Source organism: Peptoniphilus duerdenii ATCC BAA-1640 (assembly GCF_000146345.1).
Classification (GTDB): domain Bacteria; phylum Bacillota; class Clostridia; order Tissierellales; family Peptoniphilaceae; genus Peptoniphilus_B; species Peptoniphilus_B duerdenii.
On sequence record NZ_GL397071.1, the window covers coordinates 618,894 to 676,564 of the forward strand.

52 protein-coding genes and 1 pseudogene are annotated in these 57,671 nt (G+C 33.4%); 46 read left to right on the plus strand and 7 right to left on the minus strand.

From position 1 onward, the window contains the following. Both HMPREF9225_RS02755 and HMPREF9225_RS02760 read left to right on the plus strand, forming a co-directional pair. A partial coding sequence (locus HMPREF9225_RS02755; protein ID WP_008901409.1) for a non-ribosomal peptide synthetase occupies positions 1-1,861 on the plus strand: 1,861 nt, incomplete at its 5' end. Positions 1,862-1,955: 94 nt separating this feature from the next. Further along, positions 1,956-3,230 (plus strand): U32 family peptidase, encoded by a 1,275-nt coding sequence (locus HMPREF9225_RS02760; protein WP_008901410.1) that lies wholly within the window; start codon positions 1,956-1,958, stop codon positions 3,228-3,230. A 26-nt stretch (positions 3,231-3,256) separates the two neighbouring features. On the opposite strand, the gene HMPREF9225_RS09750 is transcribed toward HMPREF9225_RS02760, so the two are convergent. Further along, positions 3,257-3,913 carry a 4'-phosphopantetheinyl transferase family protein gene (locus HMPREF9225_RS09750; protein WP_008901411.1) on the minus strand — a complete coding sequence of 219 codons (657 nt, stop codon included), beginning with the start codon at positions 3,911-3,913 and terminating at the stop codon, positions 3,257-3,259. A gap of 28 nt (positions 3,914-3,941) precedes the next feature. Next, complete coding sequence (locus HMPREF9225_RS02770; protein WP_008901412.1) at positions 3,942-4,919, minus strand: helix-turn-helix transcriptional regulator; 978 nt, start codon at positions 4,917-4,919, stop codon at positions 3,942-3,944. 229 nt (positions 4,920-5,148) lie between these two features. Between HMPREF9225_RS02770 and HMPREF9225_RS02775 the strand changes: the two genes are divergently transcribed. From HMPREF9225_RS02775 to trhA, 22 genes and pseudogenes are all read left to right on the plus strand, one after another. Further along, positions 5,149-6,915: an ABC transporter ATP-binding protein gene (locus tag HMPREF9225_RS02775; RefSeq protein ID WP_008901413.1), complete on the plus strand. Its 1,767-nt coding sequence runs from the start codon at positions 5,149-5,151 to the stop codon at positions 6,913-6,915. Continuing rightward, complete coding sequence (locus tag HMPREF9225_RS02780) at positions 6,908-8,656, plus strand: ABC transporter ATP-binding protein (protein WP_008901414.1); 1,749 nt, start codon at positions 6,908-6,910, stop codon at positions 8,654-8,656. Before HMPREF9225_RS02775 ends, HMPREF9225_RS02780 begins: the two co-directional genes overlap by 8 nt. Further along, positions 8,643-8,867, plus strand: coding sequence for a FeoA family protein (locus HMPREF9225_RS02785; RefSeq protein ID WP_002416391.1), 225 nt, complete (start codon positions 8,643-8,645; stop codon positions 8,865-8,867). Before HMPREF9225_RS02780 ends, HMPREF9225_RS02785 begins: the two co-directional genes overlap by 14 nt. Positions 8,868-8,870: 3 nt before the next feature. After that, positions 8,871-10,892 (plus strand): ferrous iron transport protein B, encoded by a 2,022-nt coding sequence (gene feoB, locus HMPREF9225_RS02790; RefSeq protein WP_008901415.1) that lies wholly within the window; start codon positions 8,871-8,873, stop codon positions 10,890-10,892. Between the two features lie 13 nt (positions 10,893-10,905). Next, a complete protein-coding gene (locus tag HMPREF9225_RS02795; protein WP_002841646.1) occupies positions 10,906-11,130 on the plus strand; it encodes a FeoC-like transcriptional regulator in 225 nt (74 codons plus the stop codon). A 381-nt stretch (positions 11,131-11,511) separates the two neighbouring features. Beyond that, positions 11,512-11,919, plus strand: coding sequence for a sigma-70 family RNA polymerase sigma factor (locus HMPREF9225_RS02800; RefSeq protein WP_040551287.1), 408 nt, complete (start codon positions 11,512-11,514; stop codon positions 11,917-11,919). Between the two features lie 467 nt (positions 11,920-12,386). Then, positions 12,387-12,554: a hypothetical protein gene (locus HMPREF9225_RS02805; RefSeq protein ID WP_004838473.1), complete on the plus strand. Its 168-nt coding sequence runs from the start codon at positions 12,387-12,389 to the stop codon at positions 12,552-12,554. 98 nt (positions 12,555-12,652) lie between these two features. Continuing rightward, on the plus strand, positions 12,653-14,371 hold the full coding sequence (locus HMPREF9225_RS02810; protein ID WP_008901417.1) for a recombinase family protein: 1,719 nt from the start codon (positions 12,653-12,655) through the stop codon (positions 14,369-14,371). Continuing rightward, positions 14,364-16,106, plus strand: a complete 1,743-nt coding sequence (locus tag HMPREF9225_RS02815) for a recombinase family protein (RefSeq protein WP_008901418.1) — start codon at positions 14,364-14,366, stop codon at positions 16,104-16,106. The genes HMPREF9225_RS02810 and HMPREF9225_RS02815 overlap by 8 nt, the downstream gene beginning before the upstream one ends. After that, complete coding sequence (locus HMPREF9225_RS02820) at positions 16,099-17,619, plus strand: recombinase family protein (protein ID WP_008901419.1); 1,521 nt, start codon at positions 16,099-16,101, stop codon at positions 17,617-17,619. Before HMPREF9225_RS02815 ends, HMPREF9225_RS02820 begins: the two co-directional genes overlap by 8 nt. A gap of 189 nt (positions 17,620-17,808) precedes the next feature. Next, positions 17,809-18,612 carry a KilA-N domain-containing protein gene (locus HMPREF9225_RS02825; protein WP_040551288.1) on the plus strand — a complete coding sequence of 268 codons (804 nt, stop codon included), beginning with the start codon at positions 17,809-17,811 and terminating at the stop codon, positions 18,610-18,612. 69 nt (positions 18,613-18,681) lie between these two features. Continuing rightward, positions 18,682-20,082 (plus strand): annotated as a pseudogene (locus HMPREF9225_RS02830) (ABC transporter ATP-binding protein); the annotation flags it as partial. Beyond that, positions 20,072-20,776, plus strand: coding sequence for an energy-coupling factor transporter transmembrane component T family protein (locus HMPREF9225_RS02835; RefSeq protein ID WP_008901422.1), 705 nt, complete (start codon positions 20,072-20,074; stop codon positions 20,774-20,776). The pseudogene HMPREF9225_RS02830 and the gene HMPREF9225_RS02835, both read left to right, overlap by 11 nt. A gap of 10 nt (positions 20,777-20,786) precedes the next feature. After that, positions 20,787-21,371 carry an MptD family putative ECF transporter S component gene (locus HMPREF9225_RS02840; protein ID WP_008901423.1) on the plus strand — a complete coding sequence of 195 codons (585 nt, stop codon included), beginning with the start codon at positions 20,787-20,789 and terminating at the stop codon, positions 21,369-21,371. A 579-nt stretch (positions 21,372-21,950) separates the two neighbouring features. After that, a complete protein-coding gene (locus tag HMPREF9225_RS02845; RefSeq protein WP_008901425.1) occupies positions 21,951-22,409 on the plus strand; it encodes a GNAT family N-acetyltransferase in 459 nt (152 codons plus the stop codon). Between the two features lie 102 nt (positions 22,410-22,511). Further along, positions 22,512-23,132 carry a class I SAM-dependent methyltransferase gene (locus HMPREF9225_RS02850; protein ID WP_008901426.1) on the plus strand — a complete coding sequence of 207 codons (621 nt, stop codon included), beginning with the start codon at positions 22,512-22,514 and terminating at the stop codon, positions 23,130-23,132. A gap of 93 nt (positions 23,133-23,225) precedes the next feature. Continuing rightward, the gene (locus HMPREF9225_RS02855) at positions 23,226-23,975 is read left to right on the plus strand and encodes a nucleoside phosphorylase (RefSeq protein WP_008901427.1); all 750 of its coding nucleotides are present in this window, start codon (positions 23,226-23,228) and stop codon (positions 23,973-23,975) included. 84 nt (positions 23,976-24,059) lie between these two features. After that, positions 24,060-24,755 carry a transglutaminase domain-containing protein gene (locus tag HMPREF9225_RS02860; RefSeq protein ID WP_008901428.1) on the plus strand — a complete coding sequence of 232 codons (696 nt, stop codon included), beginning with the start codon at positions 24,060-24,062 and terminating at the stop codon, positions 24,753-24,755. A 128-nt stretch (positions 24,756-24,883) separates the two neighbouring features. After that, a complete protein-coding gene (locus tag HMPREF9225_RS09755; RefSeq protein WP_008901429.1) occupies positions 24,884-27,190 on the plus strand; it encodes a stalk domain-containing protein in 2,307 nt (768 codons plus the stop codon). 878 nt (positions 27,191-28,068) lie between these two features. After that, a complete protein-coding gene (locus HMPREF9225_RS02870) occupies positions 28,069-28,659 on the plus strand; it encodes a 5-formyltetrahydrofolate cyclo-ligase (RefSeq protein ID WP_040551289.1) in 591 nt (196 codons plus the stop codon). Positions 28,660-28,732: 73 nt separating this feature from the next. Then, positions 28,733-29,386: a cupin domain-containing protein gene (locus HMPREF9225_RS02875; RefSeq protein WP_008901431.1), complete on the plus strand. Its 654-nt coding sequence runs from the start codon at positions 28,733-28,735 to the stop codon at positions 29,384-29,386. A gap of 43 nt (positions 29,387-29,429) precedes the next feature. Next, entirely contained in the window at positions 29,430-30,080 is a 651-nt protein-coding gene (trhA, locus tag HMPREF9225_RS02880) for a PAQR family membrane homeostasis protein TrhA (RefSeq protein ID WP_008901432.1), read from the plus strand. Positions 30,081-30,140: 60 nt separating this feature from the next. Here trhA and HMPREF9225_RS02885 read toward each other — a convergent pair whose 3' ends face one another. After that, positions 30,141-30,497 (minus strand): DUF488 domain-containing protein, encoded by a 357-nt coding sequence (locus HMPREF9225_RS02885; protein WP_008901433.1) that lies wholly within the window; start codon positions 30,495-30,497, stop codon positions 30,141-30,143. Positions 30,498-30,980: 483 nt separating this feature from the next. Here HMPREF9225_RS02885 and HMPREF9225_RS02895 point away from each other — a divergent pair, with 483 nt between their 5' ends. From HMPREF9225_RS02895 to HMPREF9225_RS02935, 10 genes are all read left to right on the plus strand, one after another. Continuing rightward, on the plus strand, positions 30,981-31,892 hold the full coding sequence (locus tag HMPREF9225_RS02895; RefSeq protein WP_040551290.1) for a carotenoid biosynthesis protein: 912 nt from the start codon (positions 30,981-30,983) through the stop codon (positions 31,890-31,892). A 9-nt stretch (positions 31,893-31,901) separates the two neighbouring features. Further along, positions 31,902-32,372 (plus strand): GNAT family N-acetyltransferase, encoded by a 471-nt coding sequence (locus HMPREF9225_RS02900; protein WP_008901436.1) that lies wholly within the window; start codon positions 31,902-31,904, stop codon positions 32,370-32,372. 135 nt (positions 32,373-32,507) lie between these two features. Next, complete coding sequence (locus tag HMPREF9225_RS10470) at positions 32,508-32,675, plus strand: HTH domain-containing protein (RefSeq protein WP_281032282.1); 168 nt, start codon at positions 32,508-32,510, stop codon at positions 32,673-32,675. Positions 32,676-32,765: 90 nt separating this feature from the next. Continuing rightward, complete coding sequence (locus tag HMPREF9225_RS02905) at positions 32,766-34,151, plus strand: MATE family efflux transporter (RefSeq protein ID WP_008901437.1); 1,386 nt, start codon at positions 32,766-32,768, stop codon at positions 34,149-34,151. 640 nt (positions 34,152-34,791) lie between these two features. Continuing rightward, positions 34,792-35,091 (plus strand): DUF2089 family protein, encoded by a 300-nt coding sequence (locus HMPREF9225_RS02910; protein WP_040551292.1) that lies wholly within the window; start codon positions 34,792-34,794, stop codon positions 35,089-35,091. Position 35,092: 1 nt separating this feature from the next. Further along, positions 35,093-35,416, plus strand: coding sequence for a hypothetical protein (locus HMPREF9225_RS02915; RefSeq protein WP_008901440.1), 324 nt, complete (start codon positions 35,093-35,095; stop codon positions 35,414-35,416). A 1,092-nt stretch (positions 35,417-36,508) separates the two neighbouring features. Beyond that, entirely contained in the window at positions 36,509-37,267 is a 759-nt protein-coding gene (locus HMPREF9225_RS02920; RefSeq protein WP_008901441.1) for an SDR family oxidoreductase, read from the plus strand. 82 nt (positions 37,268-37,349) lie between these two features. Then, complete coding sequence (locus HMPREF9225_RS02925; RefSeq protein WP_083772989.1) at positions 37,350-38,378, plus strand: S66 family peptidase; 1,029 nt, start codon at positions 37,350-37,352, stop codon at positions 38,376-38,378. Between the two features lie 36 nt (positions 38,379-38,414). Next, positions 38,415-39,524: a tetratricopeptide repeat protein gene (locus HMPREF9225_RS02930; RefSeq protein ID WP_008901443.1), complete on the plus strand. Its 1,110-nt coding sequence runs from the start codon at positions 38,415-38,417 to the stop codon at positions 39,522-39,524. Positions 39,525-39,633: 109 nt separating this feature from the next. Beyond that, entirely contained in the window at positions 39,634-40,113 is a 480-nt protein-coding gene (locus HMPREF9225_RS02935) for a hypothetical protein (protein ID WP_008901444.1), read from the plus strand. Positions 40,114-40,200: 87 nt separating this feature from the next. Here HMPREF9225_RS02935 and HMPREF9225_RS02940 read toward each other — a convergent pair whose 3' ends face one another. The 3 genes from HMPREF9225_RS02940 to HMPREF9225_RS02950 are packed head-to-tail and all read right to left on the minus strand — an operon-like array spanning position 40,201 to position 43,598. Next, positions 40,201-40,827, minus strand: a complete 627-nt coding sequence (locus tag HMPREF9225_RS02940; protein WP_008901445.1) for a response regulator transcription factor — start codon at positions 40,825-40,827, stop codon at positions 40,201-40,203. Further along, the gene (locus HMPREF9225_RS02945; RefSeq protein ID WP_008901446.1) at positions 40,817-42,106 is read right to left on the minus strand and encodes a sensor histidine kinase; all 1,290 of its coding nucleotides are present in this window, start codon (positions 42,104-42,106) and stop codon (positions 40,817-40,819) included. Before HMPREF9225_RS02945 ends, HMPREF9225_RS02940 begins: the two co-directional genes overlap by 11 nt. Continuing rightward, positions 42,093-43,598, minus strand: coding sequence for a hypothetical protein (locus tag HMPREF9225_RS02950; protein ID WP_245526535.1), 1,506 nt, complete (start codon positions 43,596-43,598; stop codon positions 42,093-42,095). The genes HMPREF9225_RS02945 and HMPREF9225_RS02950 overlap by 14 nt, the downstream gene beginning before the upstream one ends. Positions 43,599-43,991: 393 nt before the next feature. On the opposite strand from HMPREF9225_RS02950, the gene HMPREF9225_RS09760 reads away from it, so the two are divergent. The 7 genes from HMPREF9225_RS09760 to HMPREF9225_RS02985 all read left to right on the plus strand — a co-directional run bounded on the left by HMPREF9225_RS09760 (position 43,992) and on the right by HMPREF9225_RS02985 (position 54,146). Next, positions 43,992-44,714 carry a copper amine oxidase N-terminal domain-containing protein gene (locus HMPREF9225_RS09760; RefSeq protein ID WP_008901448.1) on the plus strand — a complete coding sequence of 241 codons (723 nt, stop codon included), beginning with the start codon at positions 43,992-43,994 and terminating at the stop codon, positions 44,712-44,714. Between the two features lie 26 nt (positions 44,715-44,740). Next, positions 44,741-46,030, plus strand: a complete 1,290-nt coding sequence (locus HMPREF9225_RS02960; RefSeq protein ID WP_008901449.1) for an SPFH domain-containing protein — start codon at positions 44,741-44,743, stop codon at positions 46,028-46,030. A gap of 8 nt (positions 46,031-46,038) precedes the next feature. Beyond that, complete coding sequence (locus tag HMPREF9225_RS02965; RefSeq protein ID WP_008901450.1) at positions 46,039-47,568, plus strand: hypothetical protein; 1,530 nt, start codon at positions 46,039-46,041, stop codon at positions 47,566-47,568. A gap of 250 nt (positions 47,569-47,818) precedes the next feature. Further along, complete coding sequence (locus tag HMPREF9225_RS09765) at positions 47,819-50,860, plus strand: InlB B-repeat-containing protein (protein ID WP_050748284.1); 3,042 nt, start codon at positions 47,819-47,821, stop codon at positions 50,858-50,860. A 145-nt stretch (positions 50,861-51,005) separates the two neighbouring features. Continuing rightward, positions 51,006-52,484, plus strand: a complete 1,479-nt coding sequence (locus tag HMPREF9225_RS02975) for a hypothetical protein (protein WP_008901452.1) — start codon at positions 51,006-51,008, stop codon at positions 52,482-52,484. Positions 52,485-52,678: 194 nt separating this feature from the next. Next, complete coding sequence (locus HMPREF9225_RS02980) at positions 52,679-53,257, plus strand: hypothetical protein (protein WP_008901453.1); 579 nt, start codon at positions 52,679-52,681, stop codon at positions 53,255-53,257. 82 nt (positions 53,258-53,339) lie between these two features. Next, entirely contained in the window at positions 53,340-54,146 is an 807-nt protein-coding gene (locus HMPREF9225_RS02985) for a DUF4428 domain-containing protein (RefSeq protein WP_008901454.1), read from the plus strand. Positions 54,147-54,306: 160 nt separating this feature from the next. Here the strand turns inward: HMPREF9225_RS02985 and HMPREF9225_RS02990 are convergent, their stop codons facing one another. Continuing rightward, complete coding sequence (locus HMPREF9225_RS02990) at positions 54,307-54,528, minus strand: HD domain-containing protein (protein WP_008901455.1); 222 nt, start codon at positions 54,526-54,528, stop codon at positions 54,307-54,309. Positions 54,529-54,682: 154 nt separating this feature from the next. On the opposite strand from HMPREF9225_RS02990, the gene HMPREF9225_RS02995 reads away from it, so the two are divergent. From HMPREF9225_RS02995 to HMPREF9225_RS03015, 5 genes are all read left to right on the plus strand, one after another. After that, positions 54,683-54,907 carry a hypothetical protein gene (locus HMPREF9225_RS02995; protein WP_008901457.1) on the plus strand — a complete coding sequence of 75 codons (225 nt, stop codon included), beginning with the start codon at positions 54,683-54,685 and terminating at the stop codon, positions 54,905-54,907. 202 nt (positions 54,908-55,109) lie between these two features. Then, positions 55,110-55,760 carry an SIMPL domain-containing protein gene (locus tag HMPREF9225_RS03000; protein WP_008901458.1) on the plus strand — a complete coding sequence of 217 codons (651 nt, stop codon included), beginning with the start codon at positions 55,110-55,112 and terminating at the stop codon, positions 55,758-55,760. 279 nt (positions 55,761-56,039) lie between these two features. Next, entirely contained in the window at positions 56,040-56,243 is a 204-nt protein-coding gene (locus HMPREF9225_RS03005) for a helix-turn-helix transcriptional regulator (protein ID WP_008901459.1), read from the plus strand. A gap of 9 nt (positions 56,244-56,252) precedes the next feature. Next, the gene (locus tag HMPREF9225_RS03010; protein ID WP_008901460.1) at positions 56,253-56,675 is read left to right on the plus strand and encodes a hypothetical protein; all 423 of its coding nucleotides are present in this window, start codon (positions 56,253-56,255) and stop codon (positions 56,673-56,675) included. Between the two features lie 123 nt (positions 56,676-56,798). Continuing rightward, positions 56,799-57,638: a MerR family transcriptional regulator gene (locus HMPREF9225_RS03015; protein ID WP_008901461.1), complete on the plus strand. Its 840-nt coding sequence runs from the start codon at positions 56,799-56,801 to the stop codon at positions 57,636-57,638. Positions 57,639-57,671 lie beyond the last annotated feature (33 nt).

Below are 57,671 nucleotides of genomic sequence, written 5' to 3' on the forward strand. Positions count from 1 at the left end.
CGATTATGGTGTCATGAATAGAGATGGGAACATCATATTTTTAGGAAGAAGAGATCACCAGGTCAAAATAAGTGGGCATAGGATTGAGTTAGGAGAGATAGAGAATCAGCTTCTTAAATACGAAAATATAAATAACTGCGTGGTAGTTGATTGGGAAAAAGATAGAGGTCAAAAATATTTGTGCGCCTATATAATTTCTGAAGATATTTTTGATGAAGAAGAAATACGTAAATTTTTATCATTAAGTTTACCAGAGTATATGGTACCTCAGTATTATGAGAGAATATCATCTATACCAGTCAATATTAATGGGAAAGTTGATAAGAAGAAACTACAAAAACCAGAGATTATTAATATGAAATCTTCTAAAATAGATACAGAAAAGGAAAAGGAGATTGTTGATATTTGGAAAGAAATATTGCATATGGATAATATTGGTAAATATGATGATTTCTTTAGAATAGGGGGTGATTCAATTTCTGCATTAAAAGTTTATGCCGAACTGATTAAGAAATACCAACTTAATGTGCAAGATTTATATAGATATAGAAATGCATATTCATTAAGTAAAATTTTAAAAAAGAAAAATCCAGAAATTTATTTTAGAAAATTGAAGGAAGAGTTTAAAGAAAAAGAACACCTGTTTATGAATTTGGATGACAATGTGATAAATGAATATAATGAATATTTAGATAAAATTAAAGTATATAAGCAGTTAGATATTAGAGATAAGAATGAATACAAAGATATATTTATTACTGGTGGAACAGGTTTCTTAGGAACACATATTTTATATGAATTTTTAAAAAATACAAATTCTAATATACACTTATTGATTAGAGGAAACAATAAAGAAACAGCTAAAAAAAGAGTAATTGAAAATCTCGTATATTTTGATAAATACAATAAAGAATGGGATGATAAAATTAATATTGTATTAGGAGATATAACAAAAAATCAACTTGGAATAAATGATAACGAATTTATTGAATTGACTCAAAAAATAGATTGTATTTTTAATAGTGCTGCTATAGTTTCTCATTTGGGTTTGTACGATAAAATGTATAAAACAAATGTCGAGGGTTGTAAAAATATATTGGAGTTTGCTAAGAAAACTAAAAATGCCAAAATATTTCACATATCAACAAAGAATGTAGGGTTTGGAACAATTAAAAATACTAATCAAGTTTTATTTTCAGAAAATGATTTTGAAAAAGGGCAAAAAATTGATGATAACTATTCAAAAACAAAATATGAAGCAGAAAAATTGATGAATATTGCAAGAAAAGAAGGTATGGATGTAACTATATTTAGAATGGGAAATATTTCTTGTGAATATGAAACGGGTAAATTTCAAAAAAATATTAATGAAAGTGCCTTTTATATTTTGACTAGGAGTTTTCTTAGAATAGGAATGCTTCCTATTTCTCATCAAAATACTGTTGATTTAACATATGTAGATAAAGCAGCTAGAGCTATATTTTTATTATCTACGGTTAGAAATTTTAAAAACGAAACATTCCATATTGAAAACACAAAACTAATTTCGTTTACTGATTTTGGAAAATATTTAAATGAAATTGGAGAATATGTTGAACTAAAAGAATATGATGATATGATTGATTATATTTTTACAAAGTATGAAGATAATAAAAATTATGAAATAATTAGAGAAATTAATAATTTGATTACTTATATAGAGTATCTTCCTTGGCATCATGGAACTATATTTAAATTTGCGAAAGATAAGACTGAGATAATTTTGAATAAATTAGATTTTTATTGGCAAAAACCAGATGGTACTATGATAAAAAAATTGATTTCGCATGGTAAGGAAAGGGGATTTTTAGACAAAAAATAATTTAGCAACTATAAAAAGGTTAAATATGATGGTAAAAGTTTAATATCATCATATTTAACTTACTCATTCAATATTAAGGAAGAAGGTTTATGTCATGAAAAAAGATAATAATATTAGGGAAAAACAATTAACGTTTGATGTTGGTACTAATTTTGATCCAGAATTAATTAGAGTTATAAATAAAAATAACAAATGTAATGAATTTAAATCGGTCTTTGGAAAGCTAAAAACTGACCTATTGGGAGGTGGAAGAGCTTCAGCTTTTTTACCTGATGTTAGCATAAAAGAATTAGAGAAATATATAGAATTATGTCATTTAAATAAGTTGACATTTAATTATCTAATTAATCCAATGTGTATGGAGAATAAAGAATTAGAAATAGCTAGTCATTTTAAAATTGTAGATTTTATAAAACAATTAGAAAGTATTGGTGTTGATGCAATTACAGTAAACTCTCCATATTTATGTGAGCTAATAAAAAAACAATTTCCTAAAATGAAAGTAACCATTGGATTATATTCGTATGTTTTTGATTTAAATTTAATTAAAAGATGGATTGATTTAGGAGCTGATGAAATAACATTGGCTCATCATAACAATAGAGATTTTAAAACATTAAAAAGAATGTTAGAATTTACAAAAGATAAAAATGTTACTTTAAGATTAATTGCAAATAATTTATGTCTACATATGTGTCCATATAGTATTATGCATGGAACAGTTCAAGGACATATTAGTTGCTCTGAAAGCAATGTATACGGAGATATAGACTATTGTATATTTAAATGTTTACATGAAAAAATTAAAAATAGTTATAATCTAATTAGTTCCGATTGGATACGACCTGAGGATTTAAAATATTATGAAAAGTTATGTGAAGAAGTTGATAATTTTGATTTATCAATAAAATTGGTTGAGAGAACAAAATCAACTAAATTCTTGTCTAGAGTAGTAACTGCATATGCTAATAGAAGTTATGAAGGAAATCTTTTAGATATTTTATTGTGGCCGAAAGCTGAAGAAATGATTAGTGGACCTAATTATAAAGATGAATCAACCTTAAGAAGACTTCATAAGTTTAATGAAAAGAATTTAATGAGGTATGCAAGTATATTTAATTTACCCAATATTTATATTGATAATAAAAAATTAGATGGATTTTTTGAAAAATTCATTGATAATTTTGATTGTAATAATAAAATTTGTGGTTGTATGAAAGATAAAAATAAATCCAATATGTATTGCTATTATTGTGACAAATGGGCTGGTAAAGTTGTGAGTAATGATTTCGAAGAAACTGAAGAATGGTTAGATATTTGCGATAAAGTTGGCGAAACATTAAACGATAGCCAAATGTTTATTCCATAAACTAAAAAACACATCCTAAAACGATTTTATAGGATGTGTTTTTTTGTGAAAAAATAAAAAATATCTATTTCTGTGATATTAATAAATTTTATTGTAGATATGTTTTTTGAATATATAGATAAAATATAATTTTTATAAACAGAAGTATAAAAGTTTTTCTTTACTTTTTTTGATATAGTATTAAATTCTTCCAAATTATAATCCAATCCCGAACCAGTATATTTACCAAAAGCTTCTTTTTTTGTCCAAATTTCAAAAAATCTAAGTTCATTTAAATTATTGTTTTTATTAATATATTCACACTCGTAAGGATGAAATATATAATTTATCAAATAAAAAGGTGCATCTTGTATTCTCTCAATATCCAAACCTATATTATTTTCTGAAAAAGACACAGCAATTAAATTTTGCGAATGAGATATACTGAAATGTATACTACTATCATTAATTAAAAGCGGCTTATATTTTAGTGTATAAAAACCTAAATCTTTATTAGATAAGCTTAATTTCTTACAACATATCATTCTTGTTAAGAGGGCAGAATAAAGACAAAGTTTACGATCTATTATATTATAGAATTTGAATACCTTATTTTTTCTTTCTTCTGAAATATGATTTAATAAATTATTATCTATATCTGTCCAAATTAAATTTTCAATTTCTAAAAAATATATTTCTATCAAATTAATAGTCCCCCCCCTATTTTGGAATTTAAATTGAAAAAATCATTTTTCTGTATTGACTTGGTAGAATTCCATAAGTAGCTTTAAAAACTTTTGAAAAGTGTCCAGCATGTTTGTATCCAACTTTTTCAGCTACATTATAGATATTATTTTCTGGATTTTTTAGTAGTAATAGAGCTTTATTCAATCTTAATTCTTTTAAGTATTCATATGGTGGCACACCATAATATTTTCTAAAAGCTAATTGGTAACGAGCGGGACTCATTAAAGCGATTTTAGAAAGATTAAAGGCATCTATGTGTTTTGATAAATCATTTTTCATTGCAGCAACTGATTTTCTTAAATTTTGCTTATCTTTTTTAGTAAGTGTTACAGATATATTATTATCCGCTTTATCCATACTAGAAATGATAAAAGATAAAAGTTCCATTATTTTGCTTTCGAGGTAGAGTTGTAGTAGTTTTCCTTCTACCTGACTTTGTCTTATTTGTTGAAAAATGAAATTTAACTCAGGAGAATTTTGGATTTTTAATAAATTATTATTTACCATCTTTGTCTTGTTATATTCAATATTTTCATATCTTAATTTTAAAAAAGTATCAAAGTATTTTTTGGTAAGAATTATTTTAGTAAATTTTACTGGTTTATTTGCTTCACAATAAGTATATGTTTTCTTTTCAGTGTTTAAGTAATAATATATTCCCTTTTCTACTGAATTTGTTCTTCTTCCACCAATCTTAAAAGAACTATTACTTGTTTCAAATTGACTAATTTCAAGATATTTTTCTGACACTTCTGTCACTTTTTCAATAGTTTCTTTTGGAGTGAAATCAGCAATTAAAATTAACAGCTGGTTTCCATCGAATTTAAGTATACGAAATTTTCCGATTGCATAGTTAGGATGTATTTTGTATACTTGATCATTTTTGGATGATAGCTCAGGTATTGAAATAAAAGGTGCTATGTTAATTAAATTTGATAAGTAATCTATAATAGTTTTTTCCATGTTTTTTTCTCCTACGTATTAAAATATAGTATCAATATCTTATATTATTATATCACATTCTTATAAAAAATAAAATTTAAAATATCTAAATAATGCTTAATTTTAGAGGTTTTATACAAAATTAAAAATTACGATACTAAGATTTAATTTCGCAGAAAAAGATAGTATAATACTATTGATATTTATTATTACTAAATATAAATTTATTTAAAGGAGATGTTATCTAGAAATGGAAAAAAAGAAAATGGGAATTTCCTATGTATTCCAATTAGCAAAAGATGAGAGAAAAAAGCTACATTTAGGAATGTTTTTATCTGTCATTTCTGCGACTTTATCATTAGTTCCTTATTTTGTAGTTTACAAGATATTACTAATGATATTTCAGAAAAATATTTTGTATACAGAAATTTTAATGTGGGCAGGTATAGGAATTATAAGTGCTGTTTTGCAAGCAATACTAATGTCCTTTGCGGGCATTTTATCTCATACAGCAGCTTTTAACACAATACACAGAATTAAGCTGAAAGTTGTAAATCATATTTCAAAATTTAATTTGGGATTCTTCCAAGAGCATGCCCCCGGAGAAATTAAAACATTGTTGTTTGATGATGTAGATAGAGTTGAAAATTTTTTGGCTCATAGCACTTTGGAATTAGCTCAGGCAGCAGTTGTTCCGGTTATTATGTTCATTTTCATGTTGAAATTAAATTGGATGATGGCACTTGTTATGCTTATTCCTATGATTTTGGGATTAGGAATTCCTATGATGCTAATGAAAAATTATCCGGATATGTCAACGGAGCTATCCGAAGATATTGCTGATTTAAATGCTTCGGCAAACGAATTTATAAAGGCTATGCCTGTAATAAAAATGTATCATTTAACAGCAGAAAAATTTGAACAATATAGAAGCTCATTGAATGCGTATATTACTTGTTGGAAAAAGATGTGTATGAGCTCTTGCTATCCTTTATCAATAACTTTAGTGGTTTTGGATTCAGCAATCTTATTTACATTGCCGTTCGGAGGATATTTCTTTTTGAGAAATTCTTTATCAGCAACATCCTATTTGCTATTTATTATGCTTACAATGTGCTTTTTTGTTTCGTTCTTAAATATGGTAACAATCTTTATGCAATCTATGGAGCTTGGAAGCGGATTGGATAACATAAAAAAAATAATGGATATGGATGAATTGAAAGACGGAACAAAAATCATAAACAAGAATGAGTGTATGAAAATAGATTTTAAAGACGTTACTTTCAGTTATGACGATGAAGAAACAAAAAATAAAGCATTACAACATATAAATTTATCCTTAAAACCGAATACAATAAATGCTTTTGTGGGACCTTCCGGTGCAGGCAAGACAACTGCTGCACAATTGATTGGGAGGTACTGGGATGTAACAAGTGGAGCAATTAAAATTAACGACATACCGATCAATGAATTAAAAATAGATAATTTGATGGACATTACATCATTTGTTTTTCAAGATGTATTTCTTTTGGAGGACACTCTCTATGAGAATATTCGTATGGGAACAGATGCAGATGAAAATAAGATTATTGAGGCTGCAAAAGCAGCACAAATTCATGACTTTATTATGAGTTTACCGAATGGATATCAGACAAGAATCGGGGATCAAGGGGTGAAATTGTCAGGTGGACAGCAACAAAGAATCTCAATCGCTAGGGCAATACTCAAAGATTCTCCAATTATTATTTTTGATGAAGCAACTTCCTATTCAGATATAGAAAATGAGTACCAGATACAGTTAGCACTTCAAAACTTGTTGAAAAATAAAACAATCATTATGATTGCTCATCGTTTGCATACTATTAAGAATGCAGATCAAATTGTTGTATTTGATGAAGGGGAAGTCGTAGAGGTTGGAACACATAAAACTCTTTTAGAAAGAAAAGGGGTCTATGAAAGTATGTGGAACACATACACAAAAGATTACTTTGGAGAGGGGGTAAGTGCAAATGCTTAAGATTATTAGAACACTTCTGAAAGATAAAAAAGAAAAATTGTATTTACCGATTTTTCTAATGGTTATTGATTCGATAGGAAGCATTGTTTTGTATTTAATGCTCTATTTTACCGTTGTTAATATATTGCAAAATACATTAACTAAAACCTTAATCATAGAATATACGGTAATATGTTTCATCAGTATGATTGCAAGGATACTGATTTATAGGCATGCATACTATTTGAGCTTTTCAAGAGGAGCTGAAATGTGTGGAGATATGCGTTTGGATTTAGCAAATCATTATAGGAGTTTGAGCCTTGGTCATTTCCAAAAAAATAGTAGTGGTTATCTATTATCAACTCTTACAAAGGATTTGAGTAGTTTTGAACTGATCATAACGCACACTTTACCATCGGTTATTAAAACGGCAGTTACAGCAATATTGATTTTATTAGGCACATTTTTTATCGATTGGAAGCTCGCATTATTAGAGTGTTTAGTATTGCTTATCGCATATCCTATGTTGATATGGGGCAACAAATTGATAGAAAAATACGGGGCAAGAAAAAGAAATTTAAATTCTAAGATGATTTCTATTATTTTAGAGTACATTCAAGGTATGAAAGCGTTTAAGTCAGCTAATATGACAAGTGAACATTTTGAAAGAATGATAAATACACTTGAAAATGTTAGAAAGACAAGCGTAAACGCAGAAAAGAAAATGGCGTTACCTACAAGTATGTACTTTATCACAGTTAACTTTTTGCTTCCGATAGTTCTTCTTATAGGAGGATATTTGCTTATAAATGGTAGTGTTAGAACTGAACAGTTTGTGGCTTTTATGCTTATGAGTTTAGCATTATCAGCACTTCTTATTGCCTTTCAACATTCCTATGGACTATTGAAAGATTTGAAATTAGCTGCAAGTAATCTTGAGAAAGCTTATGAAACGAAGCCATTGCCTTATTCTGAAAATGAAGTTGAATTAGAAAATTTTGATATTCAATTTAAGAATGTAAATTTTTCTTATGATAGAAATAAAACGATTCTGAACAATATTTCTTTTGAAGCAAAAGAAGGAACTTCTACAGCTTTAATTGGTCCTTCCGGTGGAGGAAAAACTACAATCGCTAATTTGATTGCAAGATTTTGGGATGTAAATAGTGGAGAAATTATAATTGGTGGAAAAAATATAAAATCCATAAAACCTGATGTGTTGCTTAAATATGTTAGTCAGGTTTTTCAAGATAATGTACTGTTAACCGATACTGTTTATAACAATATCAGGGTTGGAAAACCTAATGCAACAAAGGAAGAAGTTTATCAAGCTGCAAAATTAGCTTGTTGCCATGAATTTATTTTGAAAATGAAGGATGGATATGAAACGGAAATAAAAGATGGAGGAAGTACATTATCCGGCGGTGAACGACAAAGGATTGCTATTGCAAGAGCGATTCTGAAGGATGCACCAATTCTTTTGTTGGATGAATCTACAGCTTCTCTTGATCCTGATAATGAAGCTAAAATCAATAATGCTTTGGAGCATTTAATGCAAGGAAAGACAGTTTTTGTTATTGCCCACAGATTGAATACCATTAAAAACGCTAATCAAATTATTTTGATAAATAACGGAAGAATTGAAGAACAAGGAAATCATAATGAACTCTATGGAAAAAAAGGACATTACTATGAAATGGTAAATACACAGGAAAGAGCGAAAAAGTGGATAATAAAGGAGAATAGTTATGGAGAGGCTTAGTACTTTGAAAGAAAAGACAAAAGGTAAAGTTGTTGAAATTATTGGTGATACACATTTTCAAAGCAGAATAATATCTATCGGAATAACTGTCGGAAGCGATGTTGAAGTTATCCAGAATTATAAAAAGCAACCTATTCTCATTTATTGTAGAGATACGATGATAGCTGTCAATAAGATAGAGGCAGAGAAAATAATGATGGAGGTACTTTGAGATATGAAGAAAATAACGATTGCTTTGCTGGGGCAGCCTAATTCTGGAAAATCGACTTTGTTTAATGGGTTGACAGGCTCAAATCAACATGTTGGAAATTGGCCGGGTAAAACCGTTGAGAAAAAAGAAGGCGAATTTTCGTATAAAGATACCAATTATACGATTGTGGATTTACCAGGAACTTACGGATTATCAGCAAATTCAGAGGAAGAAGTTATAACAAGAGAATATATAGAAACCGGGAACGCAGACCTAATTGCTATTATGGCAGATGCTTCACAATTAAATCGAAGTCTATTTATGCTCTCTGACTACATTGGAATAAATATTCCGGTTGTCTTAATCATGAACATGATGGATGTTGCTACAAGTCAAGGGAAAAATATAAATATAAAGGGGTTACAAAAATCCTTGAATATACCTGTCATTCCTATCGTTGCGGCAGATAAAAAGGAATACAAAGAGTTTTATGCTTTTCTGGAGCATTCAGATAGAGGAAAAATTTTATCTGACGAAAATTTAGAAAGGGCATATGAAAATATTGTTGGAGATAACTATAAGCTATTAAAAAAACATATCCCTGATAAAGGTATAGGTGTATTTTCAAAGTCGTGGATTATCGGAAAATTATTAGATCAGGATGCAAAAGTAATTGCGTTAGTAAAAGATAATGTTGAAAAAGTCGAATTTGAAGAAATAGAGAACGTATTAAAAAGCATAAAAAATGGCAATTTAATAACCGGTAATTGTAAATTTGAATGGATAGATAAACTTATCAATGCAAATGTTATTCAGAAAAAGAGAGTATTTAAGAGAAGCAAATTTGATCGTATAGCCACAAGTAAAGCTTTCGGAAAACCTATGGCTATCGGAGTTATCATTTTAGGATTAGTTGCTTCTATGCTCATCGGATTTCCGCTAATGGGGTTATTTGGGTTTGTTATACCTAAAATATCAACATTGTTGGCAAAGGGGCTTGTCGCCATTGGAGTATCAAATTGGCTGATTTCACTTTTGTGTGGAGCCGTAATGACTGCAATTACTTTTGCATTGCAAATGGCAAGTTATGTATTGGGAATTAGCTTAGTATTTGGATTCTTGGAAGATGTAGGATATATGGCAAGAGTTTCCTATGTCTTTGACAACACTATGTCGAAATTAGGATTGCAAGGAAAAGCAATTATGCCGTTCTTGTTAAGTTTCGGCTGTAATATAGGTGGAATCACAGGAACGAGAGTAATTGATTCATGGGGACAGAGGGTTATGACGATTGCATTATCTTGGGTAGTCCCTTGCGGGTCAACATGGGGAGTAGTCGGGCTTGTTACAGGAACATTCTTCGGAAAACAGGCAGTATTTGTGATATTAAGCCTATTTGCAGTTGCTTTTCTACATTTACTAATCACATATAGGATTTTCAGAAAATCGCTTTATGAGGGAAGTGAACATTTTGGAATGATTATGGAACTTCCACCATATCACAAGCCACATTGGAAAAATTTACTTTCTTCTGTAATGAATAGGATGGGAAATGTACTGAAAAGGGCATTGAGTATCATTATCCTTATTTCTGTTATATTTTGGATTCTTGCCTATACGCCTGATGGAAATATAGCTAACAGCCTTATTTATAAAGTAGGAACATTTATAGAGCCTGTAACAAGATTGTTTGGGTTACCATGGCAATTATTTATGGCTTTTGTTGCTTCTGCAATGGGAAAAGAATCGGCATTAGGAGTAATGGCATCATTATTTACTTCTTCAGGAATATGGCATGCAGTTGAGGTTAAAGGGACAGTAGATACCGCTATTCTAAGCAATAATATGTTGACAATGATTTCAAAGCCGGAAGCCTTAGCATTTACTTTTGCCTTTTTCTTCAATATGCCTTGTTTGATGGCTCTTGCAGCAACTGCACAGGAAACACATTCAAGAAAATGGACTCTAAAAATTGCAATGTATTATATTTTATCTGCTTTGGTAATATCAGCTGTAGTATATCGTATAGGAATGCTTATATTTTAAAGGAGGAATAAACGTGTTAATACAATTATTGGAACTTCTTAAAGAAAATAGAGTGTATAGTTTGCAAGAATTATGTGAATTAACTAATAGAAATCTTGATGATATAAAAATAGAAATAGAATATCTAGAAAATAATGGTTATATCAGGAAAATTCAAAAAAATACTTATTGTGAAAATAAAAAGTGCAATTTATGCAAGATTTCTATTGAAGATGGTGATTGTTGGGAGATTCTTTGAAGTATTCCATAGACAATTTTTAAATGGTATATATATGTTATACAATTGAGATATTTGCTAGTAAATATAGTTCTTTAACATCTAACTTTGATGAACAAAACTTTTAAGGGGGAATATTTAGTATAAGGAAGAAAGTAGGGAAATAGTATGGGTAAAATATTTTTATTATCAAGAAAAAATCATAAGTATATTTTATGTTTTTCTAAAGCAAATCTGATTTCCATCTTTTACCCTTTTTAAAGTATTAAAAACTGAATATATAGAAAGTCAAAGAGCTTTTAATTGGTTACATTCAAGAGGTCTTCGCATGTCAAAATGTCGAGGACCTCCTTTTTTTATGCTCAAAAATCGAAAAACGAGTTAAAAAAGGAGGACCAAAGTATGTCAGATAATGATAAAGAAAAATACATTTATGTTAAAGGTAAAAAGTTCTATGTTTCCGATGAAGTGTATAGAGCATATAAAAAAGAGCTTAATCATGAAGCTCATTTGAAAAGATTAGATAGAAAGCATAAGGTGTTTCATTTTGGAGATTATAATATAAGTGTTGTAGATATTGCAGATAATACAGTTGATGTTGAAAAAATCATTGAAACCAAAATGCGTATAGAAGATTTGTATCGTGCATTAGACAGTCTAAATGACGAAGAGAGAAACCTAATTAAATCACTGTATTTTGAGGATAAAACTCTCACAGAAGTTGCAAAGAAAGAAGATACAAATCCGATGAAAATCAGTAGATTAAGAAATAAGGTTTTAGAGAAACTGAGAAAACTTTTGGATAGGTAAATCAACTAGAGGGCAGGGGAAAATATCTCTGTCCTCTATTTTTTAAAAATTTTTCAAAAAATATTCAAAAAAGTGTTAAAAATTGTCCTGAAAGTAAGGTTTATATATAGAGGGACTTTTATACCTCGTTATATATAGATTTGAACCTTGACAACTGAATAGACCAAGACAGGACATTAACCATTTGTGGAGCTTTATAATTTCTTCGCCATGACTTTTCTGCTGATAAGGATTTCGGCTTAAATAAATACTCTAGTTAAAAGAAGGATAAAAGAAAACGAGCGACAAAAAGAAATTATATATTCAGCCTAGGAAACTGATGCATTGAAGCAAATGGGGATAATGATACTTCTACAGTTGTTGCCGGCTCATCTTGAAAAGGGGCGGTGGTGAAATTCCAATGTCGTGGCCTACACGCCTGTTAATGTCAAAAAACTTAAAAAAATTAAAGATAAGGAGAAGATATTATGTGTGATGAACATAATATAAATACAGAAATGAAAACAGATAAAAAAGATAAACAGATGATAAATCAAATTGATGGTTGGAATATAGAAGTTAAATTTAATGAAAATGGATTTAGTTTAGAAAATTTAGTAGAGGAATACATCAAAGAAAAAATTTCTGTCTATTAGGGGCTGACAAAAAATATAAGGAGCGTTATAATATTTTTGTGGAAGCCTAACCTTGGTTCGATTTATTGTATGTAAATTGAATTAAAGGAGGCTTTTTTATGTTTAAAAACAATTTAGCAAAAGAAAATTTGGCAGTTATGTATTTAAGATTATCAAAAGAAGATGGCGAAAAAACAGAAAGTAACTCTATATCCAATCAAAGAGAAATTATAAACTCTTATGCAAGAAAAAATCAAATTACAATGATCAAAGAGTATGTTGATGATGGATATTCAGGTGCAAATTTTGATCGTCCCAATTTTAAAGAAATGATAAAGGATGCCTATGCTAGAAAGTTTAATACAATTATTGTAAAGGACTTATCGAGATTCGGAAGAGATTATATAGAAGCAGGAAAATATATTCAAAGAATATTTCCAGAAAACGGGATAAGATTTATATCTATAAACGACAATTACGATAGTAAAAGTGCAGATATAAACGATACACACCTTATACTTCCTATAAAAAACTTCATCAATGATAGTTATTGCCGAGATATTTCCAATAAGGTAAAAAGCTCTCAAAAGATAAAAAGAGAAAAAGGAGACTTTATCAGTGCTTTTGCACCTTATGGATATAAAAAGTCTGAGGAGAATAAAAACAAGTTAGTGATTGATAAAGAGATATCGGATATTATCAAAAATATATTTGATATGAAACTCTTGGGATATTCCTCAAAGGCAATTGCAGATGAACTAAATCATTTAGGAGTTTTAACTCCAAGAAAATATAAAGAAAGTCAAGGATTTAAGTGTAATGGATTTCAAAATACAAAAGGCGGAAATTGGTCAGCAAAGACAGTAAATAGAATTATAGAAAATGAAGTATATATTGGAAATACCTTACAGGGAAAGAGTGTTACTTTAAGTTATAAAAATAAAAAGCAGATAGAAAAAGAGAAAGAAGAATGGATAAGAGCAGAAAATACCCATGAAGCAATTATAAGTAAAGAAGTTTTTACTATTGCAAATACTATGTTAAAAAGAGATTTGAATAATTCTCGTGGAAAGGACAAAATTGATATTTTTACAGGAATGCTTTTTTGTAAAGAATGTGGAAGTTCTTTGATTAGAAGGACTGTAAAGTATAAAAAAAGAGAAGAGATATTCTATATCTGTTCAAAGTACAACAAGGAAAAATCTTGCACAAGACACAGCATAAAAGAAAAAACCTTGATAAAAGCAGTATCTAAAATAATGAAGTCCTACATTGAATTTAATGAAAATCTATATTCTAAAGTTCAGCGTATAGATATAAATAAAAATTTGAAAGACAATCAAATTCCTATACTAAAACGAGAAAAAGCAATGACAGAAGAACTCTTATCTTCCCTATACCTTGATCTAAAAGAAGATGTTATTAGTAAAGAAGAATATCAACTTTTTAGGAAAAACTATACAGAGAAATTGACTAAATTAGATGAAAGTATCGAGTATAGATTAAAAAAACAGGAAGATACTAAGGAGAAGATTGACAAAAATAAGAGTTGGATCATCGACATTAACAAGTATAAAAATTTATCTGAAATAGATAGATTGTCTGTTGTGATGCTTATTGATAAAATTTTTATTTCTGAATATAAGACGATAGATGTTAGATTTAATCATACTGAAGAATTGTCTTTACTTGAAGAAATGACAAAAACGGATAAGCCTGATATTAAAACTAACACTATAAAAAAGAAAAGTATCGATAAAAGCAGGAAGTCAAAAACTATCCCCACTGTTATGAATAAAAGTCTTGTAAGTGCTGAAAGTGAGGTATGCTGTGGCTAGAACAAAAAATAGGCATATATCACAATCAGAAACAGAAGTTGGAAAAGTGATTGAAAAAATATACATTGCCGGTATTTATGCTAGATTATCACAGGAAAGAAAGGAAGCTTACAGGGATAAAAGTAATTCACTTGAAATGCAGGAAGAACTTTGTATAAATGCTGCAAACGAAAAAGATATAAAGATTTTAAGAGTGTACAAGGACTATGAGTATTCTGGAACAAATTTTAAAAGACCTGCATTTATTGAAATGATGGAAGATATCCGAACAGGTAGGATAAATTGTATAATCGTAAAAGATATGTCAAGGTTTGGTAGAGAGTATTTAGAAATCTCAAACTATATCGAAAAAGTATTTCCATTTTTGGGAGTTCGATTTATTTCCGTAAATGATAATCTAGATACTAAAGACGGTATAAAATCAGATCAGAGTTATGAAATAGCAATAAAAAATATCTTCAATGATTTATACGCAAAAGATATTTCAAAGAAAATAAAAGCCTCTAAAGAAATAAAAATGAAACAAGGGTCTTTTATAGGAGCGATGGCTCCGTATGGCTATAAGGTTGATAAAATTGATGGTAAAAGAGTTCTGGTGATGGACGAACAGGTAGCAGATGTAGTAAGACTTATCTTTTATATGGCAAGTCAAAGAAAATCCAATATGCAAATAGCAAGAGAATTGACTAAAACATATACAACACCTGATGAATATAAAAGAACAGGTAAAATTTTTAAGGATAAAGACGATACAAAACAATGGGATATTTCTCATATATCAAAAATGCTTTCTGATGAAGTATATATTGGGAATTTGATTCAAAGAGTATACTCAAATAGACATGATCCAAGTAGGAAAAGTAAGTTTCGTGATAAAGGAGAGTGGATTATAACAGAGAACACCCATGAAGGTTTGATAGACAAAACTACATTTGAAAATATCAGAGATATAAAGGAGAAAAAACAAAACTATCTACCTTACCATTCACTGAAAAACATAATAAAAGACGGAAAAGAAAATGTTGGAATAAAAATTCAAAGAGATTATAAAAAAGAAGGAAAGTATGATGACCTCATACAGTGCAGTGTTTGTGGAAGATATTTGAAAAAACGATATGGACCACGAGGACTGAAATATCATGATGAGATTTGCTATTGCTATTATTGTAAAGGTGGAGACAGATTAAACTTAGAAAAATCTCATGTAAGAATATACGAAACAGACCTCGACAAAATTTTAGTAGATACCTTAAAAAGACTGTTTTCATGCTTTTATAAAAAGGATAAAAGATTACAACTAAAAATATATTTAGAAAATATAAGTGCTGAAAAGATAAATCAAGTTTCTATAAAAACAGATGTAAATAATAAAAAGATTGCTTCTCTTAGTATCAATCTGCAAGAACAATATGAAAACTATGTTAAAGGAGAGGTTCTTTTAAGTGATTTTAAAATAGAAAGTAAAAAAATAAATAATCAAATAAAAACCTTAAAAAATGAATTAAAAGTTTTTGATGATAGAATAAGAAATATAAAAAAGAAAAAAAGAGAAATTATAGAATTTATAGATGTACTATTTTGCTGCTTGGATGCTAAAAGCATAGAAGTTGATAAAGAATTGGTCGATACATTAATTAGCCATATAGAAATATCAGAGTATAAGCAGGTTACCATATATTTTAAGTTTAAACTTGATAAAGATGTGGGAAAGCAGTTGGAGGTAGAGCATGAATAAGATAGCTATATATTTAAGACTTTCTGAAGAAGATTATCACAAAGTAGATGAAAGTGAAAGTATAGCAAATCAAAGAGATTATATAAAAAGCTACATTGAAAATGAAACATCTTTAAAAAGTTGTGAAATAGAAGAATATGTAGATGATGGATATTCTGCCACTAATACAAATAGACCTTCATTTTTAAGGCTTATTGAGGATATAAAGATTGGTAAAGTAGGAACTATAATTGTAAAAGATATGTCTAGGTTTTCAAGAGATTATATTTTGCTTGGGGATTACTTAAGCAATATATTACCATTTCTAAAAATACGATTTATTGCTATTAATGACAACTATGATTCTTTAAAAGAACAAGGTAATGGCTTAGATACAGATACACAGTTTAAGACATTGTATTATGATTTATTCAGTAAGGAATTATCTGAAAAGGTAAGAAGTTCTATTAAGCAAATTAAATCGCAGGGGAAAAATATAAATTGGGCAGCACCTTTTGGATATATTAAAGATCCTAAAGATAAACATAGTATCATCATTGATGAAAAAACAGCTTTTATAGTTAAAGAAGCTTTTGATTTATTGCTAAAAGGATATTCCTGTATTCAAGTGGCTAATATATTTAATGAAAAAGGTTATATTACACGCTCTGAACGAAAAGAAGAACTGAAACTTTCTGATTATACTGGAAATTTAATTACTGGAAGTGAGGTAAAGAAAAGAGTTTGGACAAATGCAGCTATCTCACAGATTACAAGGAACGAACTATATACAGGAGATTATGTATATAATAAATTCAAAGAAACAAAAATAGGTGGAAGAAAAAGAATTTTACTTCCTGAAGAGGAGTGGAAAATACTTCCAAATACCCATGAAGCGATTATTTCAAGAGAAGTGTTTGATAAGGTTAAGAAAATAAAAGAAAAACGAAGTTTTGGGGGATATACAGGAAACAAAAATCGTTCTATTTTTTCTGATAAGATTTTTTGTAAAGAATGTGGTAGACATATGAGTTTACGATGTGACAGTAGACAAAAGAAGAATTCTGATAAAATATACAAGTATAAAAGTTATTATTGTAATTTATGTAAAGCTGAGAAAACACCAAACAATATCAAAGAGAAAGATATTATTGAACTTATAAAACCCAAATTAAAAGATTTTAAGATTCAAAACACATTAAATGAAGAGAAAGTTATAGAACACAAGAATGTGAAAGACGAGATTTTAAAGGAAATATCCATATTAAACAGTAATTTACAAATCATCTATGAAAACTATAAAAAGAAAAATATTTCAAAAGAGGACTATTTAAAGGAAAAAACTTTTATCCAAGATAAAAAGATATTATTGGAGAGTAAATTGGAAGAATTGAAGTCAGAGAAGATTGATCCAAGGAAAGAAACGGATATTACAGTCTTAGACGAAGAAAGTTTATTGAAGGCTTATTTAGACAATAAAATTGATAAGATAATTGTATCAAGAAGTGGAGAAATAGAAATTGTAGAAATATAGATGAATAGTATTAAAAGTAACTCATAATCTCGCCAACTTTAATTTTAATACGCCAAAATGTAAATAATGGCGAGAAAATTTGCGGAAATAAATAGTACTGTTTACTATGAGTTGATAGGGTAAAGATTTAGGAACAAACAAAAAAATGATATAATTATAGTTAAAATGAGATATTGTGAGGTGATTTTTGTGTCTAAAATAAATGTGGAAGGATCAGAAATTAGCATTATTGCCATAGATAATAGAGATTATATTTCTTTAACCGACATGGTTAGAAATGTTGAAAATGGTGTGGCACTGATAGAAAAATGGCTAAGGAATAAAAATACAATTGAATTTTTAGGAATATGGGAAGAAATGTATAATGCGAATTTTAATTCCACCGAATTCGAGGGAATTAAAAATGAAGCAGGTTTTAATCGTTTTATTTTATCGGTTAAACAATGGGTCAATAAGACGAATTCTATCGGAATTATTGCCAAAGCAGGAAGATATGGTGGAACATATGCACATAAAGACATAGCTTTTGAATTTGCGTCGTGGGTATCACCTTATTTTAAGCTCTATCTTATTAAAGAGTTTGAGCGCTTAAAAGAAGAAGAGCAAAAACAATTAGGTTGGGATATCAAGAGGAACTTAGCTAAGATAAATTACAAAATTCATACAGATGCAATTAAGAATAAACTTGTCCCTGAGAAATTATCAAAGGAAAGAATAAACTATATCTATGCAAGTGAAGCAGATATATTAAATGTAGCTTTGTTTGGAATGACAGCAAAAGAATGGCGTGAAAATAATCCTGAGTTAAAAGGAAATATGAGAGATTATGCTGATATATCACAATTAGTGTGTTTATCAAATCTTGAGAACTTAAATGCTGTTTTTATAAATGAGGGAATGGATGCAACTGAAAGGATAGAAAAATTAAATTCAATTGCTATTGAACAAATGAGGATTCTAACAGAAAGTGAACGTATAAAAAAGTTAAAATAATAGTTTTGTATATAAATTAGGCGATAGAAATATCGTCTAATTTTATGTAACAATTGCTTGACATTGTAGGGTAAAAGCACTCTTGGAAGTGTAATGAATGGTCTTATTCCGCATTATTATAAAGGCAAAATACAAGGAAAAGCCTTTGTGTCAGGAAAAGATATAAGCAAATTATTACTTCATGAAATAGGGCATATTGTAGGGACTGTATTTCAAGATCCAAGAAGTCAGTTTTTTACGACAACTACAGATGAAGAAATAGCTTTTGGTCTTCAAACGATCTGCAAATCAAGAGAGGAAATCAAACAGAGAGTAGAAGAAGTATATGAAGAACTGGATATTGAGGAACTGAAAGGAAAATCTGTTTTTGAATTATCGAGCGGACAGAAACAAAAGATAGCTATTGCAAGCATCTATGCGATGAATCCGAAAGTTTTAATTTTAGATGAACCTTCAGCAAATTTGGATATGAAAGCAACATTTGACCTGTTTTTAATTTTGGAGAAATTAAAGAAAAAAGGAACAACAGTTGTTCTAATTGAACATCGTTTGTACTATGTAAAGTCTCTATTTGACCGTTTTCTTTTGGTGAAAGATGGAGAGATTGCACAGGACTTGAGTCGGGAAGAAGTTATCCATCTTGAAGGGGAGTTTTGGGATGAAAATGGACTAAGAACTCTTGAATTAGAAGAATACATGATAAGTGAGAAGAAAGATTCATATCAATTAAATGATGAAAGTATCAACGGAAAAGGCTTGAGATTTTGCTATCCGAATGTAGCTAAGGATGGAAAGAAACAAAACAAGTACATCTTAAATCATCTTGATTTCAATATGGAGTGTGGAAAAGCCATTGGTCTTATCGGCTTAAATGGTACCGGGAAAACTACCTTTGCAAGAGTGATTTCAGGACTTGAGAAGATAAAAGAGGGAACAATATGGGCGGGAAAAGATAAGTCGCTTAATCATAAATATTTAATGGATATGTCATATTTTGTCTTTCAAGATTCAGACTATCAGTTGTTTTCGGAAAGTGTACTTGATGAAATGCTACTTGGTATTTCAAGCAAAGATAAAAAAGAAAATACTCAAAAGGCAAAGTCTATTTTGAGTGTACTTGGCTTAGACAAATACATTGATAAGCATCCGTTTGCTTTATCAAGAGGAGAAAAACAAAGATTGACAATAGCTTGTGGGATGATGAAACAGGCAAAGATTTTCATCTATGATGAACCAACATCAGGTTGTGATAAAGACTCAATGCTTTCCGTCGCAAAACTGATTGAAGAACAATTGAAAATTGGGACAACAGTCTTGGTAATAAGTCATGATTTTGAGTTTTTAGCAAACACGGTGAGCAAGCTATGGGTAATGGGAGATGGGAAAATAGAAACTGTTTTAGATATGAGTGAAAGTAATAAATTTCTCATATTAGACAAGATGAGAGGAGGTAGTAAGCTTGGCAGATAGAAAAACCATTGATCCGAGAATAAAGCTTACTCTACTTCCAATTGTTGGATTTACGAGCTTTTTTATAAGCGATACAATTCTACTTTTTGTACTAATTGTTTTTGCCTTTTTTCTATATTTATATAGCGGGATGTGGAAAAGGGCGTTACGCTTTATCTTGTTTTTTGTGCTTTTATACTGCATAGAGTTAGGGATTAGCAAGTTTTCTGAAGCAAGCATCGTATTTGCAATATATATGTTTATTTACTTTGCATCAAGAATGACCTTAATTGCTATGTTTGGTGGATATATAACAAAGACTACAAGTGTAAGTGAAATGCTTGAAACATTGAATAGAATGAAAGTACCAAGAAGCATTGGTATACCTTTTAGTGTTTTGCTTAGGTTTGTGCCAACTATAAAAATAGAACTCAAGGCATTAAAAGAGAATATGAAGATTCGAGGAATTGTAACAAGTAGATTTTTTCCATTGCTACACCCAATTAAATATATTGAATATACACTTGTCCCGCTTTTAATGAGAATGATTAAGATTTCAGATGAATTGTCAGCTTCAGCACTCATTAGAGGACTTGATAGTGATGAGAACAGGGTAACATTAACAGAATTGCAGTTTAGATGTGCAGACTTAACTATTGGACTATTAGGAGCTTTTATGATTGCTCTTATGATAGTAATACAGAGAATTTATTAGGAGGACTTTTATGAAAAACAAATTAAATGGTCGTGATTTTATTACAATCGGAATTTTTAATGCAATTGGAATTGTCATATACATGGCAGTTGCATTTGCTATGGCAACAACAGTTGTTGGAGGATTTATTGCTTCAGGAGTTAGCTTTATGGTAGCTGCCACGGTTTATATTCTTATGGCTGTGAAAGTTAAAAAGAAGGGCGTATTTACAATATCAGGAACGCTTCTTGGTTTAATTGCGTTGTCAGGAGGACACTTGCCTCATGCAGTCTTTGCTGTAATCGGTGGAGTTATATGTGATTTGATTATAGGAAATTATGAGAGCAAGGGACGAATGATTATTGGATATGGGACATTTGCATTAGCAGATTTTTTAGGGACTGTAATTCCTGTGATTTTATTCGGAACTGCTTCTTTTGTGGAAAGAGCATCAAAATGGAAAATGAGCGAAGCACAAATAAATGAAGCATTATCTTATTTCAAAGTTTCGTGGGCTGTAGGCTTTGGTTTGATAACTTTTATTCTTGCTTGCATAGGAGCTTTTGTTGCAACAAGAATACTTAAAAAACATTTTGAAAAAGCAGGTATGATTTAATCAATCTATATTAGTGAGAAAAAAAGGATTAAATAATGGAGTTAATTGACATCTGTTGTTTAAGTTCTACTGGTGATTATCATAAAAAATCAAATTTAAAATAGAGATAAAGAACAAATTTTTTTCATTTTAGAGGATTTATGCCTAGTGGCATAAGTCCTCATTTTTTAAGTTCAAGCTAATCAATAAAACTCAAAAATACTATAGTAAATTATTTTAATAACAGTACCAGACAAGCCGCTTATATTAAAGCGGATCAAGTTGGTTCTTTTGATTGTAAAAAATCACTACCCATGGCAAGAACCTGTTCATTAAGAATTATATCCTAAATAAACATAGAGTAAACGACCGAACACTTGAATTAAAACTGGTCAAATACTTGAATGGAAAAGCTAGAAAACTAATTTTAAAATAAGTAAGATATGGGGTTATTTCTAAATATGACTTACTATTATAGGGCATCTTATAATTTTAAAATGAGTTTAACTAATACCATAATTATATTTGGTATAATATTATCAAGAGTAATAGAAAATAATCCTGAGAGAATTGCAAGAATATCAAAAAAAGAGGTAAATTATGAAATATACTTTTGAAAAACTAAATAAAGACAATTTTAATAAGTATTACGATTATTTATCATTGGCTACTAAATTGGAACCGGAGCTTATGTGTTCATCTGACATTAACAAAGAAGAACTTTTAGAGAGATTAGACGATGAATTAACCAAAAGAAGCAATTCAATACTTGCTATGTGCGAAGATAAAGTGGTCGGAAGAATAGAATATCATTTTTATACTTGTTTCCAAGATGGATATAGAATATGTTATGTTGACTGGGTTTATGTACTGCCGGAGAGTAGAAATAAAGGCATAGCAAAAAAGCTTTTTGATGAAATGTCTAAAGATTGTGTTAAAAATAATATTGATGAGTTTAGACTAATAAGAGCTACAAATAAAGATGCTAATGACTTTTATAAAAGTTTTAAATCTGCCCAAATTTGTGAAATGCCATTTTTTATACAAAATTTATCTTAAATTATTTAGATGCAGTGGTAAAGGGTAAAGTTTTGGGACGCTATAACCTACCAATAATATTTAAAGCTTAATACAGTAATTTATTTAAAAGGAGTGTTGAAAGTGAATGATAAAAGTAATAAAAAATTCTGGGATAAATTTGCAAAACTATATGCTCCATTTATGAAAAAAGATAAAGGAGCTTATGATAGAGTTTGCGAATGTATCAGTCCTCATTTGAATAAGAACATGGATGTACTTGAACTTGCCTGTGGATCGGGGCAACTTTCTTTTAGTCTTTCAAAACATACTAAAACTTGGATAGGGACAGACTTTTCCGAACAAATGATTATGGAAGCGAAAAAGAATGGGGAATATGAAAACCTCACATTTGAAGTAGCTGATGCAACATCGCTATCTTTTACGGATGAAAAGTTTGATAGTGTGCTAATCGCTAATGCACTTCATATCATGCCAAATCCAGACCTTGCAATGAAAGAAATACATAGAGTTTTAAAACCTAACGGGACTTTGTTTGCTCCTACTTTTTTGTGGAAAGAGGGAAAACAAAGAAATATTATAAAGAGTTTGATGTCCATTTCAGGATTTAAAATGTATCAAGAATGGAATAAAAAACAATTTGAAGATTTCATTGAGGAATACGGATTTTCAGTAGTTGAAATGAAATTGGTGTATGCAGGTATTGCACCGATTGGTGTTCTGATTGCGAAAAAAGTATCTTAATAGATTATTTTTGCGAATAAAAATTTCGCCAAAATGTACAAGATGCAATAAAAAATAGAAAAAACGAAAGGTATTAGAAATTAATAGTTAATCATGATAATAGACAGTTTTGATAAAGACACAGAGCCACTTATAAGTCTAAAAGACTTTTACGTAGAAAAGAAAAATATTGCAGAAAAATGCTTGGTAATATTTTCGAAAAGCATACTAGAATATTTACTCGATAATTTTGAGTGCGAAGAAATTGGAAATATAGGATCTGTAAATGGGTCAATGCCAGTATATAAAAGTAGCTTTGAAGGTCAAGAATTTGCCTTCTATCTTAGCATGATGGGTTCAGCCCTTGCTTCAGGAGGTTGTGTAGAAGTCAATTGGATTACAGGTGTAAATAAATTTATAATGTTTGGATCTTGTGGCAGTCTTGACAAGGAAAAGACTTTTGGAAAGTACATTATACCGACAGAGGCTTATAGAGGTGAGGGGGCATCTTATTATTATGCACCCCCTTCAGATTATCTGGATATTAAAAACCATGAAAAAGTTGAAGAATTTTTTATCAGAGAAAGAGCTCCATATACTAAGGGAAAAGTCTGGACCACAGACGTGATGCTTCGTGAGACTCGCGGACTTGTTTCAAAGAGAAAGTCGGAAGGATGCATAGCAGTAGAAATGGAACTTGCAGGCGTGCAAGCAGCATGTGATTTTTACGGATTTGAACTGTATAACTTCCTTGAAGCAGGAGATGTATTAAATGAGAGTTCTTATGAAGTTGAGGAACTCCATAGCGCAAACCATGATCTTGGAAAATTGTACTTGGCTTTAAAACTTTTAAAAGAAATATAATGAGACTTTAAAAAAATATAAGAGGATAATACTCGCAGAATTCTTAAATATAAATTAAGAAGACTTACTTAGGAGCAAAAGAAAATGAAAACTTTGACTACAAAAGAAGAGCTCGGACAAGTTGCCAAAGATGTTTTCTATGAAGCGGGCGATAACGAAGCATATAAACCGATAACTATTAAAATTAATGAAGAATTAAAAACATTTTTAGAACAAACTAAAGGAAGACATGGGGTAGACAAAGAGTTTTTAATCCCAGATAGTGCAACATTAAACAATCTTCTAGTAGTAAGACTCGAAGACATGAAACCTAGATCCGATTACTATGAATGCAAACTATTGGTTCAATTCTTCGCAGAAAAAAGATATTTTAAAGATTTGATGGATCTAGAAGAAAAGATAAAAAAGCAAGCAGAAGGCTTAACCGATGTAGAGAAGATTGAATTTTTAAACAAATATATTACAGAGAATATAACTTACGACAAGGAACACAGATTCAGATCCGCCCTTGCCGCAGCTATTACCCACAAAGGCACCTGCGCCTCTTTTGCTCAGATCTTTCTGATCCTAGGCGAAGCAATTGGCTTAAAAGTCGGTTGTATAAACAGCGAGATAATGAAACACAGATGGAACTACGTAAAAATCGGTGATGAAACCTACTACATCGACACCACTTTTAACGCAACAAATCCCATATCAAACAAACTTTTCTTTCAAACAAGCCCTATACATTTGGCAAAGGCGCCCGATCAAAAGATTGCGGTAAAACATATGAAGTAAGCTTTAGATAAAACTCTAAGGCTTTTTATAAATTACGCTAAAAATATATAAATTACATTGAATGATAGGTTGTAAAATTATTCAGAGCGTATTTGTGTTTTCACAAAAATTTTGCTCGAGGAGGCATAATGAATAAAAAGAATTTTTTTGCGGCTCTTGTCGCGGCACTTATTTTTTTCAATGTTATACTAAGTGAAAATGTATTGGCGTATGATGGTCCAAAGCTAGATAAAGACGGATACTATACTTTAACTAATGGTGATTATTCTATTAGTGATAGAGAATATGATTTGGTTCGTCTTGTAAAGCAACCTAACGGGACTTATAGATATTATAAGTATGGCGAAACAGTTAGCCTTCAAACACTGAGTCTAGATAGGGGAAGTTGCCTTAATAGTAGAAATAAACCCAAAAAGATCATAATCCCTGAAGGTGTTGAAGCTATTATGTATGGTAGCTTTGAGAACATGGAGCTGACTGATGTTAAATTTCCAAAAAGCTTGCAATATATTGGATCAAGTGCATTTCAAGGCAATGAAATATCTGGCAAGATTTCTCTTCCTAATGTGTGGAAGGTAGATAGCTATGCGTTTGAAAATAACAAAATTACTGGCATTGATGCGCCAAAGCTTGAGCTTATTGATACTAATGCTTTCGAAAACAATATGATTGAAGGCGAAGTTAAATTACCTGAACTTAAGGCTATTAGCTGGAATGGTTTGGCAAACAACAACAATGAGATCACTCTAATTGCACCGAAGCTTGAGGTTGTTGGCAGAGATGCATTTTTAAATACTACAGTCACAAAGGCTGAATTACCAAAATTAAAATTGGTTGAAGGTCAAGGCGGACAAGATAATATTAAAAATTATTATACAACAAAGCAATTTACTGTCGAATGGAAGGCTGAAGATGAAGCAAAGCTTCCAAAACAAAAACCAGAAGTAAAGGTTCATCTCTATGCAAATGGTGAGCAAAAGGAAAATTATGTAATTGTTTCAAATGGTGCAGAAACTGCAGAGTTCAAAGATTTACCAAGCTATTATATTGGCCAAAAACCATTTAACTATACTGCAAAAGAAGAATTTGGTGGTTCAATTATTGACGAAGACGAAACTTTTGAATATGAATTAGATGGTGTAAAATATACTTTTAAGGTTAAATACGAGGACGATAAAATTATAAACACATTTGTAAAATCAGAAGATCCAAAACGCGAAGAAGCAAAAAAAGCTTTAGATGCCTATATGAATTCTTTTAATGAAGACGTAGTCGATAATCCTGCTATTGAATATCAAGATGAAAAGGTAAAGGGCGAGATTAAGAAAGCCATTACAAGGGCAAAGGATTTGTTGGCAAAAGAAGATATAAGTCAAGCCGAATTAGAGGAAATGGAAAAAATTCCATATAAAAAAGTGGATGGTAAAAAATCAGGTTTATTTAGAGACTTTACTAAGAAAGCACTAGTAAACTATGAAGTTTTAGGAGATAAAAACATAGTAAATCCTCATAATGGGAAAAAATATACTGCATTAAAAAATAATACAATTAAAATTAAAAGTACTTTAAAAGATGCAGGTAAAATTGGAGAAAATGATAATTTCTTCTTTAAGTTAAACTATGTTAAAGAAGAAGACTTTAAGTCCATACCCCAACCTACAAGTGTAGATGCTACCAGTACCCCTACTCCAAAGTACAAAAAACAAGAAGTACCTAGTGCTGACTATGAGGTTAATGCTGTAGAAGGTGGCTATGAAATAAAAATAAATAAGCTACCGGAAGGCGCAAAAATTATTAAGCCTATTGTCTATGCAAAATTGGCAGATAATACTTATTTTGAAAATGGAACCCTAGTATTTGTTAGTCCAAAAGAAGATCCAGCTATTCCTGGTGGAGAAAGTCATGATAGGCCAAGCGCTGACGATGATTCTCATAGAAGATATATGCCTAGCTATCCGTTCTTTTTTGCCTATGGTGGATCTAAGGAGACTAAACCAGCTACCGAAACAAAAGTTCCAGTAGAAATAAAGATGGATTCTAAACTAGTTATCGGTTCAAAAAAACTTGTAGTTACAGTAAATGGTGTTCAAAAAGAAGTGGTAATGGATGTAGAACCATTTATATCAAACAATAGAACCATGCTACCTATTAGATTCGTAGCAGAAGCATTAGGATTTAAGGTAGAATGGGATGATCCAACTAGAACAGTAATTTTAACAGATAAAGATACAGTAGTTAAAATACCAGTGGATACAAATCAAATAATCGTAAATGGAAAAGTATTTGAAAGCGACGTAAAACCAATCCTTAAAAACAATAGAACAATGCTTCCAATTGCAAACATTGCAAGAGCACTAGGACTAGTAGATGGCAAGGACATCATCTGGGATGGAGCTACAAAAGAAGTAACAATTAAAAGAGAAACATCAAAATAATCCAAACTCTTTAGAAAAGGGCACTCCGGTGTCCTTTTTTTAGTTGGTGTTTTGTGGCCTTTGTATTAGATGATAAGTGTTTGATTTTAAAATGATCTTAAGTCTAACAGAATAATTTAGGAGAGATTTCACATTAATAAATGGGGAAACTGTTGTAATTATAATTAGTAAGTATGCATAAAAATGCTTCGTAATGAAGATTTAGAAACATCAAGAATAAAATTAAAAGAGTATTATAAAACACATATCCGGGAGAAGATGTGCCAATATAAACTTTGGAAATAATAAAATAGTTAAATTAAAAGCGTGGATTCCCCTGTTATTCCAACAAAAAGATAGGATGGAAGTGATATAATTACTTTAAGAAGCATAAGGGGGAGATTATGAAAAATTAGAACAAATAAGACAAAAGAATTTAAAGAAACACTAAAAATAATGAGAAAAAATAAAAATTGAACGGGACGGAGTAACCCATGACTACACCAAAAACAAGGAGTAATTAGCAAAGAAATAATAAGCAATCAAACTATTCCTCTCCCACTACTAGCAGAACAAAAAAAGAATAGTCGATAGATTAGAAGAGCTACTACCTCTATGTGACAAACTTATAAAGAATAAAGAAAAGTAGAGAGCTCATATATATAAATTAAGCAATTATTTCCACAGGCTTTTAGGATAGAATCCTAGAAGCCTTTTTATATTCTCATTCTATGAAAATCATTTATAAAATGCTAATTTAGTTGTTATTACAACGTAGCTTTTGTCTTTATTGTAGTATAATTGAAATATAAAATCAATTAGTAGAATTTATGCTTTGATTCTATTTTGAGTAAAAATAGATGTCTTAGTTTGCTATGATTCTTGAAAGGGATGTTGATATGGTGTTTGAAAAAAACAATGACACACAAAAAATAAAAAAGGATTTGAGAAAAAAGATGCTGTCCAAAGCCCTTGCACTTCCGGAGGTTTACAAAAGTGATGCAGACGCACGCATTACTCAGTTGCTCTTAGGACTTCCTGAATATAAAGATGCGAATACTATTTTCTGTTTTGTTGGAGTGGAGCATGAGATCAACACGAGACCTTTTCTTGATCAAGTACTTGCAGATGGCAAGAGGCTTGCGGTTCCGCTCTGTGTTGGAAAAGCAGTTATGGAAGCGAGAAGAATTTTTTCCCTTGATGAATTAAAACGCGGATACTACGGTCTCTATGAGCCGGATAAGTCTTCGGAGCTTGTTCCTATGGATGAGGTTGAGTTTGCTGTCATTCCTTGTCTTACAACAGATCATAAGGGCAATCGTCTCGGTCATGGCGGTGGGTTTTACGACACTCTTTTCAATAAATATAATAATGTGCCGGCTGCTATTGTTTGCAGAGAGCGCATGTGTGGCAAAGTGCCGACAGAACCATTCGATCACAGGTTTTCTATAACTGTTACAGAAGATGGCGTATTTCGAAATAATAATTAAATTAAATTTTGTATGAATCGTGGAAAGAGTAAAAGTAAAATCACTATTACTGACAAAAAAAGGATGTGATTAAATGAAAGAAAAAATAGGTGAAGTCTTTTCCATAGGAAGGGATAATCCGTCGGTTCCTGGATGTACCATATCAAAAGAAATCTATGGTGGAGAAAGCTCCATTACGTATTTTTCACTGGCTAAGAATACGGACATAAGCGCGGAGATTTATCCTTACCACAAACTGATAATCGTTGCAGAGGGCAGCTTGGAGGTTTATGGAAAAGATAATTTCTTGCAAAAATTGCAAGTAGGAGATAGTATCTTAACGCTGACGAACACCCCTATGGGGATGAGAACTGCAGAAGGCAGTGTGTATACAGAAGCATCTGTAAGAAAGGAGAGTATTATGAACGAAAAAATTAAGGCAGGAGAAGTTTTTAAATTGAAAGACCTTGTTCCTTATGGAGAAGGCAAGATCGTCAATATGGATGTGGTGCATAATGACAAGATGAAATTCGTCGTTATGGCATTTGATGAAGGCACAGGGCTTTCGGAACATGCCGCTCCTGGCGAGGCAATCATCTTCGCTTTGGACGGCGAGGCTGTCATAAGCTATGAGGGTAAGGACCATGTAGTCTGTGCCGGTGAAAATTTCCACTTTGCGAAGGGTGGTCTCCATTCTGTAAAGGCTACAAAGAAGTTTAAAATGGCACTTCTTCTTACTTTGGAATAAAATGATTTAAAGAATATTAAAAATATTGGAGGTGGGGATAAATATGAGAATTATTAAATACAGCAAGTCTGAGGAAGCTTTAAATATAGCTACCCACATCTTAGGATTTATCCTGAGCCTTATATTTTTCCTACCGGTAGTCCTTGAAGCCTATCGGGGCAAAGATATGATTGGATTTTTGGCGTGGTTAATCTATTTTATAGCCATAGCCATCATGTTTTTATCATCAAGCCTCTACCATTCTATGAAAAATCCACTAGCAAGGACGGTCTTTAGGGCAATCGATCATGGGGTGATCTATCTTACCATCGCAGGTTCCTATACTCCAATTATCTTAATCGGTCTAAAGTCTACTTTTGCCATAGTTATATTTGTTCTAATTTGGATCTTGGCACTATCGGGCATAGTGATGAACATAATTGCATTTACTACAGGTAAAGAAGATAAGATAAATCGGGCTTCTATGATTATATACATGGCAATGGGATGGATATCCATTCTTCTTATATATGAGATTTATAAGTATATTGGCATGAGCTATATTATATTTTTGTTACTTGGCGGGCTTTTCTATACCATAGGAGCGGTTTTTTATTCAATAAAGAAAATCCCATACAATCACGCCATCTGGCATATATTTATACTTGTGGCAGCCTTTGTAATGTTTTATGGCAACTATAAATTTTTAGGATAATTTTGAAAAAATAAGCAAAAATCAGCAGTCGAGCAAATGACTGCTGATTTTTTATAATTTCTATTCATCCAACCAATCTTTTAAAACAACGGCATTGTTATATTTTTCGTCTTTTGCGGCATAGAGCAGGGTCACATTTAAATCCTTTATCTTTTGTAAGTAAAGATCCTTAAACTTTTGCGACTGTGGATTGCTATTTAGTTCATTTGTGTAAAGTTCTTTAAACTCATCATATTTTTCAGGATCATGAGAAAACCACTTTCGAAGTTCATTCGATGGAGCGATTTCCTTTGCCCATAAATTGATATCAGCTTTTTCTTTTTTTATTCCTCGCGGCCAAAGTCTGTCTACAAGAATACGAAACCCGTCAGTTTCTGCTGGAGTTTCATAGATTCTCTTACAACATAATTTATTCATAATATGCCTCCTTAAAAAGAAAATTGTAAAAGTTTCTAATAGGATATTGAAACAACATAAAGATTGATTTTATTGTAGTATAATCAAAATTTAAAATCAATCGGCTCAATAATTATAATAATTTGCCATTTGGGATTATTTGTAGAGAGCTCATGTGTGGCGAAGTGCCGACGGAACTCTTTGATCACAGGTTTTCGATTGACGAGGATACGGACGATAAGTTGATGGTCGAAACTAATTTGTGTTTTCAAAAGAATTATAATATGAGCGAATTCTTTAAAAAATTAAAAGTAGAACTTAATTTAAGATCTGTTAAATTGACAGATGGAAATGAATAGGCGAAAATATTAACAAATGTGCGAGAGAGAAATCTTTCGCTTTTTTTGACCTTGAGAGAAAAAAGAATTATTGATAATATTGTTTTAGATATTGCGTTAGATGGTACTTAAGCTTCAATTAGAAAATATATTTATGGAGAGTTGTATGAACTGGATAAATAGTTTTGAAATCATATGTTATTTTATAGTTGCTATATTACTTATAGATATTTTAAAAAATAAAAATTATAGAGAGCTGGGACTTTTGATTTCGGGGGCAATTGCTGGGTTCTCTTTAGAACTACTGTCGGTTAGGCTTACGGACATCTACCATTACAGCAACGATTTCTACATAAGTATCGGCTTTGTACCATACCAATTTCCATTTTTCGGCGGACTTATGTGGGGAGGAATAACCGTGTGCGCACTTCGAATAGCGAAGAAGTTTTCTCTAACAAAGATTATGACAGCACTACTAAGTGGATGGCTCATAGTTAGCATGGATTTTCTCCTCGATGTGGTTGCCATCAGGCTAGATGGAGGATTCTGGGTGTGGGACGGTCGTCCAATTAATCTAGATATCAATCATCACATGTTTATGAGCGTAATCTGGGTAAACTTTCTCGGATACATGTTTGAAGTTCCGTCAATCGTGTATATGACATTAAAGAGTTGGGAAAAAGGTATCGATGAAAAATTAAATCTAATGAGATCAATGCTCATTGGAATAGGCGGAGTAGCTTTCGTAGGAATTTGTAGCTTTATATCACTATATTTAAACAAAATAACCGATGAATGGTTCGTGGTCTTAGCATTTCTTGCCATATGGATATTCGTTTTAATAAAACTTATAAGAGAAATTCTAGCACAGAGAAAAAATTTAACCTTTGGAAATAAAAAGGATTGGACGAGCATTATATTTTGGTTAAGTATCTACGCCTACTGCATCGGCGGACTTATAAAACTTGAAATCATACAAGCAGTTCCTGTTTATGGAATCTTTGCACTTATGCTATTTATAATGACGCTTCTGCTGGTGTTGGTAGATGTGAAAGAATCAGATGATTTTAGAAAGTAGGGAATTGCAATGAATATAAAATTAAAAGAGATTTTAGATAAAAAAGAAAAGGAAAAAATAGCAAGAGAGATCCTGACAGACCTACCAGAATGGTTCGGTCTGCCAGAGAGCACAGAAGACTATATAAATGAATCCGAGTCGAAACCGTTCATCGCTTCCTTTGTAGACGATGAGGCGGTAGGTTTCATCGTACTAAACGAAACGAGTAGGGACTGCGCCGAGATATTTGTCATGGGAATAAGGAAAGAATTCCACGGGATGGGCATCGGAAAGAAGCTGAACGAAGAATACGAATCAATGGCGAAGAAACTCGGCTACACATATTCACAAGTAAAGACTGTAGAGAAAGGACACTATGAAGAATATGACATCACCAATAGTTTCTACGTTGCGGTGGGCTACAAAGAATTGGAATGCTTTAAGACACTATGGGATGAATGGAATCCATGCCAAGTATATGTAAAATATTTGGGTGAGTAAAATTATTTTATTGATTAGAATTAGACTTTTATAAGAAATTTAAATTATGACACCCAAAATGACGGTCAAAATGACGGTCAAAATGACGGTCAAAGTGTCAGTCAAAAATTAAAACCAAATGATAGGCGTAAACAAATAGTAAAAATTATTGAAACAAATTCTAAAATAACTGCCAATGATTTATCAAAATATTTTAAAGTTTCTGAAAGGACTATTGAAAGGGATTTAAAAGTTCTTACAGATGAAAAAATAATAGAGTATGTAGGTAGTGCCAAGAATGGATATTGGAAAGTAAAAGAATAAAAATAAAGGTCTAATATTAATAGAAAAATCTAGGAGAGGGCGACCTCTCTTTTTTAATATTAAACTTGCTTATGTGCTGAATAAAATTTAGTGCAGTATGCTATAATTAAGCTAATATTAACAATAAAGGAAGTTTATATGAATCATTACCTTACTGATGAAAAGCCTAGTAAGGCGATTATTAAATTCGCCCTGCCTATGATTATCGGTTCACTTTTCCAACAGGTATATACTTTAGTAGATTCTGCTGTCGTTGGTAAATACGTTGGCGAAGCAGCACTTGCTTCTATTGGAGCAAGCTTTGCCCTAACTACCATTTTTATTTGTATAGCAGTAGGAGGTGGGGCAGGAGCTTCAGTTCTTATAGCAAGATATTTTGGATCAAGAGATTATAAAAGAATGAAAAGTTCTATTTATACATCCATGATAGGATTTTTATTCCTATCCTTAGCTCTTTCGATATTTGGACTAATATTTTCTGAAAAATTAATGGCTATCTTAAATACTCCTGCAGATATTATGGATATGTCGATTCTTTATTTAGACATTTATTTTTATGGCTTGCCATTTTTGTTTATGTATAATATTATATCAGCCCTCTATCAGGCTCTTGGAGAATCAAAAATCCCCCTATACTTTTTGATATTTTCATCAGTATTGAATGTGATTTTGGATATTTACATGGTTAAAGACTTAGGATACGGTATTAAGGGAGCAGCTTACGCCACCCTCCTAGCCCAAGGTTTGTCAGCTATTTTTTCTTTTGCAATTTTTATAAGGCACTTGAGGAAATTTGATGTGGAAATTGACAGGTTTTTTGACCTTAAGGAGCTTAAACTTGTCACAAATCTTGCCCTTCCATCAATTTTACAACAATCAACCATTACTATCGGTCAGCTTCTCGTTCAATCAGTTGTAAATTCTTTCGGTGTAGAAATATTGGCAGGCTTTTCTGCAGCAATGAGGGTTGAAAGCCTAATTATAGTTCCAATAACAAGCCTTGGCAACGCAGTTTCTTCTTACACTTCTCAAAATGTTGGAGCGAGAAAACTAGAAAGGATAGGCAAAGGACTAAGAGCATCCTTAAGCTTAACCATTTGTTATTGCCTCTTAGTTTTAATAATACTAAGAATAAATTATTCTGCCATAACGGCTTTTTTTATGAATGAAAACTCTTCAGCTCTTGCCATAAACACAGCCAATGCCTATCTAAAATTCATCGTTTTTTTCTTTATCCTAGTAGGAAGCAAGCACTGTGTTGATGGATCTTTAAGGGGAATGGGAGATGTAAGAGTCTTCACCCTAGCAAATCTCATAAATCTTTTTGTAAGGGTATCTTTATCTATGACCCTTGCCTATAAAATAGGAGTAGAGATGGTCTGGTACGCAGTTCCCTTAGGTTGGTTAGTTAACCTCATAATTTCATCCATCTATTACGAAATAATTAAAAAAGATGATTTTAGCTTAAAGTTTTAGGAGAGTTAAAGAATTTAAGTCTTTAATAAAGGATAAAAAAAGATCTAGTGCACTGACTAATTAATTGTCATTGTCTAGATCTTTTTCCAATAATTTTTTCCTCGTACTATAATAAAGGCTCAAATTTCTTCGGGCATCAATTATTTTTTGCTTATAGGACAAATTGAGCTATGCACTTAGAAATTTTAGTAATGTCCACATTAGATTTAAAATCGAAGCTTAGTTTACTTCCATCGTTAAAGGCGAGTATAAGTTCGCTATCTATATCAAGCACTCCTTTTGATAGATTTTAAAAGATTTTACAAGACAATTAATGTACTTAAGGTATAGTAAAAGAGACAGAAAGACTAACTATTAAAAGTCAAGATGTGAAACAAAGAAAATATAAGTCATGATATTGATAAAAAATGAAAGGACTATTGAAAGGGATTTAAAAGTTCTTACAGATGAAAAAATAATAGGGTATGTAGGTAGTGCTAAGAGTGGATATTGGAAAGTAAAAGAATAAAAATAAAAGTCTAATATTAATAGAAAAATCTAGGAGAGGGCGACCTCTCTTTTTTAATATTAAAAATAAAATTTAAGATTGACTTTAATAAAATTAAAGATTACACTTAATATAATTAAAGTAGGTGATGAAATGGCGATTGAAATAATTCCAGAATGGATGGCAAATTTAGACGACGAGGATCTATCTTTTATCAAAAATTTTATAATGGCGTCTGGCTCATTAAAAGAGATTGCAAAACAGTACGAAGTAACATATCCGACGGTGAGGCTAAGACTCGATAGGCTCATACAGAAGATTAGAATTAGCGAAGACAATGCAAATGAACCTTATATATCGCTTATTAAAAGGCTTGCTGTAAATGACAAGATTGATTTTGAAACGGCGAAGATATTGGTTTCCGAATATAAAAAGATGAAAGGAGAGGATTAAAATGAAATTTACACTTATATTTTTTATAATTTATTTGTTGTTAGGAGCTCTAGTGGTCTACTTACAAATTTATTTTTCTAAGATGAAAAGTAGATGGATGGGACTGATCTTGCCAGGGCTATCACTTATAGTTTCTATAATTATGGTTTTAAATATCGCAGAACCATCGGCAAATATTAGTACGGCTCAGCGTATAGCAATGGTGCTTTCCGCATTTATAACGAGTAATATCCCGACGATAATTCTCTTTGCAATTTATGCTGTGGTGAGACAAAAGCTAAAAAGACAGTCAGAAATCGACAAGATGAATATCAAGGATTTGTAAAATTAATAGGGATTTAAAAACAGTGGACTGAGTAGGTTTACTGTTTTTTTGTTGATTATAAAGAGCAGATTCCACTATGAAGGTCTATCCCAACTACGGTCACCCTGATCGTAAGAGCCACAGGCTACTTTACCTTCACAACTACAGTCACCCTGAGCGGAAGAGCCGCAGGCTCTGAAGTCGAATGGGTCTAACCTCTGAGGGTCAAGTCTTGGAAAGTGAAATAATAATTATTCTGATGCTATACGGATAGCATTTAAATTAAAAATAACGTAGATTCTCTACGTATAGCATGAAAAATAATCATCAGTGTTTAACCTCACCAGGGTTATACCCATTCGACTCACTTCGTTCGCTCAGGGTGACTGTCTTCCTGGGGCATTTCCGTGCAGAGCCTCTCGGCTGTGGAACCTAGAAGGTTCCGCTACGGATGTGAATATTAGGATGGACTGTTCTACGGCTGCGCCTGAGGGAAAATAATTTAGTGCGAAGGTTGATGGAAACAGATTGCTTTCGCTACAAAAGAAACATAGTAGGAAAGGTTGTTGCACGCCTAACGGCTGAGGAAAGAGAGTTTAGCATAAAGGTTAATGGAAGCAGATTGCTTCCGCTACGGATAATCATCAGTGCTTAACCTCACCAGGGTTATACACATTCGAAGCCCCTCCCAACTACAGTCATCCTGAGCGAAGACGGCTTTTGCCGTCGAAGTCGAAGGATCTGACCTATATTTAACCAAGTCCGGGCAAATGAAATAATAAATTTGTTTATGCTCTACGTAGAGCATGAAAGAATAATCATCAATGTTTGACCTCACCAGGGTTATACCCGTTCGAAGCCCTAGCCGAAATCTTCGATTTCGCAGCAGGTCTTGTGCAAAGAGTTCCAAAGAAGCCGAGCATTGCGAAGGCTGATTTGCAGAACTCGACTGCCTCTCAGGGTGACTGTCTTCCTTAAGTGTTTTTAAAATGGAAGTAGATTGCTTCCGCTACAAAAATAATCGCAAAATAACAAAACCACCACTAAAGATAATTATTTTCAAAATAGGGTATAGTATTAATAGAAAACAAATTATTTAAAGGGAGGATCATTATGAGATTTGAAAATAATGTTGTTATAGTTACCGGTGCTTCTTCAGGTGTTGGCAGAGCTGCGAGCATCATGGCGGCGAAGGAAGGGGCAAAGGTATATGCCATTGCTAGAAGAGAAGAAAGACTTCTTTCTCTTGCTAACGAAATTGACATGCTAGGCGGCAAGGGCGAAATAGTGCCTGTTACTTGCGACGTTTCTAAAAAAGAAGACGTGGAAAGTCTATTTGAAAAGGTTAAGAATGAAAATGATAAGCTTGATGTGCTTATTGCAAATGCGGGTGTTATGGACAATTTTGAACCTATTACTCACTGCACTGAAGAAAATTTAAATAGAATTTTCGATATCAATGTGAAGGGAACTTTTAGACTTTTCAAAGGTGCAATTCCTCTTATGAAGGATGGCGGCGCAATCGTAGCTACGACTTCAATCGCTGGCATCAGAGGCGGCAAGGCTGGCGTGGCTTACACTATGTCTAAGAGTGCAATCCACGGTCTTGTGAGAAACACTGCTGCTATGTATGCAAACGACAAGATTCGTTGCAACGCTGTAGCTCCTGGCGGAATCGCAACTGAAATCATGGAAAACTTCTCAAACGTTGACGAAAAAGGAATGGAAGTTGTCATGAGAGGTCCAAAACTTGACAAGATGGTTGCAACCGCTGAAGAGATTGCTTCAAACCTATTATTCCTTGCATCTGACCAAGCGTCAAACATCACTGGACAAATTTTAGTTTCAGACGGCGGACTTACTAATATGTAAAAAGTATTTTCGAGGGCTTGTTATTTAACAGGCTCTCTTTTTAGTTTATAATTAAATAATAAATTAATTTTAGGTGATGAAAATGATTAAAAAAATAGGAATAGTAAGTCTCTCCTCCGGTGTTTTGGGAGAAGATTTTGTAAAACATGAGGTGGATTTAGGGGTTAAGAGAATAAACGACTATGGCATAGAAGTTGAATTTCTGCCGAACGCTCTTAAAGGAATGGAATTTATAAAAGATCATCCGGAGTGCAGGGCAAAGGATCTGTTGCAGGCATTTGAAGATGATTCCATAGACATGATTCTATGTGCAATTGGTGGGGTGGATACATATAAACTTCTTCCATACTTATTTGAAAATGACGAACTTAAAAATGTAGCGAAACAAAAAGTATTTCTCGGATTTTCTGATACGACGATGAACCATTTTATGCTAAATAAGGTAGGAATAAAAACTTTTTATGGTCAGGCGTTTCTCCCAGATGTATGCGAACTTTCTAAGGAGATGCTTCCATATACGAAGAAATATTTTGAGGAGTTAATAAAAACGGGTAGGATTGAAGAGATAAGACCTAGCGACCTTTGGTATAAAGAAAGGGAAGACTTCAGCGAGGATGTACTTGGTCAAAGTACTGAGAGTTTCCCAAACTCTGGTTTTGAACTGCTAAGGGGCAACTCTACATTCAAAGGTAAAATTCTAGGCGGATGCATAGAGTCAATCTATGATATTTTTGTAAATGAGATATTCGATGACACCGTAGAAATGTGCGAGAAATATAAATTATTTCCGAGCCTAGATGAATGGAGGGGCAAAATTCTGCTCCTTGAAACTAGCGAAACGAAATCCAGCCCAGAACTCTATAGAAAAATGATTCGTGCTCTAAAGAATTATGGAATATTCGATGTATTATCAGGAGTGCTCATCGGTAAACCACAAGATGAAGTATACTACGACGAGTACAAAGAAATTTTGCTAGGAGAAATAACTAACGAGGAACTGCCAATTCTCTACAATATTAATGTAGGTCACGCCACTCCTAGGTGCATCATACCTTTTGGGGTTGAAGCGGAAGTAGATGCTAAAAAGCAAGTGATAAGGTTTAAATATTAAACCGGGATAGAATTTTGATATATAAAAGGAAAATAAATGTTAAAGGATGTAAAGGCGTATTGGCGAAATTTAAAAACTCAATATGAAGACAGGTATGACGAGCCTTTTCTCGATGATTACGACCATTCCGTAGAATATTTTGAAAAGATGGAAAATTATCTTCTTAAAAAGAAAGAAGAGAGACCACTTGATTTGGACGTTCTACTAAATATTGCGTCGACAAAGATGGAGCTTAGAAAAGATGATGAATCAGTGGAAATGCTAGAAGATTTTCTCCGAGAAAATTTAAAACTCCTTTCTGATGATGAAAAATCAAGAATCTACACAGACCTTGCCTTTTACTACTACGGAGAGGAGAGATTGAAATATTTAAGGTTGGCTTATGAGTTGAATTCTCCCTATGCGGAAACGGCTAAGGCTCTTGGAATCTACTATTTCAGCGAATACCAATATGACCATTCGAAGGAGAATCTCCATCTAAGTACAAATTATTTTAAAATGGCGAGAGAAATTGAAAATGATTATGAGCACGCTTTTAATTATGCGGTCTGCCTCTACGAGGAAGGAAATTATATTCTTGCTGCAGCAATTTTTCGAGAGATTCTTAAAAAATATCCGAATAGAATGAGGCTAATACTATCTCTTTCCTACTGCGAAGCCTACCTTGGAAATATCGATAGAGCGAGATTTTATCTAGACCAAGTTAAGATTGGAATGGATGAAAACTACCATCTTAGCACCGATGAAATAAATGACTATGAAATCTTTGACCTATACTATGTGCTTGGGGATTATGATAAATTCCTAGAATCCTGGGGAAAAGAAAATATAGAGGAGTACTACACCATTGATTGGGACCATTACTTCTACACACTGTGGCTAAAGGGCAAGAAGGATTTGTTCTTAAAACTTGTTGAAAAGAATATTTCCTACTTGGACATGACCATTGAAGAAGCTGCGGAGGATGAATACGACAGTGAAGAAGAAAAGAATACAACCATCGCAGAACTTAAACAGGAAAAGAAAGACTTTGAAGAGATGATACTTAGAGTACAAAACTCCAACGAGAAACCGAAATTAAAACTTAGTTTAGAACCGGAGATGAACTGCTTTTTAATCGATTGTATAAGACATAAACTTCTGTAAGTACAAATATAAACTTTATAATGGATATAAATTACAAAAAAACAGTCGCAAAATTTAGAAATAAAATTTGAAAAACTGATATATAATTAATATAAATCGAGGAGGAAACATGCTTTTAATCGAAATCTTGGTCATGTGTGCCATATTTTTTGTTCTATGTTTTTTGGGAACAGGCACCGACCATAAGAATTTAAAAAACTACTCCACCTATCCAGATGAAGTTAAGAAAAAAGTACAAGAGATAGAAGAATATAAGGGAAGATTTAAAGAAACTAGTAAGACTAGAAACTTTGTGGCAAATTTAGTAGTATTCTTGGTAATTTTTATAATATTTGGAATATTTATCCGCCAAAGAGATTTTATCCAAAATTTCAAATCTCTACTTATAATGGGACAGGCGCTAAATATATTTGATTTAGTCGTAATAGATCTCATCTGGTGGAGAAATACAAAACGCATAAGATTTACCAAAATCCCGGATAAATCACTCTACCAAAATCCCAAAACTCACATCGAATCATTTGTAAGGGCGCTAATAATGTATACCATCGTTGCAGTTGTCGACGGATATATCTTAACCATGTTTTAAAAATAAATAGAAATCATTTAAAGGGACCAATGGTCCTTTAAATTTCAAAAAAATTAGGGCTCGTGAGAGCCCTTTTTGGTTTAAATTTTAATCGTCTTCTATTACAAATCCAGTGACCCGCGCTTGAATTGCAAGTTGTGTCCTGCTTGTAAATCCAGTCTTGTCCAAGAGATGTTGGATATGGGTCTTAACTGTGTTTAGCGAGATGCCTAAGCTTTCTGCGATTTCGTCGTTACCCACTCCTGTGGTTAGGAGTCTTAAGACTTGGATTTCCCTCGGAGTTAGGTCGGTGGATTTGGTCATGCCCAGTTTGACCTCTGGAGTTTTAATTGGATAGATGGATTCTCCATTTAATGTTCTTTCGATGATTTCTAAGATGGTCTCTTCTGAGACTTCTTTGTACCAGAAACTTTCGATGCCGATCTCTTTTGCTCTATCCATCCAGGAAACTTCTGGCATACTTGTAACGGCTATGATTTTAAGTTCTGGTTTTAGTTTCTTTATCTTTTCTGCAGCATCGAGGCCATTTGAACCGTCCTGCATCAGTATGTCCATGATTACCAGGCCCAGTTTAGTATTTAGTACATAGGTATCTGCAAACATGGCGGTGTCAACGCAGTAGACAACTTCGTAGTCCGGGCATTGGTTTATATATAGTTTAAACATTTCTCTGGAGACGAACTGATCGTCAACTATCATTATTTTATAGGTCATAGTTTCCTCCTTTTGGCCAGGATAGGTCCAAGGTGAATTGTGGATTAAGTTCTATATTCATCTTGCCACCAAAACTTTTTATCCTTTGATGGATATTTTTGAGACCGCCCTTTTCTTTTATCGGCTCTTTAGATAAGATGCCGTCGTTTCTTATCTTGCAATGGATATTTAAATCTCCTTCTTGCAATGTAATCCATATATTTTTTGCTTGACCGTGGCGAATAGCATTGTTAAGTGCCTCGTGAACTATATCGACCAAGAGATTTAGATCGCCCTCGTCCCTTGGAATTTCACCATCCAAGTGGACCGCAACTCCGATATCTTTTGCAGTGGAGATCAGTTTTTCAAATTTTGCTTCATTCTTCGAAGAATCATCATTTTCACTTAAGAAATTTTCTTTTTCGTTTAGCATAACAAGACTTTCCATCCATAAATTTATGAGCTTATCCCTGTCTTCCTTTGTCTTTTTATCCATATCCAAGTATCTTTTAAAATAGATTAGTGATTGACCAATTTTGTCATGAATCTTGACTTTCGCCTGCAAGATTTCCTTCTGTCTAGTGTACTCTGCCACGTTCTTTTGATATTCTTTGAGACTTCTGTTAATCTTTTCAATCTGTCTATTCTTTTCTTCAATCTCTTGGTACAAACCCCACTCAAGGGTGATTTTATATGCCAAGGTTTCCCTCACATTTTCGTGAAGGACTATCTGTATCTGCCAAATATCTCCCAAAGCTTCTATAACTAGAGGATCCTTTTGCAAGATACGAGCATCCTTTTTTATATTGTTATTTTTTATATCTTCTGCACAGACGATGTCATTTACAAGCATGTTTCCGAATACTGCGTAGCTAATATCCTGCATTACTCTATTTACCAAAATAGGTGTTCCATCTAGTTTTGAAAAACAGATTCCGTCAGGAAGATTATCCATGCTTTCTTTTATGGAGTTCTTGCCTATGACACTGTTCTTAGTCTTTATAAAGCTTATGGCAAAGATAATTTCAAGGACACAGAGGAACAAATCATAGATTATAAATAAGTAAACGGGAAGGTCCACCATAGGTTTTGCTATGTAGAGTCTGCCGGTTCCAATCTCTGCCAAAATTTGCATAGAGAAAAAACTCAATGAGAAGATGAATATACTATGTACAAAATACTGGGCGTGCAATTTGCTATTTGCTGTATCGACAACAATCTTTACACTTGCAACCAAGACTAAGGTGTTAAATATAAATAGGGCGGCTAGGTTATAGATGCTTAGATTAAAAAGAGTCATAATGCCTCCTTCCAAGATAAATACATAGGTTTATTTCATCCGCTGTTATATCCTCATCAATTAAGATTTCGCGATCAGCAAAGGTATCTTTATACTTACTTAAGAAAGATTTCGGCTCTACACCGGTAATTCTAATACTTAGGGTAGGTATACGGTCCTTTCTATACAGACTCACCTGAAGATTTTCTATACCAGGCATGTAAAATTCCAACGCATATTGAAAAATTTTATAGAGGTCAAGGCAGTACTTGGCATCGAACCTGCCACTTAGATTCCAATAAAGACTCGTATTAACATCGCTTAGTTTCAAATAGTCGAGGGATTCGGAAAACGCAAGTCTGAGCTCTGCAAGGTCTAGAATCTTTTTATTCTTAGTAATAAGGAATAGATTGGAATATCTCTTTATGTACACGTCTAAGAAACACGCGTGTTTTAGTTTTACTTCAAATAGATCTTCATCTTCAGGAAGATTCATCAAGATATATTTAAGTTGATCGAACTGAGGCTTTAGCTTCATGTGAATGTGCTCTCTGATTTCTCTTGCTTCTTCAACCTTGATCATATTTTTCTCCAAGGCATTATTCGCTTTTAGAAGTTCGTTTTCGTTTAGCATATCTTCACTCATGGAAAGGAGTTTTCTCTTTAGATTGTTAAAATCGGTAAAATCTATAAACCAAAATGATGTGCCGCCGGTTATATTTTCGCTTTCAAGAAGGGTGTCTTCATCGATAAAGATCGGAGATTTAAGCGCCTTGTCAACGAGAGCAAGATCAATATCTTTATATTTTTTCGGGCGGAATATCATCTCTTTATTTAAATCCATAATCCCAATATTTAGAGAAGAAAGTTGTAAGAATGATTCGTAGCCCCTGTTGGAAGGCAAAAGTCTCATAAATACCAAGGATTCAATAAATAGTAGCACCATAAGGACGTTAAACTCTGCGCTCTTAAAAATAATTTTAAAATATTCAAAAGGCTCCCAACCAATCATGAATAGAAAAGTATAAAGACCCCATATAAATATGATGAAGATCGGAAGATTTACCGAAGCCAAATGTCGATTTTTAAAAGATGGCATCATTGTAAATACTAAAGTGCAAAGAGCTAAAAGTCCTATGTAGATAATTACGAAATAAAATACTGGACCATACATATTTAGACCTCTGACCTTTGGGTCAACGGAGAAGGCGAGTTCGTGGTAGTCGTTGGTCAAGATTAATAACGCTAATGCACAAGTAGGTATCCAAATAATATTCCAATACTTGCTTATACCTTCTCTCTCAGATTTACCGACGTGAAGAGATGTGAGGAACACGAGCTGAGTTAAAATAAGTGGAAAGACGAAGTAGAAGTTTCTTATAATTCTTACAGCATCTTCATTATTTATAAAGATTTCGTACTTAACAGTCCTCATCGTAAGGTAACAGATGAGAAGTATGCCGATGAGTTTAAATTTTGTGACTATAGAATGTCTAAGGACTCTACTGATCATATTGTGTATCCACAAGAAAATAACAAAAGTATAGAGGATAAGCACTATGGTATGCACAGGAAAATTCACTAAATTATAGTAGTCAAGAGCATGCAAAACACATGCGGCTAAAACCAAAAATATAGAAACGATATAAGTTATGATTTCCTTGCGATACATAGTAGCCTCCTTCCAAAAAGAAAATAAAATTTATTCGATTATTAATTTAATAAAATAAAGAAATTCTTAAACTAATTATATCAAAAAGAATATATTTATACTAATTTCATATATTGAAAAAATTTCAAAAATTTTTAAAAAGTCATACTTTCGGGTGATGTGCAAAAGAAAATAATTTTGTAAGATAAAGACAGAATGTGAAAACATTTCCATACAAGCGATAAGGAGGAATCTATGTCAAAAAAACAGAAGAAATTTAAACTCATACTACTGATTCTCGTGGCAATACTTCTGACTGGATTTAAAGGGCCAAGCGAAGTAAAGATTTATGTAAATGGCAAGCTAATTAAATCAGACCAGCCACCGATCATTAAGAGTAGCAGAACCTTTGTCCCGGTCCGCGTCATTGCAGAAAATCTCGGCGCAAAGGTTGAATATCATAGAGAAGACTTAACTGTGACCATTGAAAAAGATCACACAAGTATTCGTCTAGCCATAGGAGACGACAAGGCTGGGTTCTCAGATGAGATAAAAGCCGGTCAAGTTCCGATAGATGCACCGGCGTTTATAAGAAACAACAGAACCTACCTTCCACTTAGAGCCATCTCAGAACTCTTCGATATGAATGTCAACTGGGATGCCAAGAAAAGAGCGGTCTACATAGATGAAAAACCTGTGCCAGTTGGACGACTCAAAGTGGACAATGCAGGAAATGAACTTATAAAGAAACTTAAAGAAAAGAAAGTCTTTGACAAGGACGCATATGTAGCAGAAGCAAGTGATTACGAAGTAGAATATCGTGGCAGTAAGGAGATCGGTTTTTGGGTCACCCTTAGAAAAGATAATCCATTTGACGAAAATCTTGCGGAGTTAGTGGGACACTACTTTATAAACGAAACTGGAACCATGGTCTTAAAATATGACGTGGTAAACGATACATTTGAAAGAATTTATTAAAAATTATTTAATTTAAGGAGGAAAAAATGGGATTTATACAAGCATTTAAAGGTTCAATAGGAGGAACTCTCGCAGATCAATGGAAAGATTTTTACGGACCGATGGAAGGAGCTCCGGCAACTGCGGCAGTGTTCCCAGGAGTACCAATGGGGACAAACAACGATAGAGGAGAAAATTATAAAGGAAATGACAATGTAATTACCAACGGAACCAAGGTCATCGTTCCAGAAGGAACTGCCCTTGTAACCATCCAAGACGGAGCAATCACCGGCATAATTACAGAAATAGGCGGATATATTTACAGCACAGACGATCCAAATTCAAAATCCATATTTTCAGGGGACGGACTGATGGACTCCTTAGTCAAAACATCCTGGGAAAAATTTAAGTTTGGAGGCATACCAGCCACTAACCAATTAATTTTCTATGTTAATTTAAAAGAAATACCAAACAATAGATTTGGAACTCAAAGTGAAATCTATTGGGACGACGCCTTCTTCGGCACCCAAGTAGGAGCAGTAACCAGAGGAACATACACGGTTCAAATCGTGGACCCAATCTTATTTTTAAAAAATTTCGTTCCAGTTAAATATCTAAGTTCTGGAGCACCAGCCTTCGATTTAAGCGATATGGATAACGAAGCTTCAGAACAACTATTTAACGAAGTAGTTGGCAGTCTATCAGCAGCATTTTCAAACTATACCAACGACCCAACCAGGGGCAATAGGATGAGCAAGATCCAAGGAGATCAAATTGGATTTGCAAAATCTCTATCAGCTGCAGTTGAAGACGGTTACGAATGGAGAACCACCCGCGGTTTAGAAATTGTGAAGACAGCCATCTTAGCCATCGAATATGACGAAGACACCAAGGAAATGATGAAGGATGTCAAGAGGGCCGATGCACTTTCAGGCTCCCGTGGCAATTCATTTATGCAACAATCAGTGGCAAGAGGTATTGAGGCCGCAGGAGAAAATGGTGGCGGAGCAAACATGGCATTTATGGGAATGGGCATGAATGCAGCAGGAAATATGATGGGTGGAGTTCAACAACCAAATGTAGGAAACTCCTACCAACCTAATTTCGGTGGCGGAATGAACCAAAACCAAGGATATCAAAACCAAGGATACCAAAACCAAGGATACCAAAACCAAGGCTATTATGACCAAGGTCAAAATCAAAATCAAAACCAAAATCAAAGCCAACCACCAGAAGATCCAACAGAAAAACTAATCAAGATGAAGAAACTTCTCGAAGCAGAAGTCATAACCCAAGAAGAATTTGACAAGATGAAGAGAGAATTACTAGGACTATAGGTGATCTTATGAAGGACGATGTAAAGATAATAGATATGTCAAGCGGCTTAAAAGATGGTCAGATCAAATGTCCTAAGTGTGGCGCAACAGACATATCGACCAACACCAAGACCGGTAAGCTCAGATGTAATTTCTGTAGAACTGAATTCGAGCCAGAACTAGCACCAGAAGATCAAGACATAAGTACATTAGAAGGAACCACCATGGGAAGTGGAGCAGCAGACATAGACGAAGCGGCGGAAAGTATGGTGACAGTTAAATGTGAAAGCTGTGGCGCAGAAGTAGTAATTGACACTAACACCACCACCCAGGCAAGATGTCACTGGTGCCGCAACACACTATCTATTAACAATATCATACCGAATGGAGCAGTGCCGGATGTCATACTTCCATTTAGCGTTACAAAGAGCGACGCAAGGGAAGAGATAGAAAAATTCGTCAAAGAGAGAAAATTCTTCGCCCATCCTAAATTTACAAGAGAGTTTACCACAGAGAATATCTGTGGAGTCTACCTTCCATACATGCTTGTGGATGTGAACGCCCACATGCACCTATGGGGCGAAGGTCAAATAGAAACAGATAGTTACGAAGTCGGCATAGGGGACGACAAACATACAGAGTACGACGCAGATAGCTACGAAATCGAAAGGGACTTCGATATATTTATAGATGATCTATCCATAGAATCATCCAGCGACAAACTGGATTACACAGCCAAGGACAAAACTACCAACATCATAAACGCCATCATGCCCTTTGACACAGAAAACTCAGTGAAGTTCAACGCCAACTACATGAAGGGCTACACCTCAGAGAAGAGAGATAGCAATATCGATTTTCTAAGAGAAGCAGTCTTTGCACAAAGCTCCGACGTAGCAAGACTTGCTGCAAAGGACACTGTGGAAGAATATGACAGAGGCGTAAGATGGGAGGACGAAGACTACAAAGTCAAAGGAGACTCCTGGAAGGCAGCCTACCTACCAGTGTGGCTCTACAGCTACATGGAAAAGAAAAACGGAAAAAATCTCCTTCATTACGTGGCAGTAAACGCAAGGACCAAGGAAACCATGGGCAGCGTACCAATAAACTTCACGAAACTATTTTTCGTATCAGTATTAGTAGAAATCTTCGGAGGACTTGTAGCATTTGTCTTGAATCTAGTGGCTGAAATGAGCATGTTTGACGATACAAAATTCCAAGACTCAAGACAGTTCTTCTGGTTGCTATTAGTATCAGGATTCGTCTTCTTCTACACAAACTACGCAAGGTATAGAAACTCAGACGAAAGACACTACTACGAAGTAGAAACCAAGCACGAAATAAGTAACCTAGTTTGCGAAGATAAATTTGTAAGAAATCTAAAAGGACTTGAAGAATCTTATATCAAAGGCGAAAACTCAAGTGAATTAAAGGGCAACATGCTCGATCTAACCAAGGACAAATACCTTAAAAAAGCAATAGAAAAGGGAATCTTATACGAAGTCGAAGAAAATAAAAAGAAACTAAACGAGACTTTTGACAAGAAGAATGTAAAGTAAACTGATTAGGAAATGAAAGGAGATAATTGTGGGACTATTCGGTAAAAAAGAAAAAATAGAAATAATCGATCACTTCCATAATTTATACTCCTGGAAAAACTGGAAAGGACAAAGGCACTCCGAATTTGGGGTGCTTTTGTATTTATTTTTCAAATATCATACTTTCGGGTGATGTGGAAAAGAAAATAATTTTGTAAGATAAAGGTAGAAAGCTAAGAATCCATTTCCATACAAGATAAGGAGGGGAATTATGAAAAAGAAACGAGAAAGACGCATCGCAATGCTACTAGCAATTATGATGCTCGTAATGAACTTAATTGTAAGCCCAGTTTGGGCAGCGCCTGGAGATGTTGCGATTAACGAGGCCAACTTCCCGGATGAAAACTTTAGGAATTATGTAAAGACAGAGTTTGATGAGGACAGTAATGGCACTTTGTCACAAGAGGAATTGAATGCAGTGACGAGGATCGATGTAAAGAATAAAGAAATCACAGATCTTAAAGGTGTTGAATACTTTACTAAGCTTATGGGGCTTTATTGTTCAGAAAACGACTTGACTGCTTTAGACCTAAGTAAAAACACAGAACTATTAAACATTTACTGTTCAGAAAACCAATTGACTAATTTAAACTTGACGAAAAACACAAAATTAAAAACTCTTTACTGTGACCAAAACCAATTGACTACTTTAGACTTAAGTGATAACTTAGAAGACCTTCTCTGTGGCTACAACCAATTGACTGCTTTAGACTTGACGAATAAAATCAACTTAAAAATTCTTAGTTGTAGAAGTAACAACTTGACTACTTTAGACTTGAGTAAGAACACAAACTTAAAAGATCTTAATTATAGAAATAACAAATTGACTACTTTAGACTTAAGTAATAATACAAAATTAACAGGAATTGATTGTGAAGATAACGACTTGACTACTTTAGACTTGAGTAAGAACACAAACTTAAAAACTCTTTACTGTGCAGAAAACAAATTGACTACTTTAGACTTGACGAATAACACAAACTTAGAAAATCTTTATTGCAATAAAAATAAATTGACAGAACTAGATGTCAAAAGCAATACAGAACTGACTGAGCTTGATTGCAGTGAAAACGACCAATTGACTAATTTAGACTTAAGTAAGAACATAAAATTAAAAACTCTTAATTGCAATAATAACAAGAACTTGGCAGAACTAGATGTCAAAAGCAATACAGAACTGACTGAGCTTGATTGCAGTAAAAACGACCAATTGAATACTTTAGACCTACGTAAAAACACAGCATTAACATACATTAACTGTAACCAAAACCAAATGGAGACTTTAAACCTAAGTGAGAACACAAACTTAGAAACTCTTTACTGTCAACAAAACAAATTAACTGCTTTAAACTTGATTAATAACACAAAATTAGGAAGCCTTTATTGTTCCTATAACGACTTGACTACTTTAGACTTAAGTAAGAACAAAAAATTAGGAACTCTTTACTGTAACCATAACCAATTGACTAATTTAGACTTAAGTGAGAACAAAAAATTAACACAGATTAATTGTGGAGATAACCAATTGACTAATTTAGACTTAAGTACTAATTCAAAAGTTAGGAGATTTGAAGGATATGGTCAAAAACGCGATATAGAAGTGGATAAAAGCACTTTATTATTTAATCTTAAGTCACTACATGGTGATTTTGACTCAAGTAGAGCAAAGAGTTGGGTAGGGGGAGATGTAACAGACGATACTTTGAAATTAAAAAACAATACGATAACAGCTGTGACTTATGAATACAATGTAAAGCCTAGCTTATCTGCACTATATGTAACATTAAATGTTAAATATAAAGAAACAGTAACAATCACATTTGATGCAAATGGACACGGAACAGCACCAGAACCAATAACTGTAAACAAAGGAACAGTAGCAACAGCACCAACTGATCCAACAGATACTGAAAACAATTTCGGTGGCTGGTATACAGAAGCTACATGCACAACTAAATTTGATTTCACTCAAGCAGTAAATGCTGATATAACACTTTATGCAAAGTGGAATCCAAAGACAACACCAACACCAGAAACAGTAACAATCACATTTAATGCAAATGGACACGGCACAGCACCAGCAGTACAAACAGTAACAAGCGGACAAAAAGCAACAGCACCAGCAGAACTAACAGCAGCAGGATATATATTTGGCGGTTGGTATAAAGAAGCAGCTTGTACAACTGAATACGATTTTAATACACCAGTAAATGCAAATATAACATTATATGCAAAATGGACAGCAGAAACACCAAGCTCATTCACAGTAACATTTGATGCAAACGGACACGGCACAGCACCAGCAGTACAAACAGTAACAAGCGGACAAAAAGCAACAGCACCAGCAGAACTAACAGCAGCAGGATATATATTTGGTGGTTGGTATAAAGAAGCAGCTTGTACAACTGAATACGATTTTAATACACCAGTAAATGCAAATATAACATTATATGCAAAATGGACAGCACAAACACCACCGACACCAGGAGAAAAAGTCATAATTACATTCGACAAAAACGGTGGAAATGGAACCATGGCAGATGTAACTAAAAATAAAGGCGATTCATACAAATTACCAGCCTGCACGTTTACACCACCAGCAGGCAAAGAATTTAAAGCTTGGCAAGTAGATGGAACAGAAAAGAATGTTGGCGATAACATAGAAGTAAATGGAGATATAAATATCAAAGCAGTATGGAAAGATATAGGAAGCGTTCCTCCGACTCCACCTGTTCCACCTACTCCATATACACCTTATCCATGGATAGTATATCCAGGATGGTACTACAACTTCGAAGCACCTAAACCAAAAGAAGAAAAACCGGTAACCAAAATGGAAATGGACTGGAAAATAGAATTCGCAATTGGAACAAGTACAATCGATAGAGAAATAAACGGAGTAGATTCTAAGATCAAGATGGACGTGGCACCATATATAAGAGACGGCAGAACCATGTTACCATTAAGATCTTTGGCAGAAGCCTTAGGCTTTGAAGTAGAATGGAATAGAAGCACTAGAACAGTCGTACTAAAGGACAATAACACAAGAGTAGAAATCCCAGTAGGTACAAATAAGATAATTGTAAATGGCAATGTCTACACAAGCGATGTTAAACCAGAAATCAAAAATAACAGAACCATGCTCCCAATAGCAAACTTAGCAAGAGCACTAGGACTTAGTGACGGCAAGGACATCATCTGGAATAGCAAATCTAAGATGGTAACCATCTATAGATCCATCGTAGTAAAATAAAAGATTCACTCTTTAAGACTAGATAAGAAAAGTAAAAACGGTTTAGTCATCTAGACCGTTTTTACTTACATAAGCTTGGACAAAGTTTAAGTGTAGATTTTAATTCTGCACTATAATAGAGCCAAGTGAAAATGTGAGGGATATTATGAAAAGAAATTTTAAATTTTTAATTATTTTTATGGTGGCGATGGTGCTTCTTGCTGGTTGCAAAAATGGTAACAGTTCGCCAAAGGTAGAAAATAAAAATACAAATACAAATACAAATACAAATGCAAATTCTGCTGTGGAAAATTCTAAGGAGACTTCTAAAGTTAAGGAGAATTTAAAGTCTGTTGACGGAGCGGTGATCGGTTCAATGTCTTCCTACGTTGAGGACAGAGAAGTTTGGAAGGACTTCTTAGATGAAAAATACATAGATTCTGCAAAGAGGGATGATTTTGGCATCCACGTGCCTAGGATTCTTTTGGATTCTAAGGACGCCAAAGCGGCAAACGATGAGATTGATGGCTTGGTAAAATATATAAAGGATCTATATACTACCAATAAAAAGGATATAGTAGATAACGATAGTGGAATTTACTCCTATTTTTCCGTTTATCAAGATGAGCATTTGCTAAGCGTCATGGTTGAAGTTTCAAATATTTGGGAGGACGAGGTTCCAATTTACAAAGTGTTTAACTTCTCTCTTCCTGATGGTAAGTTTATAAATGACGAAGAGCTTATGAAGAGCATGGGCATAGAGAAGGAAGAGATCCTCGGGATGATTGAAAATAGTGTGAGTGAGCAACAATCCATGGATACGAAACTCTACTATAGAGATGTAACTGATTCTTCATTCGTCTATAATCCTTCCAACTACACTGGAAAGATTCTAAACGATCTATGGGATAATTACGATTACAAAAATTGTCAAATCTTTATAGACGAAGTGGGCACACCTACACTTGCCTTTACTCAATATTCAAAAGTGTACATTGGACAGATGCCGGCGCTTCTAAAACTAAAGATAGATAGATTAGGTAAAAGTGAGATTTCAGATGAATATTTAAGAATGGCAAGAAGACTCGGCGTAGATCCAAAGGACGAAAAGTACAAGGCCTTTGTAATCAATCTCGGCTCTTGTTACGATGAGAAGACCTTGAAAGCTCCTCTTGAAAAGCTATTTCCTTGGACAAGTATTTTTACTGATTATGAAGATCCAAACATGCTTATTTCGATGAAAGATGGCGAAGTCGGCGACAGACCATACTTAAATGGAGAGGAATGTTACCTAGTAATTCCTAAGTACAAAAACGCTTCAGTTTCTCTAAAGGAACTGGAACTTTCTGAGGATGGAAAATTAAAAGAGGTTGAAAATCTATACCTAGACGACATTTCTAGTAGTGGCACCACATTTGTCATGCAAAACATAAGTGACATCGCTCCAAATGGCAAGATCACCATCAGGTACAGAGATGACGCATTTGAGTTCACCCCTTCAATCAGTCTTAAGGACGGCAGTTTGATTCTACCAGATGAAATAAAAGATGGAGAAGAGATTCTCGATTGGAATAGTTTAGTCAACAAGGAAACCTGTTCATATATGATGTTTAATAGAATCCTGTCCATAATGGGCAAGGGTTGATTAATAATCGAATAAACGATATGAAATGGGCAATTTATGAAGAAAGGAAAATTAAGTAAAAAGAAGAAGATAATCTTATTAATTCTTCTAATATTAATATCAAATCCATTCGACTCGAGAGGGGGTGCAACATAGTCAAAACATAGACCCTGCGGAAAAGTTAATACAGATATAAAAATTTAAGGAGGTAAACGATGAAAATGAAAAAGAAGATATTATTGACCATTGCTATGTGCTTGATATTATCCGTGGGTATGACAGCCTGCGGAAGCAAGGAAAAGAGCACTGCTGTTCAATCTACGAACAAGGTAATCAGCGTAACACCTACAGATGGCTATGTGGCAAAGCCACAGGAAGGTTATGAGCAGATCATGATTTTCCCAAAGGACAAGCAGGATGATAACAACACCGAGTATATACAAATTGACGCAGTTGCTCCGGACGGAGAGCTCAATTCTTTGTTGTGTTTTACTCTCAAGGGATATAAGGAAGGAACGGCGGATTACACCATGGACAAACTTAATGCCGATCTTGACGCAAAGGCAAGTGAGGAAAAGGCATCAGGTGTTGTAGGCACATTTGACAACAAGACGAACGTGAAACTTGGAGAGGTGGATTATGTCAAATTTGATTTGACAAGAAATGGAGCTGAAGCAAACGAATATTACGGCGTTGTGGACGGGACTCCCGTATACATTACTGTCGTTGGGCTCATCGACAAAGATGGCGTAAGCGACATGCTGAACTCTATAGAGTACAAAATCGCGAAATAGACAGTAGGCAATTATCTTAGTCGCCTTTATTTTGTCTAAGATGGATCGTCAAAAATAGAAATGTTTTAAGGAGGTACCAATTATGGGACTTTTCAGTAAAAAAATATGTGCAATATGCGGTGAAAAGGCAGGGCTTCTCTCGAGGCTAAAGCTCGAGAACGATGACTTCGTCTGCGGTAACTGCCAAAAGAAGCTTTCCCCATTCTTTGATCACAAAGACAAGGTTCATACTGAAAAAGAGATACGCGACCACATCGCATGGCGCGAATCGACGAGGAAAGAAGTCGTTACATTCCAAGCGGACGATAGCGTTCAACTAGACGGAAAGGACCTGCTTTTAATCAATCACGACGAAGGAAAATTCGTTTTAATCGAAAGCGGAACGAAGAAAGAAGATGCAGATGTCTTTTCACTTGATGAGGTAGTAGACGCTATGCTAACCGTTGAGGAGAACAAGAAGGAAATTAAAAAGGAGATAAATGGAGAGAAAAAGCCATACCATCCGCCACATTACTCCTACAAATATCATTTCCTACTCTCTGTGAGACTTAATAATCCATATATAAAGGAGATTGAATTCAGACTGCATCAGCTTGCAATAGATGGCGGGGATGATGCGGACGGCTATCAGGCACCGTCAATTTTAGAAAAGGCAACCGGATTTTACGTTTGGAGGGAGAAACAACTGGATGGCAATGACTTTCTCCATCGTTCCAATTTCGCCCTATCAAGTTCACCGGGCGGATATGGTCCAAAGGGCTCGACTACAATGACTGATTTTAACATAGAGCAATTCGACAAAATGGTCAATGCTGGAAGCAAAGTAGTGGAGCTGCTCACCGGTCAGCAAAAGGAACCAGCCTTCAAATCCACGAAGGATTGGCTATAAATCCGAACTCTTTGAGTTTTGAGATTGAAACGAAAAAAACTTACTTAGTTTAAACAAATACGCTAAGTAAGTTTTTTAATGCTACTCAGGAAAAGAATATCTCCGGGAACAACAATTTAAAGCAATTTTTCTCCTCGAGAACAGCTTAAACATCAACATCTTACACATTATTTTTCATTTTTACAGCTACTTTTATCAATTCCTCTTTTTCATTTTTTATCTTACCATCCAAAACCATTTCCAATATATCATCTAGTATTTGCTCAACAAATTTCCATTGGGGAATCCCCGCATTCATTACATCATAACCATCTATTTTTAAGTCTTTTAACGAAAAACACTCATCACTTGCAATTTTCTCGGCAACATCTTCCTCAAACATTTGAATATTCTTTTATTCTAGTTAGATCATGTTTAAACCAATAGGCTATAAGGACTGGTTTCCCATTAGCTCCTTCGATTAAGTCTTCAAGCGCATCAAGTTTTCTATCATGAATCTGTATGCTTTCCTTTTTAGCAGTGGCACCACATTTATTATGCAAAATATAAGCGACATCGCTCCAAATGGTAAGATTACCATCAGGTACAGAGACGACGCTTTTGAGTTCTCCCCTTCAATCAGTCTAAAGGACGGCAGTTTGATGTTGCCAGAGGAAGTAATTGACGGAGAAGATGTCCTCGATTGGAATAGTTTGATTAACAAAGACACATGCTCACAAACCATGTTTGAAAGAATCATGTCCATAATGGGCAAGGGTTGATAATACTACTGAATGGAAAATACCATGGCAAAGCAAAGAAAAAATAAAAAATTAATACCAAACCCATTCGACTCGAGGGTTTCATATAGAGCAGTGCTATATTCCTATACGACTTATCGCTTGCAAAGAGATGATTCGTACCGAACTTTTAGCGAATTTTTGATATTTCCATTCAACTTTTTGAATTAATATAGGAGGAACTATGAGAACGATTAGAGTAACTGGAAGGGGCAGTGTGTCTGTAAAACCGGACACCACTAGCCTAAGAATAACATTTGAAGGATTGTACAAGGACTACGAAGAAACTGTGAGACAGTCTTCTGAAAAGACCAAGCTCCTAAGAGAGGCAATAGAAAAGTCTGGGCTACCTGGCGAAGATTTAAAGACCAAAGATTTTTCGATTCAGTCTGAATATGAAAGTTATAGAGACCACAACAATGATTACCAACAAAGATTCGTTGGATACAAATTCCACCACAGAACAGAAATTAAATTTCCAAACGATAACAAAATGCTGGGACGCATTCTCTACGAACTATCCGTATGTTCAGTGAAGGTTGAATTTTCAATAGGCTATACAGTTAAGGACAAGGACGCAGTGAAGAAAGAAGTCATCAAACGCGCGGTGAAAAATTCCAGAGAAAAAGCAGAGATATTAGCAACAGCAGCAGGAGTTACCTTAGGAGAAATACAAAGCATAGATTATTCCTGGGGCGAAATAGAGATAAGAACATCACCAGTAGATATGCTTGAGCTAGGATCATACAAAATGGAATCATCTTATGATATCGACATAGAGCCAGATGACATCGACGTTGCCGATACGGTAACCATTCTATGGGAGATAAAATAATAGAATAACTGCGGAAAATTTAAGAAAGCAAAATATAGACTCTTGGGATAATCCCAGGAGTCTTTTTTGTTTTACCTAAAAATTCTTGACAAAAAATCCTTGGAGAAAATTTACAAAAATTCTTTGGTTCAAAAAAATATTTGACGACAAAACAAAAAAATGGTACTATAAATGTAACATATGTACTAAAAATGTAACCAAAATAATTTCTAGAAATACATTAAGCGATAAACGTTATGAAAATTTCAAAACAAATTGCTTAAGAAGTAAGGTGATTTAGTGGAAGTAGTAATTGAAAATAAAATTGCACAGTTTCGAAAAGAAAAGGGACTTTCCCAACATAAATTGGCGGAAGCGGTGGGACTTAAGAGAAGATCCATCATGGCATACGAAAGTAATACCATCAGCCCAACACTGGAAACTGCGTACAAAATCTGCAAAGTTTTGGGAAAAGATATGACGGAAGTCTTCATATTTAAATAGGAGGATAAAATGGGATTATTATTTAATACATCAGAAGAAATAACTGACAAGGTGCTTGAAACATTTGACGATAAAGAAAATTACCTAGTGGTATTTAAACACAATGACACAAAGACGGATCTCTTTAAATGGCTTGCAATAGGAGGACTATACTATACAACAGATTCAAGTAGAAGCTTCATTTTAAATTTCAGCCACAGGGGAATCTACGAAGTGGAAATCAGTAACAATATGAAAAAGAATTTTCTAATCATGCCGTGGAATGAAATCAGCTCCTTTGAAGTAGTAAAAAAGAATAAAAAGGCAATCATAACCCTTATTCACGTGGGCAAGAAGGTTTCCTACGAAGTACCATTTACCGGCAAAATCGCAAAAGGAAACGAAGAAAGATTTGCAAAGCTTGAAGGAAAAGAATGGAACAGGATCGAGTAAGGTAGGTCTTATATAATCAATGAAAAATTCGGCTCTTAGGTAATCGTAAGAGGTTTTTAAAATTTAAATTTTACTTGACCTGCACCTTGGGGGCGGTGTTACTCTCTAATATAGGAGGGAATTATGTTTAGAAATGAAGTTCAAAACAAGACTGGTCTTACTAGAAAGGCGATTGAATACTACGAAGAAAAGGGGCTTATAAATCCAATTCGCATGGAGAATGGATATCGGGATTACAGCGAGAAGGACGTGGAGATTTTAGAAAAGGTGGCTCTCTTTACAAAGCTTGGGTTAAATCTAAAAGAGATAAGGGAGATTATTTTTGGCGACGGGACTCTTTCTTCTGTGCTTAGAACCAAGCAGTATGAGCTTAGTGTTGAGGAAAAGAAAAAGGAAATTCTTGAAATGATTGTCAAAGGCGCGGATAAAAGCACAATCGATGAGAAGGTAAAGAATTTGGAAATGAATGACACCATCTATAAAAAACTTGTAAATGTGTTTCCAGGTTACTATGGACAGATGTTTTTCTCTGCATACAAACCATTTTTAAATGAGCCCTTAGAGGACGATGGAAGAGCTGCTTTTGAAAAATTCGTAGAGTACTTGGACAGCTTGCCAGAGTTTGATCTTACAGATGAAGAAAAAGAATACTTAGATAAAATATCCACTGAATTTGATATGGAAACTTTGGAAGAGATAAATAGATCCAAGATAGATGCAGTAAGTAACTCCAAAGAATGGCTCGAGGAGAACAGAGAAATCATTGACGAGTACGAAAAATATAAAAATAGCGACGAATACAAAAATAGTGAGATTAAGAAACTTCAGGATAAACTAAGTAAGTACATGGCGGATAATAATTATTATGAAGTTGCCATCCCGCTTATTCGAAAGTTTAGTCCAAGTTATGACGAATATTATAGAAAGCTTATAAAAGCAAACGAAGATTATTTGAATAGATAAAATATAAAGAGGTTTGGAAATATTATTTTGCAA

Excerpts from the sequence above, each read along its gene's own strand:
- HMPREF9225_RS02920 (WP_008901441.1), top strand. The coding sequence starts at position 36,509 with ATGAGATTTGAAAATAATGTTGTTATAGTTACCGGTGCTTCTTCAGGT.
- HMPREF9225_RS02785 (WP_002416391.1), top strand. The coding sequence starts at position 8,643 with ATGGAGAGGCTTAGTACTTTGAAAGAAAAGACAAAAGGTAAAGTTGTT.
- HMPREF9225_RS03000 (WP_008901458.1), top strand. The coding sequence starts at position 55,110 with ATGAGAACGATTAGAGTAACTGGAAGGGGCAGTGTGTCTGTAAAACCG.
- HMPREF9225_RS02980 (WP_008901453.1), top strand. The coding sequence starts at position 52,679 with ATGAAAATGAAAAAGAAGATATTATTGACCATTGCTATGTGCTTGATA.
- HMPREF9225_RS02900 (WP_008901436.1), top strand. The coding sequence starts at position 31,902 with ATGAATATAAAATTAAAAGAGATTTTAGATAAAAAAGAAAAGGAAAAA.
- HMPREF9225_RS02940 (WP_008901445.1), bottom strand. The coding sequence starts at position 40,827 with ATGACCTATAAAATAATGATAGTTGACGATCAGTTCGTCTCCAGAGAA.
- feoB (WP_008901415.1), top strand. The coding sequence starts at position 8,871 with ATGAAGAAAATAACGATTGCTTTGCTGGGGCAGCCTAATTCTGGAAAA.
- HMPREF9225_RS02855 (WP_008901427.1), top strand. The coding sequence starts at position 23,226 with ATGATAATAGACAGTTTTGATAAAGACACAGAGCCACTTATAAGTCTA.
- HMPREF9225_RS02975 (WP_008901452.1), top strand. The coding sequence starts at position 51,006 with ATGAAAAGAAATTTTAAATTTTTAATTATTTTTATGGTGGCGATGGTG.
- HMPREF9225_RS02930 (WP_008901443.1), top strand. The coding sequence starts at position 38,415 with ATGTTAAAGGATGTAAAGGCGTATTGGCGAAATTTAAAAACTCAATAT.
- HMPREF9225_RS02810 (WP_008901417.1), top strand. The coding sequence starts at position 12,653 with ATGTTTAAAAACAATTTAGCAAAAGAAAATTTGGCAGTTATGTATTTA.
- HMPREF9225_RS02945 (WP_008901446.1), bottom strand. The coding sequence starts at position 42,106 with ATGACTCTTTTTAATCTAAGCATCTATAACCTAGCCGCCCTATTTATA.
- HMPREF9225_RS09765 (WP_050748284.1), top strand. The coding sequence starts at position 47,819 with ATGAAAAAGAAACGAGAAAGACGCATCGCAATGCTACTAGCAATTATG.
- HMPREF9225_RS02885 (WP_008901433.1), bottom strand. The coding sequence starts at position 30,497 with ATGAATAAATTATGTTGTAAGAGAATCTATGAAACTCCAGCAGAAACT.
- HMPREF9225_RS03010 (WP_008901460.1), top strand. The coding sequence starts at position 56,253 with ATGGGATTATTATTTAATACATCAGAAGAAATAACTGACAAGGTGCTT.
- HMPREF9225_RS02950 (WP_245526535.1), bottom strand. The coding sequence starts at position 43,598 with ATGATCAGTAGAGTCCTTAGACATTCTATAGTCACAAAATTTAAACTC.
- HMPREF9225_RS02840 (WP_008901423.1), top strand. The coding sequence starts at position 20,787 with ATGAAAAACAAATTAAATGGTCGTGATTTTATTACAATCGGAATTTTT.
- HMPREF9225_RS02770 (WP_008901412.1), bottom strand. The coding sequence starts at position 4,919 with ATGGAAAAAACTATTATAGATTACTTATCAAATTTAATTAACATAGCA.
- HMPREF9225_RS02995 (WP_008901457.1), top strand. The coding sequence starts at position 54,683 with ATGCAAAATATAAGCGACATCGCTCCAAATGGTAAGATTACCATCAGG.
- HMPREF9225_RS02990 (WP_008901455.1), bottom strand. The coding sequence starts at position 54,528 with ATGTTTGAGGAAGATGTTGCCGAGAAAATTGCAAGTGATGAGTGTTTT.
- trhA (WP_008901432.1), top strand. The coding sequence starts at position 29,430 with ATGAGAATTATTAAATACAGCAAGTCTGAGGAAGCTTTAAATATAGCT.
- HMPREF9225_RS02780 (WP_008901414.1), top strand. The coding sequence starts at position 6,908 with ATGCTTAAGATTATTAGAACACTTCTGAAAGATAAAAAAGAAAAATTG.
- HMPREF9225_RS02775 (WP_008901413.1), top strand. The coding sequence starts at position 5,149 with ATGGAAAAAAAGAAAATGGGAATTTCCTATGTATTCCAATTAGCAAAA.
- HMPREF9225_RS02805 (WP_004838473.1), top strand. The coding sequence starts at position 12,387 with ATGTGTGATGAACATAATATAAATACAGAAATGAAAACAGATAAAAAA.
- HMPREF9225_RS02845 (WP_008901425.1), top strand. The coding sequence starts at position 21,951 with ATGAAATATACTTTTGAAAAACTAAATAAAGACAATTTTAATAAGTAT.
- HMPREF9225_RS02820 (WP_008901419.1), top strand. The coding sequence starts at position 16,099 with ATGAATAAGATAGCTATATATTTAAGACTTTCTGAAGAAGATTATCAC.
- HMPREF9225_RS03015 (WP_008901461.1), top strand. The coding sequence starts at position 56,799 with ATGTTTAGAAATGAAGTTCAAAACAAGACTGGTCTTACTAGAAAGGCG.
- HMPREF9225_RS02800 (WP_040551287.1), top strand. The coding sequence starts at position 11,512 with ATGTCAGATAATGATAAAGAAAAATACATTTATGTTAAAGGTAAAAAG.
- HMPREF9225_RS02965 (WP_008901450.1), top strand. The coding sequence starts at position 46,039 with ATGAAGGACGATGTAAAGATAATAGATATGTCAAGCGGCTTAAAAGAT.
- HMPREF9225_RS02960 (WP_008901449.1), top strand. The coding sequence starts at position 44,741 with ATGGGATTTATACAAGCATTTAAAGGTTCAATAGGAGGAACTCTCGCA.
- HMPREF9225_RS09755 (WP_008901429.1), top strand. The coding sequence starts at position 24,884 with ATGAATAAAAAGAATTTTTTTGCGGCTCTTGTCGCGGCACTTATTTTT.
- HMPREF9225_RS02935 (WP_008901444.1), top strand. The coding sequence starts at position 39,634 with ATGCTTTTAATCGAAATCTTGGTCATGTGTGCCATATTTTTTGTTCTA.
- HMPREF9225_RS02860 (WP_008901428.1), top strand. The coding sequence starts at position 24,060 with ATGAAAACTTTGACTACAAAAGAAGAGCTCGGACAAGTTGCCAAAGAT.
- HMPREF9225_RS02895 (WP_040551290.1), top strand. The coding sequence starts at position 30,981 with ATGAACTGGATAAATAGTTTTGAAATCATATGTTATTTTATAGTTGCT.
- HMPREF9225_RS09760 (WP_008901448.1), top strand. The coding sequence starts at position 43,992 with ATGTCAAAAAAACAGAAGAAATTTAAACTCATACTACTGATTCTCGTG.
- HMPREF9225_RS02760 (WP_008901410.1), top strand. The coding sequence starts at position 1,956 with ATGAAAAAAGATAATAATATTAGGGAAAAACAATTAACGTTTGATGTT.
- HMPREF9225_RS02910 (WP_040551292.1), top strand. The coding sequence starts at position 34,792 with ATGGCGATTGAAATAATTCCAGAATGGATGGCAAATTTAGACGACGAG.
- HMPREF9225_RS02925 (WP_083772989.1), top strand. The coding sequence starts at position 37,350 with ATGATTAAAAAAATAGGAATAGTAAGTCTCTCCTCCGGTGTTTTGGGA.
- HMPREF9225_RS02875 (WP_008901431.1), top strand. The coding sequence starts at position 28,733 with ATGAAAGAAAAAATAGGTGAAGTCTTTTCCATAGGAAGGGATAATCCG.
- HMPREF9225_RS02870 (WP_040551289.1), top strand. The coding sequence starts at position 28,069 with ATGGTGTTTGAAAAAAACAATGACACACAAAAAATAAAAAAGGATTTG.
- HMPREF9225_RS02915 (WP_008901440.1), top strand. The coding sequence starts at position 35,093 with ATGAAATTTACACTTATATTTTTTATAATTTATTTGTTGTTAGGAGCT.
- HMPREF9225_RS02985 (WP_008901454.1), top strand. The coding sequence starts at position 53,340 with ATGGGACTTTTCAGTAAAAAAATATGTGCAATATGCGGTGAAAAGGCA.